This is a genomic window from Variovorax sp. MPBD4-3, assembly GCF_058809745.1.
Map to the genome: position 1 here is coordinate 1 of NZ_JBXASW010000010.1, position 55,885 is coordinate 55,885.

Sequence of the window (55,885 nt, forward strand, 5' to 3'; positions counted from 1 at the left end):
ACCCCAGCCCTCCCCCGGAAGGGGAGGGAGAAACACGCAATGACCGACCTGCTCGACATCCTCGCCAACCCCGCCTTCTGGGTCGCGGTGCTGCGCATCGCCACCCCGCTGATCCTCGGCACGCTCGGCGTGCTGCTGTGCGAGCGCGCGGGCGTGCTCAACCTCGGCATCGAAGGGATCATGGTTGCGGGCGCCTTCACCGGCTGGCTCGCGGTGTATGCCGGCGCGCCGCTGTGGGTGGGCGTCGGCGTGGCCGCGCTCACCGGCATGGTGTTCGGCCTGCTGCATGCCTTTCTGACCGTGGGACTCGCGCTTTCGCAGCACGTGTCGGGGCTGGGCATCACGCTGCTGGCGACCGCGCTCAGCTACTTCGGCTACCGCGTGAGCTTTCCCAAGGTGAACACACCGCCGACGATCACGCCCTTCGCGCCGATGGACTGGCTGCCGGTGCCCATCCTCAACGCGCAGACCGCGCTCACGCTGTTCGCGCTGCTGCTGGTGCCGGTGGTGGGCTGGGTGCTGTACCGCACGCCGCTCGGGCTGGCGCTGCGCATGGCCGGCGAGAACCCGCAGGCGGCCGAGAGCCAGGGCGTGTCGGTCGCGGCCACGCGCACCGGCGCCATCGTCGCCGGCTCGGCGCTGATGGGCATGGCGGGCTCCTTCCTCACGCTGTCGGCCTTCAACGCCTTCTTCTTCAACATGGTCAACGGGCGCGGCTGGATCTGCGTGGCGCTGGTGGTGTTCGCCTCGTGGCGGCCGGGCAAGGCACTGCTGGGCGCGCTGCTGTTCGCGTTCTTCGACGCGCTGCAGTTGCGGCTGCAACAATCGGGCGACGCCGTGCTGCCCTACCAGCTGTACCTGATGCTGCCGTACCTGCTGTCGATCCTGGCGCTGGTGCTGGTGGCACGCAAGGCCAGCTATCCGCAGGCACTGATGAAGCCCTACCGCAAGGGAGAACGTTGACGATGACCGCAGCTTCCGCCATCCGAACCCGGTTGCTCGCCGCCCTGCTGGCCGTGTGCGGCGGCGCACATGCGCTGGGAGCCGACATCACCTACGAGAACTTCAAGACGCCCGACGCGGTCAACTGGGTGCAGCTGTGCGGCACCTGGGACAACGACCACCAGGGCGTGTACCGGGTGATCCACGCCGAGCAGTTCGCGCAGTCGTTCCTGTACGTGCAATGGATGAAACGCGATGCCGAAGGCAGCCTGCAGGCCGCGCACACCGTGTCCATCGCGGAACTCGACAACGACCACGCGGAGATCGGCCTGTCGGAGCTCACCTGCCGGGCCACGCCGCGCGGCATCGTGGTGACGGCAAAGGCCAGTTCGGGGCACGACGACAAGCTGCGCCGCGTGACCATCGAGGTCGGGCCCAGGCCGGGGCAGTATCTGTTCCGGGCGCAGCGCACCCGCTAGGCCCGGCCCATGACGCCGCCCCTGGCACTCGACGCCGCGACCGGCCGCATCGAAGCCTTCGGAGCCGTCATCGACGCGGACAGCCGTGCAGACGATCTTCCACCCCTTTTCCTGAAGACCTGGCAGATGGTGACCGTGGAAGGCCGGCAGGTGGAATGCGTGTTCGCCACTGCCGGCGACACGACTACCGACCGGAAGGCCATCGAACTGACCCTTCGCTTCGAGCAGGAACAACTGGCCAGCGCCTTCATCACGCTCACGCCGCATCGCCACCGCAGCCTGGATTCGGAAGCCTTCCATGCCAGCGCCGACGAGCGCTACCGTTTTCACGAGCGCTGGCTGGCATCGGCCGGCGTACCGCGCCAGCCGGCCACGTTTTACTGGGGCGAAACCGGCGTGGCGCGCGACCGCAGCGAAAACGTGCACATCTATCTTCACTGGACGCCGCGGCGCGTGCCTGGAGAAGGCGGCGACGGAAAATAGCCCCGATCGATTCAAAAAGGCCCCCACGATGCTCGACCTCCTCATCACCAACGCCACCCTCCCCGACGGCCGCACCGGCATGTCGATCGCCGTGCAGGACGGCTGCATCGCCGAAGTCACCGAGGGCCTGGACGCTCCCGCGCACGAGAAGCTCGATGCGCAGGGCATGCTGCTCGCGCCGCATTTCGTCGATCCGCATTTCCATATGGACGCCACGCTGAGCTACGGCCTGCCGCGCGTCAACCAGAGCGGCACGCTGCTCGAAGGCATTGCGCTCTGGGGCGAACTGAAGCCGCTGCTCACGGCGGAGGCGCTGATCGAGCGCGCGCTGGCCTACTGCGACTGGGCCGTGGCCAAGGGGCTGCTGGCGGTGCGCTCGCATGTGGACACCAGCGACCCGAGCCTGCTCGCGGTCGATGCATTGCTGGAGGTCAAGCGCCAGGTGGCGCCCTACCTCGATCTGCAACTGGTGGCCTTCCCGCAGGACGGCGTGCTGCGCTCGCCCGGCGGCGTCGAGAACCTGGAGCGCGCGCTCGACAAGGGCGTGGACGTGGTCGGCGGCATTCCCCATTTCGAGCGCACCATGGCCGACGGCGCCGCCAGCGTGAAGCTGCTGTGCGAAATGGCGGCCGAGCGCGGCAAGCTGGTCGACATGCATTGCGACGAGTCCGACGACCCGCTGTCGCGCCACATCGAGACGCTGGCCTTCGAGGCGCAGCGCTTGGGCATGCAAGGCCGCGTGACGGGCTCGCACTGCACCTCGATGCACTCGATGGACAACTACTATGTGAGCAAGCTGCTGCCGCTGATCGCGCAGAGCGGCGTGGCAGTCATCTCCAATCCGCTGATCAACATCACGCTGCAGGGCCGCCACGACAGCTACCCCAAGCGCCGCGGCATGACGCGCGTGCCCGAGCTGATGGCCGCCGGCGTGAACGTCGCCTTCGGCCACGACTGCGTGATGGACCCGTGGTACGGCATGGGTTCGGGCGACATGCTCGAGGTGGCGCACATGGGCCTGCACGTGGCGCAGATGACCAGCCAGGCCGGCATCCGCCAGTGCTTCGAGGCGGTGACGACGAATGCGGCGCGCGTGATGCACCTGCAGGGCTACGGCATCGAGGCCGGCTGCGACGCGAGCTTCGTGCTGCTGCAGGCGCGCGACCCGGTCGAGGCCATCCGCCTGCGCGCCACGCGGCTCAAGGTATTCCGCAAGGGCCGGCTGGTGGCGCAGACGCCGGCCGCCACCGCCACGCTGCATCTGCCGGGGCGCGGCGGCGAGACCGGCTGGATGATCCCGAAAGCCTGATCGGGCGCTTTCCCATGAAGCGCTTTCTGCCGTACTGCATCGCCTGGTTGCTGGCACTGGCGCTTGCCCCCGCATTGGCGCAGCCCGACGTTCGCCGGCTGGCCGACCTGCCCTACGGCCCCGACGCGGCGCAGCGCATGGACGTGTACCTGCCGCCGAACGCGCACGGTGCGCCGATGCTCGTGATGGTCCACGGCGGCGCCTGGATGTTCGGCAAGAAAGACGCCGCCTCGGTGGTGGATCTCAAGGTCGATCACTGGGTGCGTGCGCAGGGCTACATCCTGGTGTCGGTGGCCTACCGCTTCGTGCCGCAGGTCGATGTGATGCAGCAGGCGCAGGACGTGGCGCGTGCGGTGGCCGCTGTGCAGGCCGGCGCGGCTTCATGGGGCGGCGACGCGGGCCGGCTCGTGCTCATGGGACATTCGGCGGGCGCGCACCTGGTCGCGCTGCTGAGCGCATCGCCCGGCATCGCGCGGCAACAGGGCGCGCAGCCCTGGCTGGGCGCTATCGCGCTCGACAGCGCCGCGCTCGACACCGCGGCCCTGATGCAGCGGCGCCACCTGCCCTTCTACGACCGCGTGTTCGGCAGCGACCCGGCCTTCTGGCGCAGCGTGTCGCCGACCGATGCACTGGCGCCCGGCGCGCCGCCGATGCTGCTGGTGTGCTCGACGCAACGCCGCGACGGCTCCTGCACGCAGGCCGCTCAGTTCGCGGCACGCGTCACGGCCAAGGGCGGACGCGCGCAGGTGCTACCTGAAGACCTGTCGCACGCGCAGATCAACGCCGAACTCGGCCTGCCCGGCGCCTACACCTCAGCGGTGGACGCCTTCATTGCCTCGGTCGACCGGCGGCCCCGCTGAGGCGGGCGGCGCCAGGTCGCACCACATGTGGACCTTGCCGAGCAGTTCGCCATCGACGTCGATGGCCAGCGGCTCCACGCCGAAGGTGCGGAAGCCGCAGTCTTCGTACAGCTTTTGCGCCGCGTCGTTGCCTTCGGTGACGGTGAGCTGCACCAGCCGCAGGCCGTCGCGGGCCCGCGCGTGGTCGAGCAAGGCGAGCACCAGCCGGCGGCCGAAGCCCGAACGGCGCGCCGACGCGGCCACGGTCATGCCGAACAGGGTGGCCTTGTGGCGCTCCCGGTTTCGCACGCCGAAGGCGAGCCCCGCCGCGCCTGCCAGCATGCCGGTGTCGTCGAATGCGCCGTAGACCACGCTGGCCTCCGTCGCATCAGCAATGGCGCCGAGCCGCTCTTCCCACCAACTCAGCGGCAGGCCTTCGCGCTCCTGAACGGTGGAAGTGAAGGCGCTGGGGTGGCTGGCATAGGCATCCAGCATCACGGCACGGTAGGCCGCCGCATCGGAGACCGTGAGCCGGCGAACGAGGTTTCTATCCTTGTCGGAAGCGGACACAGGCGGATTGCCTTTCATGCAGCACCACGCGCTTCGACGGTTCGCGCCCCACTTCGCCCGATGCGCCGCGCATCACTCCACCCGCACCACGAGCGGCCGCGCCTGGCCTTCCTTGGCCGGGGTGCCGTGCTCCAGCACGCGCCAGCCCGGGCTCCACCGCACCACCCGCCCTTCGGCCACGGCGGCTTCGAGCAGGGTCTGCGCCTCTTCGGGCTTGCGCCAGTCGAGTGTGAGGTGGCGCAGGTCCCAGTCCCACCACGGGCAGGCCTGGATGCGCTCGATGAGCGCGTCGGAAAAGCGGCGGCGGATCATGCGCGCGGGCACACCGCCCATCACGGCGAACGGCAGCACGTCCTTGGTCACGACCGAGCCCGCTCCGATGATCGCGCCGTCGCCGATGGTCAGGCCGCTCTTCATGCTCACGCGCGAGCCGATCCACACGTCGTTGCCGATCACCGTCCGTTCGAGCTGCGGGTACTCGTGCGTGGACACATGGCTGAACGGCGGCGGAAAGAACGGCTGGTGCGACACCGGGTGCGTCGTCAGCCAGTCCGACGGGTGCTGGGTCAACACGTTCAGGTTGTCGCCGACCGAGCAGTAGCGCCCCATGCGGAACTGGTGCAGCTGCACCAGCGGCGCGACGTAGGAGTACGCCCCCATCGACACGCCGTGGGTATGCACGTTCACGAACAGCCGCACCGGCGGCTCGAAGCGAAACGGCAGCGCCACCATCGCGCCGGTGGCGAGGAACAGGCCGTATTCCTCCAGGGCGGTAGACAGCTCGGGATTGATTTGCAGCATGGTTCGTTCGTTCTTCCGTTCGATCGGCCTGCGGGCCTCGGTCAGGCTTCCGGCGCGATCGCCTCTGCGTATTCGTAGAGGGCGCCGAGGATCTCCTCGCCGCGCTCGTCGGCGTTCTCGGAGAGCGCATCGACCTCGCTGAACAGCATCTCGATGGTGCGCGCCCCGCCCTCGCCCTTGAAGAGCTTTGCCACGCGCAGGGCTTCCCAGCGCTCGTTCTCTTCTTCGCTCAGCAGCTCGGGCCAGTTGCGCGCGCGGTAGCGGAACAGGATCTCGTCGAGCCGGCCGTCGTCGAAGCCGGTGCGGTCCTTGGCCAGCTCCTCGGGCGACAGGCTGCGCAGCTGGTTCAGGCGGCGGCGGTCTGCATTGCCGACGAAACCGCCGTAGAGGTCTTCGTCGACATCGGGCGTGTCTTCCTTCGGTCGGGCATAGACCTTCGACCAGATGGCGCTCATGTCGGGCAGGTCGCGCGCGATGGCGGCGTGGCGCATGGCTGCATCGAGGTCGACACCCCAGCGCTCGGCCATGGGCGGGGCCAGCGTGCGCAGGTTGCCGACCACCATCGGCGACTTGTTCAGGTGGATGCCCTTCACGGGCAGGCGCACCACGCCCTCGGGCAGGTCGGCCGTGCGGGTGAACAGGCGCAGGCGAAGGGTGTCGGCGTCGATGTCGCGCAGCTCGCTCGGGTCGTGGGCCAGGTCCCAGGCCAGCAGTTCGTTCTTGTTGGTCGGGTGGCTTGCCAGCGGCCACATCACGGCCAGGCAGCCGCGCTCGACCGGGAACATGCCCGAAACGTGCAGGAAGGGCTTGGCGGTCTCGCGCATCGCGGGCAGCCCCAGCTCGACGGCCACGCGGTCCTTCTTGTGCAGGCCGAAGGCGAAGTCGAACAGCTTGGGCTGCCTGTCGCGGATCAGCCGCGCCAATGCGATGGTGGCGCGCACGTCGGAGAGCGCGTCGTGCGCCGACTCGTGCAGCAGGCCGTTGGCGCGCGCCAGGTCTTCGAGCTTGAAGCTGGGCTTGCCGTCTTCCTTCTTCGGCCATTCGATGCCGTCGGGCCGCAGCGCGTAGGTGAGGCGCACCACGTCGAGCAGATCCCAGCGGCCGCAGTCGTTCTGCCATTCGCGCGCATAGGGGTCGATCAGGTTGCGCCAGAACAGGAAGCGCGTGACCTCGTCGTCGAAACGGATGGTGTTGTAGCCGACGCCGATGGTGCCCGGCTGCGAGAAGGCGCGCTCGATATGGCCGGCGAATTCATGCTCGGGAATGCCGCGCTCCAGGCACACCTGCGGCGTGATGCCGGTGATCAGGCAGGCCTCGGGGCTGGGCAGGTAGTCCGGCGCGGGCTTGCAATAGATCATCAGAGGCTCGCCGACTTCGTTGAGCTCGGCATCGGTGCGGATGGCCGCGAACTGCGAGGGGCGGTCGCGGCGCGGCACCGCGCCGAAGGTTTCGTAGTCGTGCCAGAGAAAGGTGTGGTTCATTCAGAGCAAGGGTGAAAACAGGCGCGCAATCGCATCGCCGAGGCGGCGCCAGAAGCCCAGGCGCCGGTTGGCGCGTACCGCGCCGGAACTGTGCAGGTCGGTCTCGAACTGCGCCGCCAGCGGGCCGGCCAGTTCCGGACCATAGACCACGGCGCAGACCTCGAAGTTGAGCCGGAAGCTGCGGTTGTCGAAATTCGCGGTGCCGATCATCGCGCAATGGTCGTCGACCACCAAGGTCTTGGAATGCAGCATGCGGGCCTTGTACTCCCACACCTTCACGCCGGCGGCGATGAGTTCGTCGAAATAGGAGCGCGCGGCGGCGCTCACGATGGCCGAGTCGCTGCGGCGCGGCACCAGCAGGCGCACGTCGACGCCGCGCAGCGCGGCGCTGGTGAGCGCCATGAGCGCGGGCTCGCCGGGCACGAAATACGGCGTGGTCAGCCAGGCCCGGTGCGTGGCCGAATGGATGGCTTCGACGTGCATGCGGTGGATGGCTTCGAGCGCGTTGTCGGGGCCGCTGGTGACGATCTGCACGGGAATGTTGCCGGCCTCGAGCTGCGGGAGCATCGCGTCCAGGGCGTCGTCCATGCCGCGCGGGTCTTCGCCGGTGGCGTAGGTCCAGTCCTCGAGGAAGGTGGTCTGCAGCCAGCGCACCGCGCTGCCCTCGATGCGCAGGTGCACGTCGTGGTAGGCGTCGGGGTTGGTGCGCTTGTCTTCCTCGTCGGTGATGTTCACGCCGCCCGTGAAGCCGACCCGGCCGTCGCACACCACGATCTTGCGGTGGGTGCGGTAGTTGGTCACCGGGCGCAGGCGGCGGCCGATCTTGGTGTCGTGGAACAGCGCCACCTTCACGCCGGCCTCGTGCAGCGGCGCCATGAACTTGCGGCCGATGCGCTTGGAGCCGAGCGCATCGATCAGCAGGCGCACCGTCACGCCCTGCCTTGCGCGCTCGACCAGCAGGTCGCGCAGCGCGGTGCCGATCCTGTCGGGCTCGAAGATGTAGTACTCGAGGTGGACGTGGTTCCGAGCGGCACGCACCGCCTCGAAGATCGCGTCGAAGGTACGCGCGCCGCCCGAGAGCAGCTCGACGCCGGCCGCGCTCGACACCGGCAGGCCACAGGTGGCCATGCCCAGCCTGGCCATCTGCTGCAGCGCGGGCGGCGCATTGTGTGCCGCGTCGCGCAGCCGGGCCACATCGGCCTGGGCGGAGGCGCCGGCGCGGCTGCGCAGGCGCTTGAGCCGCTGCTTGCTCAGGCGCTGCGGCCCGAGGAAGTAATAGACGACGAAGCCCGCGAACGGCAGCAGCGCCAGCGACAGGATCCAGCTCATGGTGGACACCGGCGCGCGCTTCTGCATCACGATCCAGACCGACAGCACGGCGATGTAGCCGCTCCATGCGAGGGAGAGGCCGGTTTTCCATTCGGGACTGAGGACGGGGAGGATCAAGGCTTCAAACGGTGGATGGATGCACGCGCCCAAAGAAAAAGGCCGGCAGCGCGATGCTACCGGCCTTTGGAGGCTGTTCCGTGGCCTCGTCGGCCACGGATTGCCTGCTGGGGTGTCAGCCTGCGGCGGTTTCCTCGGCCTCGGGCTTCGACTTGCCTTCCTTCTTGGGGAGCGGCTGGATGTCGAGCAGCACTTCGTCCTTGTCGTCGAGGTCGACTTCGAGGCGGCCACCGTCGGTCAGGCGACCGAAGAGCAGCTCGTCTGCCAGTGCACGACGGATCGTGTCCTGGATCAGGCGCTGCATCGGGCGGGCGCCCATCAGCGGATCGAAGCCCTTCTTCGCCAGGTGCTTGCGCAGCTTGTCGCTGAACGTGACTTCCACCTTCTTCTCGCTGAGCTGGGTTTCCAGCTGCAGCAGGAACTTGTCGACCACGCGCAGGATGATGTTCTCGTCCAGTGCCTTGAAGTTGACGATGGCGTCCAGCCGGTTGCGGAACTCGGGCGAGAACAGGCGCTTGATGTCGCCCATTTCGTCGCCCGCCTGGCGCGGGTTGGTGAAGCCGATGGTCGCCTTGTTCATGGTCTCGGCACCCGCGTTCGTCGTCATGATGATGATGACGTTGCGGAAATCGGCCTTGCGTCCGTTGTTGTCCGTCAGCGTGCCGTGGTCCATGACCTGCAGCAGCACGTTGAAGATGTCCGGATGCGCCTTCTCGATTTCGTCGAGCAGCAGCACAGCGTGCGGCTTCTTCGTGACGGCCTCGGTCAGCAGGCCGCCCTGGTCGAAACCGACGTAGCCCGGAGGCGCGCCGATCAGGCGGCTCACCGCATGGCGCTCCATGTACTCCGACATGTCGAAGCGGATCAGCTCGATGCCCATGATGTAGGCGAGCTGCTTCGCGGCTTCGGTCTTGCCGACGCCCGTGGGGCCGGAGAACAGGAACGAGCCGATCGGCTTGTCGCCCTTGCCCAGGCCCGAACGCGCCATCTTGACCGCCGAGGCGAGCACTTCGAGCGCCTTGTCCTGGCCGAACACCACGCTCTTGAGGTCGCGCTCGATGGTCTGCAGCTTGCTGCGGTCGTCGTTGCTGACGTTGGCCGGGGGAATGCGCGCGATCTTCGCCACGATTTCCTCGACTTCCGTCTTGCTGATGGTCTTCTTGCGCTTGCTCGGCGGCAGGATGCGCTGGGCGGCACCGGCTTCGTCGATGACGTCGATCGCCTTGTCGGGCAGGTGACGGTCATTGATGTACTTGGCGCTGAGCTCGGCCGCGGCCTGCAGGGCCGCCACCGCGTACTTCACGCCGTGGTGTTCCTCGAAGCGCGACTTCAGGCCCTTCAGGATGTCGACGGTCTCCTGCACCGACGGCTCGACCACGTCGACCTTCTGGAAGCGACGCGACAGCGCCGCGTCTTTTTCGAAGATGCCGCGATATTCGGTGAAGGTGGTTGCGCCGATGCACTTGAGCTGTCCGCTGGAGAGCGCCGGCTTGAGCAGGTTCGACGCATCGAGCGTGCCGCCCGAAGCCGCGCCCGCACCGATCAGCGTGTGGATCTCGTCGATGAACAGGATGGCGTTCGGCTTGTCCTTGAGCGACTTGAGCACGCCCTTCAGGCGCTGTTCGAAGTCACCGCGGTACTTGGTGCCGGCCAGCAGCGCGCCCATGTCGAGCGAGAACACGTTCGACTCGGCCAGGATTTCCGGCACGTCGCCCTGCGTGATGCGCCATGCGAGCCCCTCGGCGATCGCGGTCTTGCCCACGCCGGCCTCGCCGACGAGCAGCGGGTTGTTCTTGCGCCGGCGGCACAGGATCTGGATGACGCGCTCGACCTCGTACTCGCGGCCGATCAGCGGGTCGATCTTGCCGTCCTTGGCGAGCTGGTTGAGGTTCTGGGTGAACTGCTCGAGCGGCGATGCCTTCTCGTTGCGTTCGCTGCCGCCCTCTTCGCCCTCGCTCGAAGGCGCTTCGCCCGCGCCCTTGACGGCTTCCGGCGGATCGCTCTTCTTGATGCCGTGGGCAATGAAGTTGACCACGTCCAGGCGGGTCACGCCCTGCTGGTGGAGGTAATAGACGGCGTGCGAGTCCTTCTCACCGAAGATCGCAACCAGCACGTTGGCGCCGGTGACTTCCTTCTTGCCGTTGCCGGTGGACTGCACATGCATGATGGCGCGCTGGATGACGCGCTGGAAACCCAGGGTCGGCTGGGTGTCGACATCGTCGGTACCCGCCACCTGTGGCGTGTTGTCCTTGATGAAGTTGGTGAGCGACGCCCGAAGGTCGTCGACGTTGGCCGAGCAGGCGCGCAGAACTTCCGCGGCGCTCGGGTTGTCCAGCAAAGCGAGCAGCAAATGCTCCACGGTGATGAACTCGTGGCGCTGCTGCCGGGCCTCGACGAAGGCCATGTGCAAGCTGACTTCCAGTTCCTGGGCAATCATGTGATTTCCTTTTGCCTTGCTGTAAATAAGTTCTCAGATGGGTTGGAGCTTGCGCAATTCAACAGGTTCACGCAACAGGTTCGCTGACACATTGCAGCGGATGCCCTGCTTGCTGAGCGGCTTCCATCACCTGATTGACCTTGGTGGCCGCCATGTCGCGGGAATAGACCCCACAGACACCGCGGCCATCGAGGTGGATCTTGAGCATGATCTGGGTCGCGGTTTCGCGGTCCTTGCTGAAGTATTCCTGCAGCACGACGATCACGAACTCCATTGGCGTGTAGTCGTCGTTCAGCATCACCACCTGGTACATCTGGGGCGGCGCTGTTTTCTGCGGCCGGCGCTCCAGGACGACCGAATCTCCGTCATCCCCGGCCGGTTTCTGGGCCGGCGGGGTGCTGGGAGTTTTGGGAATTCTCGTTGCCATGAAAAAGATTCTATAGAGCGTGCAAGCACCGTGCCGGCGCATGAAGACTTGGTGGCGCATATTCGACAAATCAAGGGGCTTGCGCCGTGTGCGACAGCCCGGCAGGCATAAAAAAACGGCGCGCTGCTCGTCTTTCCTGATCTTTCCTGTATATCGCAAAGAAAAAGCCCCTGGATTCCTTTCGAAGATCCAAGGGCCCGACTGCCGTGTGCGCGAGGCCACGGCCTCCGCTTCTCGTGCAATTACATGTTGTCGATCATGACCTGGCCAAAGCCCGAGCAGCTCACCTGCGTGGCGCCGTCCATCAGGCGCGCGAAGTCGTAGGTGACCTTCTTGCTGGCGATGGACTTCTCCATCGAGCTGATGATCAGGTCGGCGGCTTCGGTCCAGCCCATGTGGCGCAGCATCATTTCGGCCGAGAGGATTTCGGAGCCGGGGTTGACGTAGTCCTTGCCCGCGTACTTGGGCGCCGTGCCATGCGTGGCCTCGAACATCGCGACGGTGTCGCTCAGGTTCGCGCCCGGGGCGATGCCGATGCCGCCGACCTGCGCAGCCAGGGCGTCGGACACGTAGTCGCCGTTGAGGTTGAGTGTGGCAATCACGCTGTACTCCGCGGGGCGCAGAAGGATCTGCTGCAGGAACGCGTCGGCAATGCTGTCCTTGACGGTGATGTCCTTGCCCGTCTTCGGATTCTTGAACTTCATCCACGGGCCGCCGTCGATCAGCTCGGCACCGAACTCCTTGGCGGCGAGGTTGTAGGCCCAGTCACGGAAGCCACCCTCGGTGAACTTCATGATGTTGCCCTTGTGGACGATGGTCACGCTGGGCTTGTCGTTGTCGATGGCGTACTGCAGCGCCTTGCGCACCAGGCGTTCGGTGCCTTCGATCGACACGGGCTTGACGCCGATGCCCGAGGTGTTCGGGAAACGGATCTTCTTGACGCCCATTTCGTCCTGCAGGAACTTGATGAGCTTCCTGGCCTTGTCGCTCTCGGCTTCGAACTCGATGCCCGCATAGATGTCTTCCGAGTTCTCGCGGAAGATCACCATGTTGGTCTTGTGCGGCTCGCGCACCGGGCTGGGCACACCCTCGAAATAGCGGATGGGGCGCAGGCAGACGTAGAGGTCGAGCTCCTGGCGCAGCGCGACGTTGAGCGAGCGGATGCCGCCGCCGACCGGCGTGGTGAGCGGGCCCTTGATGGAGATGACGTACTCGCGCACGGCCTGCAGCGTTTCTTCGGGCAGCCAGACGTCGGGGCCGTAGACCTTGGTCGACTTCTCGCCGGCGTAGACCTCCATCCAGTGGATCTTCTTCTTGCCGCCGTAGGCCTTGGCCACCGCGGCGTCCACTACCTTGAGCATCACCGGCGTGATGTCCAGTCCGGTCCCGTCGCCTTCGATGAAGGGGATGATCGGTTGGTCAGGCACATTGAGGGAGTTGTCAGCATTGACCGAGATCTTCTGGCCTTCGGTCGGGACTTTGATGTGCTGATAGCTGGACATGAGGGGGTTGGGCTCCGGGGGAGTGGCGTAATTTTGACGAGTGTCAGCGAATTCAGACAGCCGTGAGGAATCGCTTACAGGACGTGAACAAATCGCTGTACATTTTAGACGCAACCCATCAGCGAGGGTTTGTCAACCATCAGGCCAATGGCCTCGTTAGTGTCTGACCTTCTGCTCGCCGGGAGGCGTTTCCAATCAATTCTCGAATAGAGGAATCTCAATGAGCAAAATTCTCGCAGTCATGATCGCCGGCCTGTTTGCAGCTGGCGCTTACGCCCAAAACCCGGCTGGCACCACGCCCGAACAAGGGAACGCCACGAACAGCAAGTCGCAGCAACGTGCCGAAGCCAAGAAGGCTGCAAAGCCCGCCGGCCAAGTCAAGGCTGCTGCTGGCGACGAAGCCAAGACCCCCGAAGGCGGCGCCATCGGTGGCGACAAGGCTGCAGCTTCCGGCGAGAAGCGTGCTGAAACCCGCGACCAGCGTCGTCGCAACAAGGACGGCAGCGTCAAGCGCAAGTCGACCCAAGGCGGCACCCCGAAGTAATTCGGCAAGCCCACGAAAAAGGAGCGCTCTTCGGAGCGCTTTTTTTTCGCCCGCATCGGTCTCTTTGCTGTCAACCGCGCGGAACGGCCTTCGTTGAATGTCTACCTTCCGCAGGGAGGGCAATCCAGATCAACGAATTTCAAAGGATATCCTCATGAACAAGCTGCTCGCAGCCCTGGTCGCCGGTCTCTTCGCCGTCGGCGCTTTCGCTCAACAAGCCGAACCCACCACGGCTGCTCCGGCAGCCAAGGTTGCCAAGCATGCTTCCGCCAAGAAGCACGCAGCCAAGAAGCACAAGGTCCGCCACGTCGCCAAGGCCCACACGGCCGCTTCCAAGAAGGTGTAAGCTTTCAAGCTCACCGGCAATGCCCGCATCAGCGGGCATTTTCATTTGCATATCTGGTTGAGGCCGGACCTGCACGGTTCCCGCCCTGAAAGAGTCGTCCGATGTTCCAGCGTCTAGCCGCCCTGCTCCTCGTATCCGCGTCCTTCATGATGACGGCGCATGCCCAGCAGCAACCCCAGACCGATCTGCCGCGCACCCAGTTGTCGGTCGGCCTGTACAAGATCGATGCGCAGATTGCGCAGACCCCCCTGCAGCGCGAGATCGGCTTGATGTTCCGCAAGGAGATGCCGCAAGCCGAAGGCATGATCTTCGTGTTCGAGCAGCCTGCCACGCAGTGCTTCTGGATGCGCAACACGATCCTGCCGCTGACCGCCGCCTTCGTGGCCGACGACGGCCGTATCGTGAACCTGGTCGACATGCAGCCCATGACCGAGAACTCGCACTGCTCTCTGGAGCCGGTGCGCTACGTGCTCGAGATGAATCAAGGCTGGTTCGCCAAGAAGAACATCAAGAAGGGTGCGAAGCTCGGCGGAGAACTGTTCACAGCCAACAAGCGCTGAGTTCGTGCTGGCTTGAGCCCACAAAAAAGCCGACCCGCGGGTCGGCTTTCTTCATTGCAAGGCCAGGGCTCAGCCGAAGTTCTTCTCTGCGAATTCCCAGTTGGCCAGCTTGGCCAGGAAGGTCTCGACGAACTTCGGGCGCAGGTTGCGGTAGTCGATGTAGTAGGCGTGTTCCCAGACGTCAACGGTCAGCAGCGCGGTGTCCGCGGTGGTCAGCGGCGTGCCGGCGGCGCCGGTGTTCACGATGTCCACCGAACCGTCTGCCTTCTTCACCAGCCAGGTCCAGCCCGAGCCGAAGTTGCCCACGGCCGACTTCACGAAGGCTTCCTTGAAGGCATCGTAGCTGCCCCACTTGGCTTCGATGGCCTTGGCCAGCGCGCCGGTCGGTGCGCCGCCGCCTTGCGGCTTCATGCAGTTCCAGAAGAAGGTGTGGTTCCAGATCTGGGCCGCGTTGTTGTAGATGCCGCCGCTGGATTTCTTGACGATCTCCTCGAGCGTCATCGCTTCGAATTCGGTGCCCTTCTGCAGGTTGTTGAGGTTCACCACGTAGGCGTTGTGGTGCTTGCCGTAGTGGTACTCGAGGGTTTCCTTCGAATACTCGGGTGCCAGTGCGTCGAGTGCGTACGGCAGGGGTGGGAGCACATGTTCCATGGTTTTTTCTCGTGGGTTGGTTGTGGGAATCGTGGATTCTAGGAATTAATCATTGAGGTCGCGTCGGACGTGTTCCCGTGACACCGCCCGGAGAGACGGTCATGTCGACCTCTCCGTCGGCGAGCCTTGCGACGACCGCGTCGCCCGGTGCCAATTGCTTCGCGCTCACGACCGCACGTCCGTCGGCATCTGTGAGCCAGGCGTAGCCGCGTTGCAGGACCAATGCCGGATCGAGCAGCCTCAGCCGCAGCGCCATGCGCTCCAGCCGGTCATGGCGTTGGGTCACCGCTCTTTCGAGCTTCTGGGGAAAATCCGCGGCCAAGGCGCGCGGCGCATGCGCCAGGCGCTCGCGCCTCGATCGCATCGCGTATTGGAGGCGCTGTGCGTGGTGCACCAGCCGCAGTTGCTGGCGCGCCACGAGGTTCGACGGACGCCCGAGCCGCCCCGCCGCCTGGTCGAGCCGCTGTCCGAGCACATCCAGGCGGCCGCCCAGGGAATCGTCGAGCCGCTCTTCGAGCAGGTCGAGTGCGCCCAGCCACAGGTCACGCGGCGCGCTGACGAGTTCAGCCGCCGCGGTCGGCGTGGGCGCGCGCAGGTCGGCACAGAAATCGGCGATGGTGAAGTCGGTCTCGTGTCCCACGCCGCTGACCACGGGCACCGGGCTCTGCACGATCGTGCGCGCCAGGGCCTCGTCGTTGAATGCCCACAGGTCTTCGATCGAGCCGCCCCCGCGCACAAGCAGGATCACGTCGGCCGCCGGCTCGAGCGCGTAGAGCGAGTTCAGCGCGCGAACGAGTTCACCCGGCGCGTTCGCTCCCTGCACGGCGGCGGGCGCCAGCACCACCGGAATGTGCGGTACGCGGCGCCGCAGCGCCGTCACGACGTCATGCAGCGCCGCCGCGCCGAGCGACGTGACAACGCCCACCGAACGCGGCATGGCGGGCAAGGCACGCTTGCGCGCCGGGTCGAACAGTCCCTCGGCCTCCAGACGCGCCTTGCGCTGCATGAACTGCTCGAACAGGGCACCCTGCCCCGCGCGCCGCAAGCTCTCCACGACGAGTTGCAGATCGCCACGCGGTTCGTACACCGCGAGCCGGCCGCGCACCTCGACCTGGTCGCCGTCGCGGGGCGAAAAATCGAGCAGGCCGGCGGCGCGACGAAACATCGCACAGCGCAGTTGGCCCGATTCGTCCTTGAGGGCGAAGTAACAATGTCCACTTGAGGCGCGGGAAAAACCCGAGATTTCGCCGCGCACCGTCACCGGGTTGAAACGCGCGTCGAGCGCGTCGGCAACCGCATGGCACAAGGCGCCGACGGCCCAGACGCGCGGTCCTGGCGCGGAATTCATGTCACGCAAGCTCACGAAGTGCACGCTCGGCCAGATGCCACTCTTCCACAACGCGCGGCCCGCCCCCTGCTGCCAGCCCCCAATGCGGGACAGGTGCACGGTTTTCCGTGCAAGCCATTGATTTCATTGAAAAAAGTGCTGCTCAAAATTCAGTCGTTCTAGCGAAAAGCCCATTCCATGCGGGTTCGGACACGTTGCGCAGCAGGTTAGTCACAAAGTTATCCACAGAATCTGTGCGTCCTTGCCGACACCAAAACAAGGCGCGTGCCGATGGTGGGCTCAGTGGATAATCGCCGCGCATTTGCAGTCTACGGGCCGGAGGATTTTCTTGTTTTCCATCATAGTTGCCGCGGGTTGGCCGATCTGGCCCTTGCTCGCTTGTTCGGTCATTGCGCTCGCGCTGGTTATAGAACGTTTCACGAGTCTGAAGACCGTGAGGGTACTGCCGCCGAAGCTGCTCGACGAAACCATCACGGTGTCTCAGGGAGCCATTCCCGGCCCCGACGTGGTGACCAAGCTCGAACGCAACTCGATGCTCGGCCAGGTGCTCGCCGCCGGCCTGCGCGCGCTGAACGCCAACCCCCGCTGCACCGAAGACGACCTGCGCGCCGCCATGGAGGCCTCCGGCCGCACCGTGGCGCACAAGCTGGAGCGCTACCTGCCTGCCCTGGCCACCATCGCTTCCGCCGCCCCGCTGCTGGGCCTGCTGGGCACGGTGATCGGCATGATCGAGATCTTCGGCTCGCAGTCCCCCGGCAGCGGCGCCGTCGGCTCGGGCAACCCGGCGCAACTGGCGCACGGCATCTCGATCGCGCTGTACAACACGGCGTTCGGGCTGATCGTGGCGATTCCGACGCTCATTTTCTGGCGCTATTTCCGCAGCCGGGTCGACGAATACCTGCTGAACCTCGAGCTGTCGGGCGAGCGCTTCGCCCGCCATCTGAACGCCCTGCGCAAGTGACGCCATGACCCGAGGCCGCATGCAGTTCCGCCACGGTGCGCGCGACGAGCCGGAGATCAACCTGATCCCGTTCATCGACGTGCTGCTGGTGATCCTGATCTTCCTGATGCTGTCGACCACATACAGCAAGTTCACCGAAATGCAGCTTCGGCTGCCGACCGCGGACGTCGACGCGCAGCGCGACTATCCGAAGGAAGTGATCGTGGCGGTGTCGGCCGACGGCCGCTATTCGGTCAACAAGACGCCCCTGGCCGACCGCAACGTCGATGCCGTGGCCGCCGCGCTCGCCGCCGCGGCTACCGGCGGCAAGGACAGCGTGGTGATCATCAGCGCCGACGCGACCAGCCCGCACCAGGCCGTCGTCACGGTGATGGAGGCAGCACGCCGCGCCGGCCTGATGCAGATCACCTTCGCAGCCCAGTCGACGGCGCAAGCCGGGCGCTGAGTGCCGTCCGAAGGCCGCAGCAGCACGCAGGCGCCCGCCGCCTCGCGATTGCAGGAAGCGTGGCTGCGCCGCGGCCTGCTGGCCTGCCTGCTGTGGCCGCTGTCGGTGCTCTATGCAGCTCTCTTCGCCGTTCGGGGATGGCTCTATCGGCTCGGGTGGCTTAGGTCGGAGTGCGTGCCCGTGCCGGTGATCGTCGTCGGCAACGTGATCGCGGGCGGCGCCGGCAAGACGCCCGTGGTGATGGCGGTGGTGCGCCATCTGCGCGCGCGCGGCATCCAGGTGGGCGTGGTGTCCCGTGGCTACGGCCGGCGCACCGACGACTGCCGTGAAGCGACGGCCGACAGCGATCCCCGCGACGTCGGCGACGAGCCCGCCCTGATTCACCACGCCACGAAGGCCCCCGTGTTCGTCGCGCGCAGGCGCATCGAGGCGGCCCTTGCGCTGCTGGAGCGGCATCCCGGCACGCAAGTCATCGTCAGCGACGACGGGCTGCAACACCTGGCGCTCGGCCGCGACATCGAGATCTGCGTGTTCGACGACCGCGGCATCGGCAACGGCTGGCGCCTGCCGGCGGGCCCGCTGCGCGAGGCGTGGCCACGCCGCTGCGACCTGGTGCTGCACAGCGGCGAACACCCCGCATTCGCAGGCGGCTACACCGCCACGCGGCGCCTTGCGGACTACGCCCTCACGAGCGAGGGGCAGCGCGTGCCGTTGAGCACGCTGGCAGGCAAACCGGTGACCGCGCTCGCGGCCATCGCACGCCCGGAGGCCTTCTTCGCCATGCTCCGGGGCCGCGGCCTCACGCTCGCCGAAACCATCGCGCTGCCCGACCACTACGACTTCGACGCCTGGCAACACCCGGCCGGTGCGGGCGGCCCTCTCGTCTGCACCGAAAAAGACGCGGTCAAGCTGTGGCAAAAGGCACCCGGCGCGCTGGCGGTGCCACTGCTCTTCGCACCCGCTCCGGAATTCTTCACCGCGCTCGACGCAAAGCTATCATCGCTCGATGGATACCAAGCTGCTTGAACTGCTCGTCTGCCCCGTCACCAAGGGTCCGTTGACCTGGAACCCCGAAAAGCAGGAGCTCTGCTCGCGCAGCGCGCGCCTGGCCTACCCTGTGCGCGACGGCATTCCCGTGCTGCTGGAAAACGAGGCACGCACGCTTTCCGACGAAGAGCTCGGGCTGTGAGCTTCACGGTCCTGGTGCCGGCGCGCTTGGCGTCGACAAGGCTCCCCAACAAGCCCCTGGCCGACATCGCCGGCGTGCCGATGGTGGTGCGCGTGGCCCGGCGCGCCAGCGAGTCCGGTGCCGTGCGCGTGGTGGTGGCCGGCGACGACGTCTCGATCATCGATGCCTGCAAGGCGCACGGCGTCGATGCGATCCTGACCCGCCAGGACCACCCCAGCGGCACCGACCGGCTGGCCGAGGCCTGCGAGCAGCTCGGCCTCGATGGCGACGACATCGTCGTCAACGTGCAGGGCGACGAGCCCCTGATCGACCCGGCGCTGATCGATGCCGTGGCCTCCACGCTGGCCACCCATGCGGAGGCCGCCATGAGCACCGCGGCCCACGAGATCGATTCGCCGGCCGACTTCATGAATCCGAACGTGGTGAAGGCCGTGCTCGATGCACAGGGCAACGCCATGTACTTCAGCCGTGCGCCCATCCCCTGGTGGCGCGACGGTTCCGCCAACGGCGCCGCGCCCACGGTGCTGCCCACGCCAGCCCCCCTGCGCCACATCGGCATCTACGGCTACCGCGCAGGCTTCGTGCGCAAGTTTCCGTCGCTGCCGCCTTCGCCCGTCGAGGCGACCGAGGCGCTCGAGCAGTTGCGGGCGCTGTGGCACGGACACCGCATCGCCGTCCACGTGAGCCACGTGGCGCCCGGCCCGGGCATCGACACGCCCGAAGACCTGGCGCGCGTGCGCGCGGTCTTCGCCGCCGGCCCGACGGCCTGAGGGGCTCGACGTGCCTGTCGGGGCAGCGACAAATCCCGGGGAGCACGCGTGCTATCCTCGAAGCAACTCCGCCCTGCCCAAAGCCCCTGAAGCCGACGCCTGGCGCGACACAAAATCTAAGAACCGTCCGAGGACACCATGAGACTAATTTTGCTGGGCGCGCCCGGGGCGGGCAAAGGCACGCAAGCGGCCTTCATTTGCCAGAAGTACAGCATCCCCCAAATCTCGACCGGCGACATGCTGCGCGCCGCCGTCAAGGCCGGCACGCCGCTCGGGCTGCAGGCCAAGGCCATCATGGATGCAGGTGCACTGGTCAGCGACGACCTGATCATCAATCTCGTGAAGGAACGCATCGCCCAGGCCGATTGCGCCAGCGGCTTCCTGTTCGACGGCTTCCCCCGCACCATTCCGCAAGCCGACGCCATGAAGGCGGCGGGCGTCAAGCTCGACTACGTGCTCGAGATCGACGTGCCCTTCGGCGACATCATCGAGCGCATGAGCGGCCGCCGCTCGCACCCGGCTTCGGGCCGCACCTACCACGTCAAGTTCAACCCGCCCAAGGTGGAAGGCAAGGACGACGTCACCGGCGAAGACCTGATCCAGCGCGAGGACGACAAGGAAGAAACCGTGCGCAAGCGGCTCGACGTGTACAGCCAGCAGACGCGTCCGCTGGTCGACTACTACTCGGCCTGGGCCAAGACCGACCCGGCCGCCGCGCCGAAGTACCGCGCCATCAAGGGCGTGGGCACGGTCGATGAGATCACCCAGCGCGCACTCGCAGCGCTGAGCAGCTGATTGCCGGTCGCCCTCCGTCAGGGCGGCCACCACCTCACCCGAGCAAATCGAGCATCAGCGCGATGCGCGCCTTCACCGGCGTGAGCGTGCCCGCGTCCCGCAGGCGGTCATCGGCTGTCGGCAGGATGCGCCCGTTCATGCAGCGCGTCGCGCGAACCACCGCCACGCCCGCCTCCAGCGCCTTCAGCGCAGCCGCTTCGAGTGCGTGATGCAGCGTGCCGTTGCCGGTGGCGGCCAGCACCAGTCCACGGACCGGTTCGGCGCTGCCGGGCTGCAGCAGCGCCTCGACGACCGCACCGCTCGCGCCGGCATGGCTCATGACGATTTCCACACGAGGCCACTGGACGGCGGCCGCCTCGAAGATCTTCGAAGCCGGCAGCGCCCCGCCCTCGGGCCACGCCCTCACGCGGCGCACTTCACCTTCTTCCACATAGCCCACCACGCCTGCATCGCCTGATGCGAAGGCATCAAGCCTGTAGGTGTGAACTTTCTGCACGTCGGCGCCACTGTGCATCGCGCCGGCGCACACCACGGTCACCCCCTTCGCACCCGCTGCCAGAGCCACGCCGATGGCATCGCGCACGTTCTGCGGACCATCGGGCGACAGCGCGCTCGCCGGGCGCATGGCGCAGGTCAGCACCACAGGCTTCGCGCACGCCAGTACGGAATGCAGGAAGAAGGCCGTCTCCTCCAGCGTGTCGGTGCCGTGCGTGATCACCACGCCCGCCACGTCGGGCTCGGCCAGCCAGTGCGCGCAGCGCTGCGCGAGCTTTTGCCATGTCTCGAGGGACATGTCCTTGCTGTCCAGTTGCGCGACCTGCTCCGCCACCAGCGTCACGCCCTGGGGCGCCTCGATGCCGCCCAGAAGGTCCGCCACGCCCACCTGCCCCGCCGTGTAGCCGATGTTGTCGCCGCTGCTGGCGGCCTTGCCGGCGATGGTGCCGCCGGTACCCAGCACGACCACGCGGCGCAGTTCAGGCGAAGGGAAATCAGGCATGGCTTGTCAACTCTTTAAAACTGGTTAAAAATACAGGTACTGGATATCTAGCCAGTGCCGCAAGGAACCACATATGCAGTTCGCCGTGAAGCTTACAGCCCGCCAGCAGCAGATCCTGGACTTGATCCAGAGCGCCATCGCCCGAACCGGCGCGCCACCCACGCGCGCCGAAATCGCCAATGAACTCGGGTTCAAGTCGGCCAACGCGGCCGAAGAGCACCTGCAGGCACTGGCCCGCAAGGGTGTCATCGAACTCGTCAGCGGCACCTCGCGAGGCATCCGCCTCAAGGGCGACGCCCTGCGCTCGCTGAACGAAACGCGCCACCGCGAAGGCGGGCAGTTCTCGCTCTCGCTGCCCGGCATGGCGCAACTGGCACTGCCGCTCATCGGCCGCGTCGCCGCGGGCTCGCCCATCCTGGCGCAAGAGCACGTCGACCAGACCTACTACGTCGAGAACACACTGTTCCAGCGCCAGCCCGACTACCTGCTCAAGGTGCGCGGCATGTCCATGCGCGACGCCGGCATCATGGACGGCGACCTGCTCGCCGTGCAGGCCACCAAGGAAGCGCGCAACGGCCAGATCGTGGTGGCGCGCCTGGGCGACGAGGTCACCGTCAAGCGCCTGAAACGCAACAAGCAGGTCATCGAGCTGCACGCCGAGAACCCCGACTACCCGACCATCATCGTCCAGCCCGGCGAGCCCTTCGAGATCGAAGGCCTCGCCGTGGGCCTCATCCGCAACACCATGCTGATGTAGGCCTGCTGGCGGCAGCACTCACCCGGCCGCGACAGGTGGCGGGCGTATGGCGCGAAGTCGCCATCACCCTGTCGCGGCCGATTCAAGAAATCCTGCCTGTGTTCAACCTCATACTTTTTTGGAGTTCACATGGGAATCGCCCTCCTCGCCATCGCTGATTTCTGGATGCCGCTGCAATCGCTCGCCAACCGTTTGATTCCGGCACGCCGCCCCCATCGCCACACCCCGCTCGACCACAGCGAGAGTTCCGCCGGCCTGCGCTATGTCGCGGTGCGTCCGTCTTGCGGCGCGACGCCACCGGCGGCCGCAGCCACCGCGCCGGCGCGCCCGTTGCGCGTGGTGCGTGTGGTCGACGGAAAGGGCCAGCAGCGCAGCAACCGTGTCGTGATCTCCGGCCGCATGGACGACGTGTGCGCGGAGCTCGACCGTCTGGCGGCCCTCGAAGCGGCCGAAGCCATGGTCACCGCGCCCCGCTCCACACGCCTGCACTGAGGCGCGGCCCCCTGGGAGAGCCCGTCGGCAGTGGGTATCCAAACGTTCGGGGGTGCGACATCCCAATGCTGCGAGGCACAATGGCACGCCATGAATATTGTGATCCTCGACGACTATCAGGACGCCGTGCGCAAATTGCGCTGCGCCGCCAAGCTGGACGCGTACGCAGCCAAGGTCTACACCAACACGGTCAAGGGCATCGGGCAACTCTCGGTTCGCCTCAAGGACGCCGACGTGATCGTGCTGATTCGCGAGCGCACACAGATCTCCCGGCAGCTCATCGAGAAGCTGCCCAAGCTCAAGCTCATTTCGCAAACGGGTCGCGTCGCGGGCCACATCGACGTGGCGGCCTGCACCGAGCGCGGCATCGCCGTGGCGGAAGGCTCCGGCTCCCCCCAGGCACCTGCCGAGCTCACCTGGGCGCTCATCATGGCCGCCATGCGCCGGCTGCCGCAATACATCAGCAACCTCAAGCACGGGGCGTGGCAGCAATCGGGCCTCAAGTCGGCCTCGATGCCGCCCAACTTCGGGCTGGGCTCGGTGCTCAAGGGCAAGACGCTCTGCATCTGGGGCTACGGCCGCATCGGCCAGCTGGTCGCGCGCTACGGGCAGGCCTTCGGCATGCAGGTCGTGATCTGGGGGCGTGAAGCCAGCTGCGCCAAGGCCCGCTCCGACGGCTTCCAGGTGGCGCAGAACCGCCAGGAGTTCTTCGCAGCCGCCGACGTGCTGTCGGTCCACCTGCGGCTCAACGACGAAACCAACGGTCTCATCACGCTCGAGGATCTCTCGCGCATGAAGCCGACGGCGCTGTTCGTCAACACCTCGCGTGCCGAGCTGGTCGAGGCCGACGCGCTGCTCGCGGCGCTCAACCGTGGCCGCCCCGGGCTGGCCGCCATCGACGTGTTCGAGAGCGAGCCGCCGCTGCAGGGCCACGCACTGCTGCGGCTGGAGAACTGCATCTGCACACCGCACATCGGCTACGTCGAGCAGGAGAGCTACGAGAGCTACTTCGGCCAGGCCTTCGACAACGTCGTGAGCTACATCAACGGCAATCCCACGAACATCGTGAATCCCGGCGCGCTGCAGGTTCGCCGGTGAGCCGGCCCGCGCCCAAGGGTGCGCTCTGGGCGCTGCTGGTCGGCAACTTCGTGATCGGCACGGGCGTGATGGTCGTGCCCGGCACGCTCAATGAAATCAGCGCTTCGCTGGCCATTTCGGTCGCCACCGCGGGCCAGTTGATCACCGCCGCGGCGGCGGTGATGTGCATCGGCGCGCCGCTGCTGGCCGCCGCCGTCGCGGGGTGGGACCGCCGCCAGCTGCTCGCGCTCACCCTGCTCTGGTATGCGGCGGGCCACGCTCTCGCGGCGCTCATGCCGAGCTTCGGCGCGCTGCTGCCGGTACGCATGCTCACGGTGATCGCGCCGGCCATCTTCACGCCCCAGGCCGCAGCCTGCGCCGGCCTGCTGGTACCGCCCGAGCAGCGCGGGCGCGCCGTCACCTTCGTGTTCCTGGGCTGGTCGATGGCCTCGGTGCTGGGACTGCCCATCGGCGCGCTGATCGGCGGGCACCTGGGCTGGCGCATGGCCTTCGTGGCGGTTGCGCTGCTCAGCGTCGTGAGCGCGGCATCGATCTGGCTCACCCTGCCCGCCGGCATTCGCCCGGCGGCACTCACCGCCGCCGCCTGGTCGCGCGTGCTGCGCAGTCCGGTGCTGATGGGCATCGTGGCGGTGACGGCGCTGCAGGGCGCCGGGCAGTTCGTGCTGTTCAGCTATTTCGGCCCCATCCTCAAGCAGAGCTTCGGCGCGGACGCCACCACGCTGAGCGTGATGTGGGCCCTGTTCGGCGCCTGCGGGCTCATCGGCAACATGGTGGTCAGCCGCTTCATCGACCGCGTCGGGGCCGGGCGCATGGTGCTGGTCACTACCTCGCTGATCGCGCTGAGTCTGCTCTTGTGGCCGACCGCTTCCACGCTCGCCTGGCTGGCCGTGCTGCTGGTGCCCTGGGGGTTGGGCTGCTTCGCCACCAATTCGGCCCAGCAGGCCCGCCTGGTGGGCCTGGCGCCGGCCCTCGCGCCGGGCTCGGTGGCGCTCAACAGCTCCGGCATCTATACAGGCCAGGCCGTGGGCGCTGCGCTCGGCGGCTGGCTGCTGGCGCACGACGCGGCGGCCTGGATGAGCTGGGTCGGTTTCGGCGTCATGCTGGTGGCCATCTCGCTCAGCACCGCCATCGACCGCAGCCGCCGCCCGGCCTGAAATCGCGCCCTCGCGTAAAACCCGTCACGCCCCGCCCGCGCGCAACTGCAAAATCGCAGGTGACGACAGCGCTTGCGTCGACGCCTGCGCGGCAGGCCGGATACCCCTCAACCAGCGAAAATCTTCAGCAAATGACAGTGAACTACACCCGAATCGGCGTCATAGGCGCCGGCGCCATGGGTCGCGGCATCGCGCAGATCGCCGCCCAGGCAGGCAGCGAAGTGCTGCTGCTCGACAGCTTCGCGGGCGCCGCGGAGCGCGGCCGCGAAGCCCTCGCCGCCCAATGGAACAAGCTGCACGAAAAAGGCAAGATCGACGCCGCCGCGCGCGACGCGTACGTCGCCCGCGTCAAGGCGGTCGATTCGATCCAGGCGCTCGCCGGCTGCGACCTGGTGGTCGAGGCCGTGGTCGAAGACCTGGAAGTCAAGCGCAAGCTGTTCCGCGAACTCGAAGGCGTGGTGGCCGAGAGCGCCACGCTGGTCACCAACACCTCGTCGCTGTCGGTGACGGCCATTGCGGCCGGGCTCGCCCGCCCCGAGCGCGTTGCGGGCTTCCACTTCTTCAACCCCGTGCCGCTCATGAAGGTGGTCGAGGTGGTGGCCGGCTTCAAGACCGCCCCCGAGGTCTGCGCGCAACTGGCGGGCTACGCCAGGCAGATGGGCCACAGCGCCGTGCAGGCGCAGGACACCCCCGGCTTCATCGTCAACCACGCGGGCCGCGGCTACGGCACCGAGGCGCTGCGCATCGTCAGCGAAGGCGTGGCCGATTTCGCCACCATCGACCGCATCCTCAAGGACCAGGCGGGCTTTCGCCTCGGCCCGTTCGAGCTGCTCGACCTGACGGCGCTCGACGTGTCGCACCCGGTGATGGAGTCGATCTACCACCAGTACTTCGAGGAACCCCGCTTCCGCCCGAGCGTGATCACCGCGCAGCGCCTGGCCGCCGGCGCGCTGGGCCGCAAGACGGGCGAAGGCTTCTACCGCTACGCCGACGGCGTGATTCAGCAGGCGCCCGAGGCCCCCGCGCCCGTGGTCGACGGCACGCCGTCGGTGTGGGTGTCGCCGCGCGCTGCACGCCGCGCCGAACTCCTGCGCCTGGTGAACACGCTGGGCGCGCAGATCGACAGCGGCGCCGCGCCCGCGCCGCATTCGCTGATCCTGGTGGCACCGCTGGGCTTCGACGTGACCACGGTCGCCGCCGTCGAGCGCCTGGACGCCACGCGCACCATCGGCATCGACATGCTGATCGACGACGCCGCCACCAAGCGCCGGGTGCTCGCCACCAATCCGGCCACGCGCCGCGACATCCGCGACGCCGCGCACGCCCTCTTCGCGCGCGACGGCAAGGCGGTGAGCGTGATCCGCGACAGCGGCGGCTTTGTCACGCAGCGCGTGATCGGCACCATCGTCAACATCGCAGCCGACATGTGCCAGCAGCGCGTGTGCACGCCGGCCGACCTCGAGACCGCGGTGCAGCTGGGCCTGGGCTACCCGCGCGGCCCGCTGGCCATGGGCAACCTCTACGGCCCGACCAACATGCTCGAGGTGCTGTTCAACCTGCAGACGGTGTATGGCGATCCGCGCTATCGCCCGAGCCCGTGGCTGCGCCGCCGCGGCGCGCTGGGCCTGAGCCTGCTGCACGAAGAAGAATAAGCAGGCAGACCATGACCGCCGAACTCAAGAGCACCAGCGAAGGCAGCACCATGGTGCTGACCATCTCCAACCCGACCCAGCGCAATGCGCTGGGCCCCGAGATCTACGCCGCCGGCATCGAGGCGCTCAACGGCGCCGAGGGCAGCGCGGAGATCCGCAGCGTCGTCATCGTGGGCGAAGGCGAATGGTTCTGTGCCGGCGGCTCGCTGCAGCGGCTGCTGGCCAACCGCCAGCTCGACCGCTCGGTGCAGGCCGAGAGCATCGAGGGGCTGCACAACTGGATCGACTCGATCCGCACCTTCCCCAAGCCGATCATCGCGGCGGTCGAGGGTGCCGCCGCCGGTGCCGGCTTCTCGCTGGCGCTGGCCTGCGACTTCGTGGTGGCGGCGCGCGACGCCATCTTCGCGGCCTCCTACAGCAACGTGGCGCTGTCGCCCGACGGCGGCCTGAGCTGGCACCTGGGCCAGCAGCTGCCGCGCCAGCTGGCGAGCGAATGGCTCATGAACGGCGAGCGCATCGGCGCGCCGCGCCTGCATGCGCTGGGCATGGTGAACGAGCTGACCGAGAACGGCCAGGCGCTGGCCGGCGCGCTGGCGCTGGCGGGCAAGCTCAATACCCGGGCGCCCAACTCGCTGGCCAGCATCAAGGAACTGCTGAGCGACGCGCGCGGCGCCACGCTGGCTTCGCAGCTCTCGCAGGAGCGCGACCACTTCGTGCGCAACCTGCACCATCCGAACGCGGGCATCGGCATTGCCGCGTTCCTCGAGAAGAAGCCGCCGCAGTACGAGTGACCGCGCGCTGCGTCGCTCCCGTGACACCCATCAGCTTTTCAGTCGCCGAGAGGACAGACCAATGGACGACCCCATTCTTACTATCGAAGAACGTGAAGCGATCAACAGTGGTCGCTGGTTTTCTTCCCTATCTCCATCGCTACGGCACGACATCCTCCGATGTGCTTTCGTCAAACGCTACAAGGACGGCGACCTGATCGCCGCCCGCGGCGACCCGCCCGATCACTGGATCGCCTGCGCCAAGGGCGCGGTGCGCGTCAGCTCGACGGCGGTCTCCGGCAAGCAGGTGACGCTGACCTACGTGGAGCCGGGCATCTGGTTCGGCGACGTGGCGATGTTCGACGGGGACCGGCGCACGCACGACACCTACTCGCACGGCGACAGCACCATTCTTTGCGTGGCGCGCGCCGATTTCCAGAAGATCCTGGCGTCGCACGTGGAGCTGTACGAAGCGCTGATGCGGCTGCAGGCGCGCCGCATCCGCACGCTGTTCGGGCTGGTGGAAGACCTCAACACCCTGCCCCTGCGGGCGCGGCTGGCCAAGCAGCTCATCCACCTGGTGCGCAGCTACGGCGTGCCCAACCTGGACGACGGCAGCCAGATGCGCATCGGCCTGCAGCTGGCGCAGGAAGAGCTGGCGCAGCTGCTGGGCGCATCGCGCCAGCGGGTCAACCAGGAACTCAAGACGATGGAGCGCGAGGGCACCATCCGGATCGAGCCGGGCGGCCTGGTCGTGCTGGATCGCGCGGCCTTGATGCGCGTCTCGGAAGCTGAAAGCTAGAACAAAGACAAACCGACATGAGCCAGCAGGACTTCTCCAACTTCATCGGCACCCGCGCCGTCTCGCAACAGCACGCCTTCGACGTCGATGCGCTCTCCGCCTGGCTCGAGAAGAACCTCGACGGGTTCAAGGGCCCGCTGACGGTGGAGATGTTCAAGGGCGGCCAGTCGAACCCCACCTACAAGCTGGTCACGCCTTCGCAGAGCTACGTGATGCGCGCCAAGCCGGGCCCTGTTGCGAAACTGCTGCCCTCGGCCCACGCGGTGGAGCGCGAGTTCAAGGTCATGAGCGGCCTGGCCGGCACCGACGTGCCGGTCCCGCGCATGTACTGCCTGTGCGAAGACGAATCAATCATCGGCCGCGCCTTCTACGTGATGGAGTTCATGCAGGGCCGCGTGCTGTGGGACCAGTCGCTGCCCGGCATGAGCAATGCCGAGCGCGCGGCCCATTACGACGAGATGAACCGCGTGATCTCGGCGCTGCACACGGTGAAGTTCGCCGAGCGCGGGCTGGCCGACTATGGCAAGCCCGGCAACTATTTCGAGCGCCAGATCGGCCGCTGGAGCAAGCAGTACAAGGCCTCGACCGACGGTGCCGGCGAACTCTCGCAGCCCATCGAGGCCATGGAGCGGCTGATCGACTGGCTGCCCGCCCACATGCCGGCGAGCGCTCGCGACGAAAGCAAGGTGTCGATCGTCCACGGCGACTACCGCCTGGACAACGTGATGTTCCACGCCACCGAGCCGCGCATCATCGCGGTGCTCGACTGGGAGCTTTCCACGCTGGGCCATCCGCTGGCCGATTTCAGCTACCACTGCATGTCGTGGCACATGCCGCCGAGCACGGGCCGCGGCATCGGCGGCGTGGATGTCGCCTCGCTGGGCATTCCCACCGAGAGCGAATACATCCGCCGCTATTGCGAACGCACCCGCATCAGCACCCCGGAGGCGCTGGCGCCCGACTGGAACTTCTACCAGGCCTACAACCTGTTCCGCATGGCCGCGATCCTGCAAGGCATTGCCAAGCGGGTCGAGGCCGGCACCGCATCGAGCGAACAAGCCGTGGCTTCGGCCCGCGGCGCGCGCCCCATGGCTGAAATGGCCTGGCAATTCGCCCAGAAGGCCTGACCGCCGCCCCCACACCCACCAGGAGACGAAGATGGATTTCGAATACTCGGCCAAGACCAAAGACCTGCAGAAACGCGTCAAGGCGTTCATGGACGAAAACATCTACCCGGCCGAAGCCGAGTACAGCGCCGAGCTGGCCGCCAACACGGCCGCGGGCAAGCGCTGGACGGCGCTGAAGACGGTCGAGAAGGTCAAGGAGAAAGCCAAGGCCCAGGGCCTGTGGAACCTGTTCCTGCCGGTCGACAGCGCTTCGGCCTCCGGTTATTCCGGCGCCGGCCTCACCAACCAGGAATACGCGCCGCTGGCCGAGATCATGGGCGCGGTGCCGTGGTCCAGCGAGGCCTTCAACTGCTCGGCGCCGGACACCGGCAACATGGAGACCATCGCGCGCTACGGCTCGGAAGAAATCAAGGCACGCTGGCTCAAGCCGCTGCTCGACGGCCAGATCCGCTCCGCTTTCGCCATGACCGAGCCCGACGTTGCATCGAGCGACGCCACCAACATTTCCACGCGCATCGAGCGCCAGGGCGACGAGTACGTCATCAACGGCCACAAGTGGTGGATTTCCGGTGCCGCCGACCCGCGCTGCGCCGTGTTCATCACCATGGGCAAGAGCGACCCCGACGCACCCCGCCATTCGCAGCAGAGCATGGTCGTGGTGCCGGCCGATGCCAAGGGCATCCGCATCGTGCGCCCGCTGAACGTGATGGGCTACGACGACGCGCCGCACGGCCACGTAGAGATGTACTTCGAGAACGTGCGCGTGCCGGTGGGCAACATCCTGCTGGGCGAAGGCCGCGGCTTCGAGATCGCCCAGGGCCGCCTCGGCCCGGGACGCATCCACCACTGCATGCGCCTGATCGGCCTGGCCGAGCGCGCGCTCGAGCTGATGTGCAAGCGCGCCTCGTCGCGCGTGGCCTTCGGCAAGACCGTCGCTTCGCAGACCGTGACGCAGGAACGCATCGCCGAAGCGCGCTGCAAGATCGACATGGCTCGTCTGCTCACGCTCAAGGCCGCATGGCTGATGGACGTGGCCGGCAACAAGGTCGCCAAGAACGAGATCGCGATGATCAAGGTGGTGGCGCCGAGCATGGCCTGCCAGGTGATCGACTGGGCCATGCAGGTGCACGGCGGCGGCGGCATGTGCGACGACTTCCCGCTGGCCTACGCCTACGCCGGTGCCCGCACGCTGCGCTTTGCCGACGGCCCGGACGAAGTGCACCGCAACGCGATCGCCAAGTGGGAACTGGGCAAGTACGCACCGAACAAGGCCGACGCCGAAATGCCGGTGACGCGCTTCTGAATCTGTCTCGCACCCTCTCCCTCGCGGGACAGGGTTGCGGCAAGGGCCGACGGCGATCGATTCGCCCCGGCCCTTTTTCTTTTCAGAGCTTCTTCTGCAGGAACACCGCGTGCCCGAATTCCGGGTCGAGCTGGTAGCTCGCGAAGCCCTCGCGCTCGTAGGTGCGCAGCGCGGGCTTGTTGTTCGATAGAACTTCGAGCGTGAGCTTGCAGGCGCCGCGCCTGCGCGCCTCCTGCTCGACCCGAGCGAACATCTTTTGCGCAACGCCCTGGCCGCGATGGCTGGGCAGCACGACCACGTCGTGCACATTGACCAGCGGCTTGCAGGCGAAGGTTGAGAAGCCCTCCAGGCAGTTGACGAGGCCCACGGGCTGCCCGCCCTCGAAAGCGAGCACGCTGAAGGCCTGAGGACGCGCCGCCAGGGCCGCCGGAAGGTCCTGGCGCACCGCGGGGTCGAGCGGCACACCGCCGCCGGCCGGCTCGCTTGCATAGGCGTTGAGAAGATCCACCACGGCCGCGGCCTGGGCCGCGTCGCGGTAGTCGGCAAGAAACACCTCGATCTGCGTGCCCGCCGTCATCGCGCGAGTTCCAGCGTCGCAGCCAGGCGCTTGGCACAGGATTCGGCCAGCTGCGCGTCGCGGGCTTCGACCATCACCCGTACCAGCGGCTCGGTGCCGCTCGCGCGGATCAGCACGCGGCCGGCATCGCCGAGTTCGGCCTCGATGCGTTCGGTTTCGGTGGCCAGCGCCTTGTTGTCCTTCCAGTTCTGGTCGGGGGCAATGCGCACGTTGATCAGCGTCTGCGGGAACAGCGTGACGCCGTCGAGCAACTGCGCCACGGTCTTGCCGCTGCGCACGCAGGCCTGCAGCACCTGCAGCGCACTGACGATGCCGTCGCCGGTGGTGTGGCGGTCGAGCGCCAGCAGATGGCCGGAGCCTTCGCCGCCCAGCAGCCAGCCGCGCTTGTCGAGTTCTTCGAGCACATAGCGGTCGCCGACCTTGGCCCGCACGAATTCGATGCCGAGCCCGCGCAGGGCGACCTCGACGGCCTTGTTGGTCATGAGCGTGCCGACCACGCCCACGGGCTTCTCGCCGCGCGCAATGCGCTCCGCCACCATCAGGTAGAGCAGTTCGTCGCCGTTGAACAGCCGCCCGCTCGCGTCGACCAGCTGCAGGCGGTCGGCGTCGCCGTCGAGCGCGATGCCGTAGTCGGCTTTCTGCACCGTCACGGCGGCCACCAGCGCTTCGGGATGGGTGGCGCCGAAGCCCTTGTTGATGTTCAGGCCGTCGGGCGAGACGCCGATGCTGCTCACCTCCGCGCCCAGTTCGTGGAACACGTTGGGCGCCACCTGGTAGGCCGCGCCATGCGCCGCATCGACCACCAGCTTCATGTCGCGCAGCGTGAGGTCGTTGGCGAAGGTGCTCTTGCAGAACTCGATGTAGCGGCCGGGCGCGTCGTTGAGGCGGCGGGCCTTGCCGAGGTTCGCGGAATCGACCCACACCGGGTCTTCTTCCAGCGCGGCTTCCACCGCCAGCTCCCAGGCGTCGTCGAGCTTGGTGCCCTGCGCGCTGAAGAACTTGATGCCGTTGTCGGGGTAGGCGTTGTGGCTCGCGCTGATCACCACGCCCAGGCTCGCGCGCTGGGCGCGAGTGAGGTACGCCACGCCGGGCGTGGGCAGCGGGCCGAGCAGCACCACGTCGACGCCGGCCGAATTGAAGCCCGACTCGAGCGCCGATTCGAGCATGTAGCCGGAAATGCGGGTGTCCTTGCCGATCAGCACCGTCGGGCGGGCCTGGCTCTTGGCCTGGCTCTTCTTGAGCACGCGGCCCACGGCATGCGCCAGGCGCAGCACGAAGTCCGGGGTGATGGGCGCCTGGCCGACGGTGCCGCGAATGCCGTCGGTGCCGAAATATTTACGTGTCATGGTTGCTGTGTGCCTTGTTGTGTTTGTGTTGGCTCTTCCGCCCTCATGGCGCGCCATACGGAGATGGCTGCCACCGTGTCGCGCACGTCGTGCACGCGCACCACGGCTGCGCCGCGGTCCACCGCCAGCACCGCCGCGGCGACGCTGGGCACGATGCGCCCGCTTGCCGCTTCGATGCCCGTGACGGCACCGATCGACGATTTGCGCGACCAGCCCAGGAGCAGCGGCAGTCCGCCCTCGAGCAGCTCGCGTTGCCGCGCCAGCAGCGCGAAATTCTGCGCCACGGTCTTGCCGAAGCCGACGCCGGGGTCCAACGTGATGCGCGAAGGATCGACCTTCAGCGCGCGCAGCAGTTGCACCTGCGCCTGAAGGAACAACAGCACTTCGGGGATCACGTCGCCGCTCATCGGCACGGCCTGCATCGTCTGCGGATCGCGGTGCATGTGCATCAGGCAGATGCCGCAAGACGGATGCGCCGCCACGGCCTCGCGCGCGCCGGGTTGGCGCAGCGCCCAGATGTCGTTGACGATGTCGGCGCCCAGGTCGAGCACCGCGCGCATGACCTCGGGTTTGTAGGTATCGATAGACAGCGGTACGTTGAGCTTCACGGCCTCGCGCACCACCGGCAGCACGCGCGCCAGTTCGGCGTCGAGCGGCACGGCGGGGCTGCCGGGGCGGGTCGATTCACCGCCGATGTCGAGGATGTCGGCGCCCTCTTTCAGCAGCTGCTCGCAGTGCTCTAGCGCGGCGCTGGTGGACGCATGCGCGCCGCCGTCGGAAAAGGAATCGGGCGTGACGTTGACGATGCCCATCACGCGCGGCTGCGACAGGTCGATGCGAAAGCGCGAGGTCTGCCAGACGGCAGCCCCACCATGAAAAACGGGGCCAGAGGCCCCGTTATCGCTTGAGATCAAGCCCACCTCAGGCCGCTGTGGGCGCCGGGTCGGGATTGACGGCCGGCGTGCCACCACTGCCACCGCTGCCCGAAGGCGGGATGCGCGGCGTCCAGTCCTTGGGCGGACGCGGAGCGCGGCCGGCCATGATGTCGTCGAGCTGTTCGCTGTCGATGGTTTCCCACTCGAGCAGCGCCTTGGCCATGGCGTGCATCTTGTCGCTGTTCTCCTCGATCAGGCGGCGCGCCAGGGCGTACTGCTCGTCGATGATGCGGCGCACTTCGGAGTCGACCTTTTCCATGGTCTGCTCGCTCATGTTGGTCGTCTTGGTGACCGAGCGGCCCAGGAACACTTCGCCTTCGTTCTCGGCATAGACCATCGGGCCCAGCGCGTCGGTCATGCCGTAGCGCGTGACCATGTCGCGGGCGATGGAAGTCGCGCGCTCGAAGTCGTTGCTTGCGCCGGTGGTCATCTGGTGCATGAACACTTCCTCGGCGATGCGGCCACCGAACAGCATGCTGATCTGGTTGAGCATGTATTCGCGGTCGTAGCTGTAGCGGTCCTGCGAGGGCAGGCTCATGGTCACGCCCAGGGCGCGGCCGCGCGGAATGATCGTGACCTTGTGGACCGGATCGCACTTGGGCAGCAGCTTGCCGATGAGGGCGTGGCCGGACTCGTGGTAGGCCGTGTTGCGGCGCTCTTCCTCGGGCATCACCATGCTCTTGCGCTCGGGGCCCATGAAGATCTTGTCCTTGGCCTTCTCGAAGTCCTGCATCTCGACCACGCGCGCATTGCGGCGGGCGGCCATCAGGGCGGCTTCGTTGCAGAGGTTGGCCAGATCGGCGCCCGACATGCCGGGGGTGCCGCGGGCGATGACGCTCGGGTTCACGTCCTGGCCCAGTGGGACCTTGCGCATGTGCACGCCGAGAATCTGCTCACGGCCGCGGATGTCCGGCAGCGTGACGTACACCTGGCGGTCGAAACGGCCGGGGCGCAGCAGCGCGGCGTCGAGGATGTCCGGGCGGTTGGTGGCAGCCACCACGATCACGCCGAGGTTGGTTTCAAAGCCGTCCATCTCGACCAGCATCTGGTTGAGCGTCTGTTCGCGTTCGTCGTTGCCGCCGCCGAGGCCAGCGCCGCGCTGACGGCCCACCGCATCGATTTCGTCGATGAAGATGATGCAGGGCGCGTTCTTCTTGGCGTTCTCGAACATGTCGCGGACACGGGCAGCGCCCACGCCGACGAACATTTCAACGAAGTCGGAGCCGGAGATCGAGAAGAACGGCACCTTGGCTTCGCCGGCGATCGACTTGGCCAGCAGGGTCTTGCCGGTGCCGGGAGGGCCGACGAGCAGCAGACCGCGGGGGATGCGGCCGCCGAGCTTCTGGAAGCGCTGCGGGTCTTTCAGGAAGTCGACGACTTCACGGACTTCTTCCTTGGCCTCGTCGCAGCCCGCGACGTCGGCGAAAGTGACCGTGTTGTTGTTCTCGTCCATCATGCGGGCCTTGCTCTTGCCGAAGCTGAACGCCCCGCCCTTGCCGCCGCCCTGCATCTGTCGCATGAAGTAGATCCACACGCCGATCAGCAGCAGCATCGGGCCCCAGCTGACCAGCAGCGTCATGAGCAGCGAGCTCTCTTCGCGCGGCTTGACGTCGAACTTGACGTTGTGGTCGATCAGGTCGCCCACGAGGCCGCGGTCGAGCACCGTGGCGGTCGTGCGGATCTTGCGATCGTCGTTGGTGACGGCGATGATCTCGCCGCCGGCCGCGCCTTCGGGAATGACGGCGCTCTTGATTTGGTTATTCCGGACCTGGTCCAGAAACTCGGAGTAGCTGACTGCTCCCGAGCCGACGCCACCGCGGGTGTCGAACTGCTTGAACACAGTGAACAACACCATGGCAATGACGAGCCATACGGCAACTTTGGAAAACCACTGATTGTTCAAACGAAGCTCCAGTCGAAAGCGCGTGACGGGAAAATGAAAATACGCGCTGTGGGTACGCAATTGCGCCCCATTTTAGGCTTTTCAAGCTGCGAAAAGCGGGCATTTCCCTAAAGCAGCCATAGCCTGACAGGGGTTTGCGCCCTGTACGGGCAATCGGCGGCAAGGTATCAAGGCGTATCCGAGGCCTTCAGGCCCATTCCCACCAGGAAGGTTTCGGCCGATTTGTCCCGCGACGCCTTGGGCTTGAAGGGCTTCACGATGCGGAAATTGGCCTTGAAAAGCTTCACAAGGTCGTCGTACCCGCTGCCGTGGAAGAGCTTGGCCACCAGAGCGCCTTCAGGCTTCAGGTGGTGCTGGGCGAAGTCGATTGCAAGCTCGATCAGGTGCGCCACGCGGGCGGCATCGGCCGAATGGATGCCCGACAGGTTGGGCGCCATGTCGGACACCACCAGATCGGCCTTGCGGCCGGCCAGCACGCCGAGCAGCTGTTGCAGCAACGCATCTTCGCGGAAGTCGCCCTGCAGGAAGGTCACTCCCTCGATGGGTTCCATCGGCAGGATGTCCAGGGAAATGATGGTGCCGTTGAGTTCGCCGGCCGCGGCGCCGTCCGGCGACATGCGCCGGCGCAGGTACTGGCTCCAGGCCCCGGGCGTGGAGCCGAGATCGACCACCAGCTGGCCCGGCTTGACGAGGCCGAGCGACTCGTCGATTTCCTTGAGCTTGTAGGCGGCCCGCGCGCGATAACCCTCCTTGGTGGCGAGCTTCACGTAGGGGTCGTTGATATGGTCGTGAAGCCACGCTTTGTTGACTTTTTTGCTTTTGGCTTTGGTGCTCATGGGGGTCTTCGTGTACGCGTCGATAATACGGGGATGCCCGCCATTCAACTTACCCCTGCCGAGCGCAAGGTGCACCGCGCCGAAGCTCACCACCTGGATCCGATCGTCATGGTCGGTGGAGACGGGCTCACCCCTGCCGTAAAAAAAGAAGCCGATGCGGCGCTCAAGGCCCATGGCCTGATCAAGATCCGCGTCTTCTCCGACGATCGCCTCGCCCGCGACGCCATGCTGCGCGAACTGGCTGAAGAGCTCGACGCCGCCCCCATCCAGCACATCGGCAAGCTGCTGGTGCTGTGGCGCCCAAAGCCCGAAAAAGAGCGCGTGATCGACGAAGACCGCATGCCCGGCCCGCGCGACGTGAAGATCGTCAAGTACAGCAAGCGCGGCGGCCAGCGCCCTGAAATCAAGACGCTGCGCGTGCTCGGCAACCAGCGCCTCACCCCCGGCGGCACCATCAAGCGCGCCAAGGCCAAGCGGCCGCTGTCGGCCAAGAAGCGCAACCAGTCGGACTGAGGCCGGTGGCAGCGCAGGGCGCCCAGCGCCATATCCTCTGCATGAAGTGGGGCACGAAATACGGCCCCGAATACGTCAACCGGCTCTACGCGATGGTGCGCCGCAACCTCGGCGGCGACTTCAAGTTCGTGTGCCTGACGGACGACGGCAACGGCATTCGCCCGGAGGTGACGTGCCTGCCGATTCCGCAGCTGAACCTGAACCTGGCCCCCGGCCAGCGCGACGGAGGCTGGAAGAAGCTCACCACGTTTGAAAAAGACCTGTACGGCCTGCGCGGCACCGCCCTCTTCCTCGACCTCGACGTGGTCGTCGTGGGCAGCCTCGACGCCTTTTTCGAGCAGCCCGGCGAGTTCCTGATCATTCACGACTACCCACGCCCCTGGCGGCGAGAGCGCATCACCGGCAACTCATCGGTCTACCGCTTCGAGATCGGCGCCCATGCCGACATCCTGGCCTACCTGCGCGCCAACCTGGACAAGGTACAGGCGCAGTATCGCAACGAGCAGGCCTACCTGTCGGACATGCTCCACAAGCAAGGCAAGCTGGCCTACTGGCCCGCCGAATGGTGCCCGAGCTTCAAGTACCACGGCATCCCGACCTGGCCGACCAACTACTGGGAAGAGCCCTTTGTGCCCGAGGGCGCACGCGTCATGGTGTTCCATGGCGAATGCAACCCCCCGGACGCGCTGGCAGGCCGCCGCAACCGCGCCTTCCGGTTCATCCGGCCGGCAAGCTGGGTTGCGAAATACTGGAAAGAGTGAGGGATTGCGGAAGCGGCACCTGCCGCCTCCGCGCCACGAATCAGTCCGGCTTGCGCTCGCCCATGCGCCACAGCAACGCACCGGCACATATCCACTGCACCAGGTACATGCCGCTGCCGACGGCGTGCCACAGCTTGAGGTTGTCGCGCGCCACGATGCGCGGCGCCACGGCGTACTGCTGAAGCAACGCCAGCAGCAGCGCCCCGAGGATCAGGAAAATCGCCGTCAGCGCGGGACCGTCCATGCGGTCGTCGGCCTTGGCGCGAAAGTGGATCAGCAGGATCAGCCCGCAGGCAACGGCAATCCAGCTCTGCGCCTCGAACAGCTGCGCCGCGAAATTGCCCGCCACCGACGGATTGCCGAGCCTGGCGAACAGCATCGGAACCACCAGGAAACCGATCGTGGTGAGGCTGCCCCACCAGAAGGCGGCCAGCATCAGCGCAACACGGTCTTTCATGGCTCGAAGAAGAATCAGATGTAGCGGACCGCCACGATTTCGTAGCGCTTGAGGCCGCCGGGTGCCTGCACTTCCGCGGTGTCGCCCTCTTCCTTGCCGATGAGCGCGCGCGCGATCGGGCTGGAGATGTTGATGAGGCCGAGCTTCAGGTCGGCTTCATCCTCGCCGACGATCTGGTACTTCACAGCCTCGCCGGATTCCTCTTCCTCCAGTTCGACCGTGGAGCCGAACACCACCTTGCCGCCGGCGTCGAGCTCGCTCGGGTCGATGATCTGCGCGGCGGACAGCTTGCCTTCGACTTCCTGGATGCGGCCTTCGATGAAGCCCTGGCGGTCCTTGGCGACTTCGTACTCCGCGTTCTCGCTGAGGTCGCCCTGGGCGCGTGCTTCGGAGATCGCGTTGATGACCCAGGGACGGTCCACCGTCTTGAGCTGGTGCAGTTCGGCGCGCAGTTTTTCAGCGCCGCGCTTGGTGATCGGAATGGTGGCCATGTTGTTGTTTCTCCATAAAGCGAAACCGCCGAACGCTGCCGTTCGGCGGTCGATTGAGGGAATTGATCAGACGAGTGTGCGTCCGGTCAGCCGGCTCAGAATGGCGAGCGGGCTCGAGTCGGGATTGTATTGCTTCGATGCGGCCAGATGAAGCGTCTGCTCCAGCATGTATTGCCCCGCCATCACCGCGTGCGAGGTCTGGTCGGAGAAGCACACCCACACCGAACCCGGCGGGAACTTGGCGGTCTCCTGCGGCGAGCTTTCCTGGTACGCCATGTCCGACTTCATGCCGTCGTGCAGTTGCAGCATCAGGTGGTCGTACTCGCTGCGGAACGACTTGGTCACGTGCAGCGCCTGCAGCAGCTTGGCCTGCCAGCGCACATAGGGCTTGGCACGCGGCAGGAAGCGCTTGGCGATGTCCTCGAAAGGCTCGCCCACGCGCCACACGCGCGGTGCGCCTTCGGGATTGACGTTGGTGAAGACGCGCAGGATGCGTTCGCCGTAGTTGGGACGCGACGGGAATGCATCGACGTGCAAACGCCGGTCATCCGCACGCCATGACTGCACGCGCGTTTCGACCTGCGCCGGCCGGTAGCTGGTGGGCGCCAGCCGCAGGGCCGGCGTGTAGTGCGGCAGCAACCCGTGAATGAGCTGCGTGGCCTGCGCCCGGAAGCGCCCCACCATCGCGGCTGCCGCGCGCTGCACCGCCTCGTCGCCCACGGCGCCCTTGAGCTTGCCGTTGGCATCGAGGCTGATGTTGCGCACGTCGGGCGACAGCAGAGTGGGCGTCAGCAGGCTGCGCTCTTCGGGCAGCAGCTCGAAGCCAAGGCGCGGAAAGTACAGCACCTTGCCCGCTTCCAGCTCCGCGATCCACGCCTCGTTGGGCGTGGCCGCATTCCAGTCCGTCAGGTCCAGTTCGACGAGCTGCGTTTCCATGATGACGACGCTTAGGCGGCTGCCAGTTGCGCGTGCATCTCCTGCACCGAGATCACGCCGAGCTCGTCCATGAAGCCCATGCCCTCGACCGCCGCTTCGGCGCCGAAGATCGTGGTGAACGTGGTCACGCGCGCCAGCAGCGCCGAGGTGCGGATCTGACGCGAATCGGTGATCGCGTTGCGGCGCTCTTCCACCGTGTTGATGACCAGCGCAATCTCGTTGTTCTTGATCATGTCAACGATGTGCGGGCGTCCTTCGGTCACCTTGTTCACCGTCGCGCATTCGATGCCGGCGGCGCTGATGGCGGCCGCCGTGCCCTTGGTGGCGATCAGCTCGAAGCCCAGCTTGGCCAGGCCGCGCGCCACTTCCACCGCGCGTGCCTTGTCGTTGTTCTTCACCGAGATGAAGACCTTGCCCGACTTCGGCAGATGCGTACCGGCACCGAGCTGCGACTTCACGAAGGCTTCGCCGAAGGTCTTGCCCACGCCCATCACTTCGCCGGTCGACTTCATCTCGGGGCCGAGGATGGTGTCCACGCCTGGGAACTTGACGAACGGGAAAACGGCTTCCTTCACGCTGAAGTACGGCGGCGTCACTTCCTTAGTGATGCCCTGCGATTTCAGCGATTGGCCAGCCATGCAGCGTGCCGCCACCTTGGCGAGCTGGATGCCGGTGGCCTTGCTCACGTAGGGCACGGTGCGCGAGGCGCGCGGGTTCACTTCGAGCACGTAGATGACGTCCTTGCCGTCCTTCTGCTGGATCGCGAACTGCACGTTCATCAGGCCGACCACGTTCAGCGCGGCCGCCATCGCGGCGCTCTGGCGCTTCAGCTCGGCCACCGTGTCGGCGTTCAGGCTGTAGGGCGGCAGCGAGCAGGCGGAGTCGCCCGAGTGCACGCCGGCCTGTTCGATGTGCTCCATCACGCCGCCGATCAGCGTGCCGCCTTCGGCGTCGCGGATGCAGTCGACGTCGCACTCGACGGCGTCATTCAGGAAGCGGTCGAGCAGCACCGGCGAATCGTTGCTGACCTTGACGGCTTCGCGCATGTAGCGCTCGAGGTCGCGCTGCTCGTGCACGATTTCCATCGCGCGGCCGCCGAGCACGTAGCTCGGGCGCACCACCAGCGGATAGCCCAGTGCCGCGGCCTTTTCGAGGGCTTCGGCTTCGGTGCGCGCGGTGGCGTTCGGCGGCTGCAGCAGCTTGAGTTCATGCAGCAGCTTCTGGAAGCGCTCGCGGTCTTCGGCCGCGTCGATCATGTCGGGCGAGGTGCCGATGATCGGCACGCCGTTGGCTTCGAGGTCGAGCGCGAGCTTCAGCGGCGTCTGGCCGCCGTACTGCACGATCACGCCGAGCGGCTTTTCCTTGTCGACGATCTCGAGCACGTCCTCGAGCGTGAGCGGCTCGAAGTACAGGCGGTCCGAGGTGTCGTAGTCGGTCGACACGGTCTCGGGGTTGCAGTTGACCATGATGGTCTCGTAGCCGTCCTCGCGCATGGCGAGCGCGGCGTGCACGCAGCAGTAGTCGAACTCGATGCCCTGGCCGATGCGGTTGGGACCGCCGCCGAGCACCATGATCTTCTTCTTGTCGGTCGGATCGGCTTCGCACTCGTCTTCATAGGTCGAGTACATGTAGGCCGTGTTGGTGGCGAACTCGGCCGCGCAGGTGTCGACGCGCTTGTAGACCGGGCGCACGCCCAGGGCGCGGCGCTTCTCGCGGATGGCCGTGTCGGTGGTCTTCAGCTGGCGCGCGAGGCGGCGGTCGGAGAAGCCCTTCTTCTTCAGCGCGAGCAGCGTGTCGCGGTCGATGTCGTCGAGCGACTTGGTTTCCAGCTCGAGCTCGATCTTCACGATCTCTTCGATCTGCACCAGGAACCACGGGTCGATCTTGGTCAGCGCGAACACTTCTTCAACGCTCAGGCCCATGGCGAAGGCATCGCCCACGTACCAGATGCGCTCGGGACCGGGCTCGCCCAGTTCCTTTTCCAGCACTTCGCGGTCCTGCGTCTTCTCGTTGAGACCGTCGACACCCACCTCGAGGCCGCGCAGGGCCTTCTGGAACGATTCCTGGAAGGTGCGGCCCATGGCCATCACTTCGCCCACCGACTTCATCTGCGTGGTGAGGCGCGAATCGGCCTGCGGGAACTTCTCGAAGGCGAAACGCGGGATCTTGGTGACCACGTAGTCGATCGACGGCTCGAACGACGCGGGCGTGGCACCGCCGGTGATTTCGTTGCGCAGCTCGTCGAGCGTGTAGCCCACGGCCAGCTTGGCCGCGACCTTGGCGATCGGGAAGCCGGTGGCCTTGGAGGCCAGCGCCGACGAACGCGACACGCGCGGGTTCATCTCGATGACGACCATGCGGCCGTCCTTCGGGTTGATGGAGAACTGCACGTTCGAGCCGCCGGTGTCGACGCCGATCTCACGCAGCACGGCCAGCGAGGCGTTGCGCAGGATCTGGTATTCCTTGTCGCTCAGCGTCTGCGCGGGAGCCACGGTGATCGAGTCGCCGGTGTGCACGCCCATCGGGTCGAGGTTTTCGATCGAGCAGACGATGATGCAGTTGTCGGCCTTGTCGCGCACGACTTCCATCTCGTACTCTTTCCAGCCGAGCAGGGACTCTTCGATCAGCAGCTCGTTGGTGGGCGAGGCTTCGATGCCGCGCTTGCAGATGGTCTCGAACTCTTCCGGGTTGTAGGCGATGCCGCCGCCGGTGCCGCCGAGTGTGAAGCTGGGCCGGATGACCGTCGGGAAACCGACGCTCTTCTGAACCGCCCAGGCCTCTTCCATCGAGTGCGCGATGCCGGAGCGGGCCGAGCCCAGTCCGATCTTGGTCATCGCGTCCTTGAACTTCAGGCGGTCTTCGGCCTTGTCGATCGCCTCGGGCGTGGCGCCGATCAGCTCGACGGGCTTGTTGGTGGCCGCGCCGGTGTACTTGTCGAGCACGCCGTTGCGCCACAGGTCGAGCGCGCAGTTCAGCGCGGTCTGGCCGCCCATGGTCGGCAGGATCGCGTCGGGGCGTTCCTTGGCGATGATCTTCTCGACCGTCTGCCAGGTGATGGGCTCGATGTAGGTGACATCGGCCGTGGCCGGGTCGGTCATGATCGTCGCGGGGTTGCTGTTGATCAGGATGACCTTGTAGCCCTCCTCGCGCAGCGCCTTGCAGGCTTGCACGCCGGAATAGTCGAACTCGCAAGCCTGGCCGATGATGATCGGGCCGGCGCCGATGATGAGGATCGATTTGAGGTCTGTGCGCTTAGGCATTCTTGTTCTCCGTCTTGTGCTTTTCCATGAGTGCCGTGAAGCGATCGAACAGATAGCCGATGTCGTGCGGGCCCGGCGAGGCTTCAGGGTGGCCCTGGAAGCAGAACGCGGGCTTGTCGGTGCGCGCCAGGCCCTGCAGCGTGTTGTCGAACAGGCTGATGTGCGTGGGACGCAGGTTGGCCGGCAGCGACTTCTCGTCGACCGCGAAGCCGTGGTTCTGGCTGGTGATGCTCACGCGGCCGTTGTCGAGGTCCTTCACGGGATGGTTCGCGCCGTGGTGGCCGAACTTCATCTTGAAGGTCTTGGCGCCGGAGGCCAGCGCCATGATCTGGTGGCCCAGGCAGATGCCGAAGGTGGGAATGCCGGTCTCGATCAGTTCCTGGACGGCGCTGATGGCGTAGTCGCAGGGCTCCGGGTCGCCGGGGCCGTTGGCCAGGAAGATGCCATCGGGCTTGAGCTTGAGCACGTCGGCCGCGGGCGTCTGAGCCGGCACCACGGTGATGCGCGCGCCGCGCTGGGCGATCATGCGCAGGATGTTCTTCTTGACGCCGTAGTCGAAGGCAACCACGTGGAATTTGGGCGTGATCTGCACGCCGTAGCCCGGCTTGCCGTTCAGGTTGACGAGCTTCCACTCGGTCTCGGTCCACTCGTAGGTCTGGGTGACCGACACCACCTTGGCGAGGTCGAGCCCGGCCATGCTCGGCGCGGCCTTGGCGGCGGCGACGGCCTTGTCGATCAGCGCCTGCGTCACGGTCTCGCCTTCCGCGAGGCCCAGGATGCAGCCGTTCTGCGCGCCGTGGGTGCGCAGGTGGCGCGTGAGCTTGCGGGTGTCGATGTTCGCGATGGCCACCGTGTTGCCGGACACGAGGTACTCGGTCAGCGTGGCGGTCTTGCGGAAATTGGAAGCGACGAGGGGCAGGTCCTTGATGATCAGGCCCGCGGCATGGATCTTGTCGGCTTCGATGTCCTCGCCGTTGACGCCGTAGTTGCCGATGTGCGGATACGTGAGGGTCACGATCTGCTGGCAGTAGCTCGGGTCGGTGAGGATTTCCTGGTAACCGGTCATGGCGGTGTTGAACACCACCTCGCCGGTCGTGGAGCCGGCGGCTCCGATCGAATTGCCTTGAAAGACCGTGCCGTCTGCGAGCGCCAGGATGGCGGGCGGGAAACTTCCCTTGAGAGACAAAAGCACTGGGTTCTCCGGATGGTTACGGTCGCCCGGAGCCCCAGGCGCGTTGCCTGCGGACTGCTGCTTAAGGGGATTTTGGCGTTAAAGGCGGCCGGGCGACGCTGATTTGCGAGTAAGCCCCCGATTGTAGCTCGGACTGGATGTGCTATTTGGCCGACAGGGCCGCTCCGCTGGCATGCAGGCAGATTGCAGCCGCCGCAGCCACGTTCAGAGACTCTTCGCCGCCGGGCTGGGCAATGCGGATATGGTGCGTGGCCCGGGCCTCCAGCGCCGCCGAGACGCCCTGCCCTTCATGCCCCATGAGCCAGGCGCAGGGGTGCGGCAGATCGGCCTTGTGCAGCCACTCGCCGCGATGCGAGCTTGTAGCCAGCAGCGGCACTGTCAATGCGTCCAGTGCCTCGGCTTCCACGCCTTCGATCAGCCGCAGGCCGAAATGGGCGCCCATGCCGGCACGCAGCACCTTCGGCGCCCACAGCGCCGCCGTGCCCTTGAGCGCGATCACCTGGGTAAACCCGAAGGCCGCAGCGCTTCGCAGGATGGAACCGGCATTGCCCGCGTCCTGCAGGCGGTCGAGGACCACGCTCGCTGCGTCGGCCAGCAGTTCGGGCCTGGCCGGCAGCTCCAGCACGAAACCCATGGGCGCGGGAGATTCGAGGCCGCTGACGCCGCGCATCAGGTCGTCGCTGACGACGACCGTCTTGCCTGCATCGCGCGTCCATTCCGCCGGCGCCTGCGGCCAGAAGGATTCGGAAAACACCGCGATCGCCGGCTTGACGCCGCGCGCCAGCGCCGCCCGGCACAAATGGTCGCCCTCGAGCCAGATGCGGCCCAGCTTGCGGTAGGCGCCCGGGTCCTGCGCGAGCTTGCGCAGATCCTTGAGCAATGGGTTGTCGCGCGAGCTGATGTGGCTGGCGCCGGTGTCGGAGGTCATGCGGGCTTCAGGGGGCGGCGTGCAGATCGAGGCGCACGGACTCGGTCACGCCGATGACCATTGCCGGCGGCACGGATTCCGCCTCGACGCTCCCGGCAGCCGTGCGGGCCAGCGCCGCCGCAACCGGGCTGAAAGACCTGCGATGGTGCACGCAGGCCCCGTGGCGCTTGAGCGCCTCCAGGTGCTCGGGCGTGCCGTAGCCCTTGTGGCCGGCAAAGCCGTAGTGGGGAAATTCGATATGCAGTTGCTCGCACAGCCGGTCGCGGTGCACCTTGGCCAGGATCGACGCCGCCGAGATCGCCTTGACCCGCGCATCGCCCTTGACGATGGCCTCGGCCAGCACGTCGAGCGTCGGCAGGCGGTTGCCGTCGACCAGCACCTTCACCGGCTTCAGCCGCAGGCCTTCCACGGCGCGGCGCATCGCGAGCATGGTGGCCTGCAGGATGTTGTGGGTGTCGATTTCCTCGACCGTGGCATGCGCGATCGAGCAGCACAGTGCCTTGGCCAGGATCTGGTCGTGCAGGCGTTCGCGCTGCAGGGCGGTGAGCGTCTTGGAGTCGGCCAGCCCGCGGATCGGCCGCAGGTCGTCGAGGATCACGGCCGCTGCCACCACGGGCCCGGCCAAAGGGCCGCGCCCCGCCTCGTCGACGCCCGCCATCAGCCCCGGTGCGTCCCACACCAGCGGGGCTTGCTCAGCCTTCAAGAACTTTCTGGATCGCATCGGCGCAAAGTGTCGGCGTATCGCGCTGCAATTGCACATGCAGCTCTGAAAATCTTTGTTGCAGCGCCCGGGTCTTCTCCGGAGCATCCAACCAGGCCAGCGTGGCCTTGGCCAGCGCTTCCGGCGTGGCGGCTTCCTGCAGCAGTTCCGGCACCACGAAGTCACGGCACAGGATGTTCGGCAGGCCGACCCAGGGCTGCAGTTGCTTGCGCTGCATGAGGCGCCACGACAGCGCATTCATGTTGTAGGCGATGACCATCGGCCGCTTGAACAGCGCCGCTTCGAGCGTGGCAGTACCGCTGGCGATCAGCGTGGCGTCACAGGCGGCCAGCGCGGCATGCGACTGGCCGTCGAGCAACTTCACGCGGCCGGTCATGCCGCTGGCCTGCAGCAGCGCCTCGACTTCCGCGCGCAGGCTCGGAATGATGGGCGCCACGAACTGGACGCCCGGCCGCTCCTTCTGCATCAGCGCGGCGGCCGCGAAGAACCGGGCCGCCAGATAGCGCACTTCCGAACGGCGGCTGCCGGGCAGCAGGGCCACGACCTGTGCGTCGGGCGCGAAGCCCATGGCGGCGCGCGCGCCGGCGCGGTCGGGCGCCATCGGAATCACGTTGGCCAGCGGGTGGCCGACGTAGCTGCCCGCGACGCCATGCTCCGCCAGCAGCTCGGGCTCGAACGGAAAGATGCACAGCACATGGTCGGCGGCGGCACGGACCTTCTCGATGCGCTCCGGCCGCCAGGCCCAGATCGACGGGCAGATGAAATGCACCGTCTTCATGCCACGGCTGCGCAGGCCTGCTTCGAGATCGAGATTGAAGTCGGGGGCGTCGACGCCGATGAACAGCTCGGCCCACTCGCGCAGCAGGCGGGCCTTGAGCTGGCGCCGGATGCCGGCGATCTCGGCGTAGTGCCGCAGCACTTCGACGTAACCGCGCACCGCGAGCTTTTCCTGCGGCCACCAGCTCTGGAAGCCGTGGGCCAGCATGCGGGGACCGCCGATGCCCACCGTCTGCAGGTCGGGCCAGCGGGCCTGCAGGCCGTCGAGCAGCAGCCCCGCGAGCAAGTCGCCGGAGGCTTCGCCGGCGACCAGCGCAAAGCGTCGCTGTCCGTCCTTCTGCATCGCGGTCACGTCAGCGAGCGATGCCGCGGGTCGAGTTGGCGAGGAAGGATTCCATCAGCGCGACGTCGCCGGCGGCTTCCGGCATTTCAGCCGCGAGCGCGGCAATGGCCGTGCGCGCCTCCTCGAGCGTCTTGCCCTGGCGGTATAGCAGCCGGTGCATCTGCTTCACCGCGGCGAGCCGCTGCGCGGAGAAGTCGCGCCGGCGCAAGCCAACGATGTTGAAGCCGCGCACGGCCAGCGGATTGCCGTCGACCAGCATGAACGGCGGCACATCCTGGGTGACAGCGCTGGCGAAGCCGAGCATCGCGTGAGCGCCGATCGAAACGAACTGGTGGATGCCCGTGAGCCCGCCGACAGTGACCCAGTCGGCCAGGTGCACGTGTCCCGCCAGCGTGGTGTTGTTGGACAGCGTGGTGTGGTTGTCGACACGGCAGTCGTGCGCGATGTGCGTGTACGCCATGATCCAGTTGTCGCTGCCCACGCGCGTCACGCCGCCCGCCCCCGGCACGCCGAGGTTGAACGTGCAGAACTCGCGGATCACGTTGCGATCGCCGATGACGAGCTCGGTCGGCTCGCCGGCGTATTTCTTGTCCTGCGGCACGGCTCCGAGGGACGAGAACTGGAAGATCCTGTTGTCACGCCCGATGGTGGTGCGCCCTTCGATCACGCAATGCGCGCCGACGGTGGTGCCCGCGGCGATCCGCACGAGCGGGCCGATCACGGTATAGGGCCCGACCGACACCGAGGCGTCGAGTTCTGCCTGGGGGTCGACGAGTGCTGTCGAATGAACCTGGGTCATGCCTTGTGAAAGCAGCTGGCTGCGGCCGGATCAGTTGATCTGGCGCATCGCGCACATCAGGGTCGCCTCGCAGGCAAGTTCGCTGCCCACCAGGGCGCGACCCTTGAACTTCGAGATGCCGGCCTTCATGCGTTCGATCTCGACTTCGAGCGTGAGCTGATCGCCGGGTTCCACGGGGCGCTTGAAGCGCGCGCCGTCGATGGCGGCGAAGTAATAGACGGTGTTGTCGTCCGGCACGATGTCGAGCGAATGGAACGACAGCAGCGCCGCAGCCTGGGCCATGGCTTCGAGCATCAGCACGCCCGGCATCACCGGGCGGTGCGGGAAGTGGCCGTTGAAGAACGGCTCGTTCATCGTCACGTTCTTGAGCGCCGTGATGCGCTTGCCCTTTTCCATGTCCAGCACGCGGTCCACCAGCAGGAACGGGTAGCGGTGGGGCAGCAGCTTGAGGATTTGATGGATATCGAGCGTCGTCGTCATGATTTTCTGGTCCTGCATCGTCGTCATTTTTTCGAGGGAGCCTTCTCCAGCGCCTTCAGTCGTTCGCGCAGGGTGTGCAACTGCTTGAGCGTTGCCGCATTTTTTTCCCAGCTCGCATTGTCATCGATGGGAAACATGCCTGTGTATTGGCCGGCCTTGTGGATCGAACGGGTAACAACGGTCGCAGCTGACACGTGAACACCGTCCGCCACCGTCAGGTGGCCCAGCACGATGGCGCCGCCGCCGAAGGTGCAGTTGGCGCCGATGATCGCGCTGCCGGCCACGCCGACGCAGCCCGCCATTGCGGTGTTCCGGCCGACGCGCACGTTGTGGCCGATCTGGATCAGGTTGTCGAGCTTGACGCCGTCTTCGATCACCGTGTCGTCGAGTGCGCCGCGGTCGATGCAGGTGTTGGCGCCGATCTCGACGTCGTTGCCGATGCGCACCGCACCCAACTGCTCGATCTTGACCCACTGCCCTTGGTGCAGCGCAAGGCCGAAGCCGTCGGCACCGATGACCACGCCAGGGTGCAGCAGGCAGCGTTCGCCGATCGCGCAATCTTCGCTGACTGTCACGCGCGACTTCAGCACGGTGCCCGCGCCGATGCGCGCGCCCCGCTCCACCACGCACAGCGCGCCGATGCGTGCCGTTGCATCGACATGCGCCTCGGCATGGATGACCGCGCTGGGGTGGATGCGATCGGCCTCCGGGCGCGCATGGTGCGCCTTCCAAAGCTGCGTCAGGCGCGCGAAGTAGAAATAAGGATCGGGCGTGACGATGAAAGCGCCACGTGCGGCGGCCGCCTCGCGCATGGCGGGCGACACGATCACACAGGCAGCTTTGGACGCGGCCAGTTCCTGCTGGTATTTGGGATGGCTCAGGAAACTGAGCGCATCGGGCTGTGCATTCTGGAGCGGCGCCAGCCGCTCGATGGACAGCGTCGCATCGCCATGAAGCTCGCCCCCAAGGGCGTCAACGATGGCTCCGAGCTGCAGAGACACGCCGGTTCGCGGCGTTACTTGCCGGCCGCGGGCGCAGAAGAGCCGACCGACGCGTTCAGCGCCTTGATCACCTTGTCGGTGATGTCGTGCTTCGGGTTGATGTAGATCGCTTCCTGCAGGATGGCGTCGTACTTCTCGGCCTCGGCCACCTGCTTCACGACGCGGTTGGCGCGTTCGTAGACCTGCTGAAGCTCTTCGTTCTTGCGCGCGTTCAGGTCTTCCTGGAATTCGCGGCGCTTGCGCTGGAAGTCACGGTCCTGGTCGACCAGCGAACGCTGGCGCGACACGCGCTGGGATTCGGACAGCGTGGGCGCCTCGCGCTCGAACTTCTCGGATGCGGCCTTCAGCGCCTCGCCCTGCGTGGTCAGGTCTTTCTCGCGCTTGAGAAACTCCGCCTCGAGCTTGGCCTGCGCGGCCTTGGCTGGCTGGGCTTCCCGCAGCACGCGGTCCGGATTCACGAAACCGATGCGAAAGGTTTCCTGTGCTTGCGCCTGGGCAGGCGCAGCAGCCAACACGAAAGCGGGAATCAACAGCGCGCCTGCCGCGGCGCGAATCAAATGCTTCATTTAGAAAGACGTTCCGATCTGGAATTGGAGGCGCTGGATTCTATCCTTCGGGATCGTGACGAGTCCGGTACTCGGATCCGTGACTTCCTTCTGGGACTTGATGGGGAAGGCATAAGCCAGGCGCAGCGGGCCGAGCGGCGAGATCCAGCTGACGCCGAGACCGACCGAGGCGCGCAGCTTCTTCTGGGCGCTCCACTGAGCATCCGTCAGGCCGGGCGCGCGGGAGCCGAACACGTTGCCGACGTCGAAGAAGGTGTACAGGCGCAGCGTGCGGTCGTTGCCGGCACCCGGGAACGGCGTGCTCAGCTCGGCGTTGAAGATGGCCTTCTTGGTACCGCCCAGCGCGGCGCCGTCGGTCTGGCCGAAGAGCGGCACGTCGCGCGGGCCCAGCGAGTTCTGCTCGAAGCCGCGGATCGAACCCAGGCCACCGGCATAGAAGTTCTTGAAGATCGGGTAGGTATTGCCGCCCAGCGCCTTGGCATAGCCGACTTCACCGTTGACCGAGAAGGTGTACTGCTTGTTGATCGCGAAGAACTGCTGGTATTGGTAGTTGGTCTTGATGTACTTCATGTCGCCGCCCACGCCCAGTTCGAGGTTGGCGCGTTGCATGCGGCCCGTGGTCGGGGTCAGCGCGCTGTCGCGGCTGTCGCGGCCCCAGCCGACGGTCAGCGGAACACCCCAGACGCTCTTCTGGTCGCAGCCGAGCACGAAGAATCCGGTCGCATCCTTCTTGCACTGGAAGTAGGAGAGATAGGAATTCGGCGTGTACAGGCCCGCGAAGATCGCCGACCGGTTCGGATCGAACGCGTAGCGCTCAAGACCAATGCCGAAGAACACCGTGTCGATCTCGCTGAACGGCACACCGAAGCGGATCGAGGCGCCCTGGTTGACGAGCTTGTAGTCGCCGTCTTCCGAGGTCGAGTACGGCCGCGTCGTGGTGTGGTACACGCTGATCGTGCGCGAGATGCCGTCCTTGGTGAAGTACGGATCGGTCGTCGTCAGCGACAGCGTACGGTTGTACTTGCTGGTGTTGACCTGCACGCCCAGGAAATTACCCGAGCCGAACACGTTTTCCTGCGAGATGCCGAAGGTCAGCGCGACCTTGTCGGAGCTCGAGTAGCCGGCACCCAGCTGCAAGCTGCCGGTGGGCTTTTCAGCCACGTTGACCGTCAGGTCCACCTGGTCGGGCGAACCCGGCACTTCCTGCGTTTCGACGTTCACTTCGGTGAAGAAGCCCAGGCGGTCGACACGGTCGCGCGACAGCTTGATCTTGTCGCCGTCGTACCACGAAGCTTCGTATTGGCGGAACTCGCGGCGAATGACTTCGTCGCGGGTCTTGTTGTTGCCGCCGACCATCACGCGGCGCACGTACACGCGGCGCGAAGGCTCGGCCTGCAGCGTCAGCGTGACGCGGTTGTTCACGCGGTCGATTTCGGGACGCGCCTGCACGCGGGCGAACGCGTAGCCGAAGGTGCCGAAATAGTCGTTGAAGGCCTTGGTGGTCTCCGTGACCTGCTCGCCGTTGTAGGGCTCGCCCGGCTTGATGGTGATGAGCGACTTGAACTCCTCGTCGCGGCCGAGGTAGTTGCCGTCGAGCTTGACGCCTGCCACCACGAACTTCTCGCCTTCGGTGATGTTCACCGTCACCGTCAGGTCCTTGCGGTCCGGCGAAATGGCGACCTGGGTCGAATCGATGCGGAACTCGAGGTAGCCGCGCGTGATGTAGTACGAGCGCAGGGTTTCGAGGTCGGCGTTGAGCTTGGCGCGCGAGTACTGGTTCGACTTCGTGTACCAGCTCATGAAACCGCCGCTGTCCTGGTCGAACAGGCTCAGCAGCGTCGATTCGCTGAAGGCCTTGTTGCCCACCACGTGCACTTCGCGGATGCGGGCGGATTCGCCTTCGGTGACGGTGAACGTCAGGTTGACGCGGTTGCGCTCGATGGGCGTGACGGTGGTCACGACCTGCGCGTTGTACAGGCTGCGGCTCACGTACTGGCGCTTGAGCTCCTGCTCGGCGCGATCGGTCAGTGCCTTGTCGTACGGACGGCCGTCGGTCAGGCCCACTTCGCGCAGCGCCTTCGTCAGCGCGGCCTTGTCGAATTCCTTGGTGCCGACGAAGTCGACATCGGCGATGGTGGGCCGCTCTTCGACGATCACCACCAGCACGTTGCCGTTCACGTCGATGCGCACATCCTTGAACAAACCCAGCTCGAACAGCGCGCGGATCGCGGCCGAACCGCGCTCGTCGCTGTAGGTATCGCCTACGCGCAGGGGCAGCGACGCGAAGATCGTGCCGGCTTCGACGCGTTGCAAGCCTTCGACGCGGATGTCACGCACCGTGAAAGGCTCGACGGCCCATGCAGCCGTGGCGGCGAGCGCACTGGCAACCACCGCGACAACGCTACGCAGGCGAAAGCGATTGAAGTTTTTGTTCATCTGTGAATTGAGCCGGCACGGAAAGGGCCGGCAGAAAGTTAACCAAAGAGCCGCGTGACGTCGTTGAAGAGTGCGACCGACATCATGACCAGCAGCAGGGCAACCCCGCCCCGCTGCAGCCGTTCCATCCAGGCGTCAGAGACGCTTTTCCCGGTCAGGCCCTCCCAAAGATAATACATCAGGTGCCCCCCATCGAGGACCGGCAGCGGCATGAGATTGAGCACGCCAAGGCTCACGCTGATGAGCGCAAGGAAGACGAGATACTGCGTGAAACCAAGGCTGGCGGACTTGCCGGCGTAGTCGGCAATGGTGAGCGGACCGCTCAAATTCTTCAGGGAAGCTTCACCAATGACCATCTTGGCCATCATCCGCACGGTCAGCGCCGACACCTCCCAGGTGCGCACCACGCCGCGCCACACGCCGTCGACTGGCCCCTGGCGCACAGTCACCATCTCCGGCGGGGCGCCCACGTACGCCCCGATGCGGCCGACCTTGGCGGCGCCCTCTTCCCGCACCTCGGGCTTGACGTCGATCGTGAGAGGCTGGCCGCCGCGCTCGATCTTCCAGGCCTGCGTGAGCGGCTGGCCTGCGTCCACCGAGGCGCGGATCACCTCGCGCAATTGCTGCCCGTCGACGATGGCGGTATTGCCGATGGAACGCACCACGTCGCCTTTGCGCAGGCCGGCGCGCTCGGCGGCGCTGCCGGCCATGACTTCGCCGATCTCCGGCTTGGTCAGGGGAGCGAGCACGCCGATCTTGCGGAACATCTGCGGATCGGCATCCCGGGTTTCGAGGCTGCTCAGGGGAAGTACCAGCGTGCGCGCGGGTCGGCCGCCCTCGCCCGCCACTTCGAGCGTCAGGTCATGGCCGTCGAGCGCGCCGCGCGTCATGCGCCAGCGCAAGTCCTCGAAGGACTGAACCGGCGACAGATCGCCATCGAAGCCCGCCCGGGTGATGTATTCGCCGCCATGCAGGCCCGCGGCCTCGGCCATCGAGGCCGCCACCGGGCGGCCCAGCTTGGCGACAGGTTCCTGCACGCCGATCCAGTTGACCGCCGTGTAGAGCACCACGGCCAGCAGCAGGTTGGCGACAGGCCCCGCGGCGACGATGGCCGCCCGCGAGCGCAGCGGCTGGGTATTGAAGGCGCGATGGCGCTCTTCAGGGGCAACCGGGCCTTCGCGCTCGTCGAGCATCTTGACGTAGCCGCCCAGCGGGAATGCGCCGATGACGAACTCGGTCGATTGCCCCGGATGCTGCCGCTTGGGCTGCCAGCGGAACAGCGCCTTGCCGAACCCGACCGAAAAACGCTCCACCTTGACGCCGCAGGCCACGGCGACACGGTAGTGGCCGTATTCGTGTACCGCGATCAAGACACCGAGCGCGACCACAAAGGCTATGACAGTAAGCATCCGGGTCCTCTGGCTGTAAGAGTGGGGTTGTCGTCAGGCTGCGAAACGCAGCGCCGCGGCATTGGCCGCCGCACGGGCGCTGGCATCGATTGCCAGCAGGTCGGCCAGCGATGCCGGCTTGGAGGGCGAGACTGTCTCCAAAGTTTCCATGTTGACCGCATGAATGCGGTCGAAGCGCAGTCGCCGGTCGAGGAATGCCTCGACTGCGACCTCGTTGGCGGCGTTGAGCACGGCCGTCGTGCCCGGCGCTGCGCGCAATGCGTGCCAGGCCAGGCCCAGGCCCGGAAAGAGCGCCGCATCGGGCGCATTGAACGTGAGCGAAGCCATCTGGCGGAAATCGAGCCGTGCCGCGCCGCTCTCGATGCGCTCGGGCCAGGCCAGGCCGACCGCGATCGGCACCCGCATGTCGGGCGTACCGAGCTGGGCGATGACCGATGCGTCGGTGAACTGGACCATCGAGTGCACCACGCTCTGCGGATGGATGACGACCTCGATCTGCTCGGGCGAGACGCCGAACAGGTGGCGCGCCTCGATCACTTCGAGCGCCTTGTTCATCATCGTGGCCGAGTCGACCGAGATCTTGCGCCCCATCACCCAGTTGGGGTGGGCACAAGCCTGCTCGGGCGTCACTGCGCCCAGCGTCTCAGGCGCACGTGTGCGGAATGGGCCACCCGAGGCGGTCAGGATGATCTTGTCGATGCGCCGCGACCAGGTGGACGGGTCTTCGGGCAGCGACTGGAAGATGGCCGAGTGCTCGCTGTCGATGGGCAGCAGCGTGGCGCCACCTTCGCGCACCGTACGCATGAACAGTTCGCCCCCGACGACCAGCGCCTCCTTGTTGGCCAGCAGCAGGCGCTTGCCGGCACGCGCGGCGGCCAGGCAGGGCCCGAGGCCCGCTGCGCCGACGATGGCGGCCATGACGGCGTCGACCTCTTCGTGAGACGCTATCTTTTCAAGAGCATCAATGTCAGTGAGAACAACCGTTTTCAGGTTGTTCCGCTTGATCTTTTCAGCCAGCAGCGCCGCATGCGGTGCACTCGCCATGACGGCGAAACGGGGCGAGAACTGCGCGCACTGGGCCAGCAGTTCGTCCACCTTGGTGGCGGCGGAGAGCGCGAACACCTCGAAACGCTCGGGATGGCGCGAAATGACGTCGAGCGTGCTGACGCCGACCGAACCGGTCGAACCGAGCACAGTGACGCGTTGCTTGGGAGTATTCACAGGAAAGCCAGCATCATGGCAATGGGGAGCGCCGGCAAGAGGGCATCCACGCGGTCGAGCACGCCGCCGTGGCCCGGCAGCAGCTTGCTGCTGTCCTTGGCGCCGGCGCTTCGCTTGATGAGCGATTCGACGAGGTCGCCCACGACGCTCATCGCCGCAAGAAACAGCGCACCGAGCAGCAGAAGCCACCAGCCGCGCTCGTTGAGCCGGGTATAGAGGCTTGCGACGGTGGCGCCCGTCGCCTTGTCCGCCCAGACCCAGGCAAAAGCCAGCACCACCACGCCGACCATGCCGCCCCAGACGCCTTCCCAGCTCTTGCCGGGACTGATCGCGGGAGCGAGCTTGTTGCGGGTGAACTTGAGGCCGAAGGCCCGGCCGGCAAAATAGGCGAACACGTCTGCCACCCAAACCAGCACGAGGATGGACAGCAGGAAGTTGATGCCGACCATGCGCGCCTGCACCGCCGCCAGCCACGCGACCCACAGCGCCAACAGGCCACCGACCAGCCGCAGCCCGCGCGGAATCCGCGGCCAGCCCGGTACCGCCACGCGAAGCAGCAGCGCCCCGCCCAGCACCCAGGCAGCGCCGGCCAGGGTCCACATCAGCACCAGCGACTGCTCGAGCAGGCCCAGCCACCACGACAGCGCGCAAAGCACCACTGTCTCGATGCCCAGGAACACCGACAGCCGCTGGCCATAGCCGTTCAGGCGCCCCCATTCCCAGGCTGCGGCGCCGATCAGCACCAGCATCACGCAGGCAAAGGGGATGTAGTTTCGATAGAACAGCGCCGGCAGCAGGATCGCGAGCAGCACGATCGCCGTGAGGATGCGTTGTTTGAGCATGCGAGAAGTTGTCGGGCGGTCAGGCCGTCTGGCTCTGCGGAGCCGAGACCTGTGCCGAGGTTTGGCCGAAGCGACGCTCGCGGCTTCGGAATGCGGCGATGGCCTCGTCCAGCGCAGCCTCGTCGAATTCCGGCCACAGCTTGTCGCTGAAGAAAAGCTCGGCATAGGCACTCTGCCAGAGCAGGAAATTGGACAACCGCTGCTCGCCGCCCGTGCGGATGAACAGGTCGGGGTCGGGCACATGGGCCAGCGCCATCGCCCGGTCGAGGCTCTCCTCGGTGACGGCTTCACCCTGCGCCGCCAGCTTGGCGGCGGCCTGAGCGATGTCCCACCGGCCGCCGTAGTTGAAGCAGACGTTGAGCACCATGCGCGAGTTGTGCGCGGTGGCGGCCTCGGCGTCGACCAAGCCCTTCACCATCTTCGGCGACAGGCCGCCGCGCTCGCCGACGAAGTACAGCCGCACGCCGTCGCTGCTGAGCCGGGGCACCTCGCGAGCGAGCGCACCGACCATCAGCTCCATGAGTCCGGAAACCTCCTCGACGGGCCGGTTCCAGTTCTCGGAAGAAAACGCGAACACCGTGAGCACGCCCACGCCGCGGTCAGCACAGGCCTTGACGCACCGGCGCAGCGATTCGACGCCCTGTTTGTGCCCCGCAACCCGGGGCAGGAAGCGCCGCG

General features: G+C 66.5%; 57 protein-coding genes (1 of these 57 cut by a window edge). 25 read left to right on the plus strand and 32 right to left on the minus strand.

The annotated features are described in order from the left end of the window. Window positions 1–39 precede the first annotated feature (39 nt). From AC1RVW_RS08240 to AC1RVW_RS08260, 5 genes are read left to right on the plus strand one after another with little or no spacing between them, the layout of a single operon-like run. Window positions 40–963, plus strand: coding sequence for an ABC transporter permease (locus AC1RVW_RS08240; protein ID WP_198086576.1), 924 nt, complete (start codon window positions 40–42; stop codon window positions 961–963). Between the two features lie 2 nt (window positions 964–965). After that, complete coding sequence (locus AC1RVW_RS08245) at window positions 966–1,421, plus strand: hypothetical protein (RefSeq protein ID WP_493199214.1); 456 nt, start codon at window positions 966–968, stop codon at window positions 1,419–1,421. A 9-nt stretch (window positions 1,422–1,430) separates the two neighbouring features. Beyond that, window positions 1,431–1,904: a hypothetical protein gene (locus AC1RVW_RS08250; RefSeq protein ID WP_493199216.1), complete on the plus strand. Its 474-nt coding sequence runs from the start codon at window positions 1,431–1,433 to the stop codon at window positions 1,902–1,904. A gap of 28 nt (window positions 1,905–1,932) precedes the next feature. Then, window positions 1,933–3,213, plus strand: a complete 1,281-nt coding sequence (locus AC1RVW_RS08255) for an amidohydrolase family protein (RefSeq protein ID WP_493199218.1) — start codon at window positions 1,933–1,935, stop codon at window positions 3,211–3,213. A gap of 14 nt (window positions 3,214–3,227) precedes the next feature. Beyond that, the gene (locus tag AC1RVW_RS08260; RefSeq protein WP_493199220.1) at window positions 3,228–4,073 is read left to right on the plus strand and encodes an alpha/beta hydrolase; all 846 of its coding nucleotides are present in this window, start codon (window positions 3,228–3,230) and stop codon (window positions 4,071–4,073) included. On the opposite strand, the gene AC1RVW_RS08265 is transcribed toward AC1RVW_RS08260, so the two are convergent. From AC1RVW_RS08265 to icd, 7 genes are all read right to left on the minus strand, one after another. Beyond that, window positions 4,026–4,622, minus strand: a complete 597-nt coding sequence (locus tag AC1RVW_RS08265; protein ID WP_493199222.1) for a GNAT family N-acetyltransferase — start codon at window positions 4,620–4,622, stop codon at window positions 4,026–4,028. The two genes, AC1RVW_RS08260 and AC1RVW_RS08265, sit on opposite strands and share 48 nt — an antisense overlap. A 72-nt stretch (window positions 4,623–4,694) precedes the next feature. Then, window positions 4,695–5,423: a CatB-related O-acetyltransferase gene (locus tag AC1RVW_RS08270; protein ID WP_493199224.1), complete on the minus strand. Its 729-nt coding sequence runs from the start codon at window positions 5,421–5,423 to the stop codon at window positions 4,695–4,697. A gap of 41 nt (window positions 5,424–5,464) precedes the next feature. Next, a complete protein-coding gene (gene sbcB, locus AC1RVW_RS08275; RefSeq protein ID WP_493199226.1) occupies window positions 5,465–6,904 on the minus strand; it encodes an exodeoxyribonuclease I in 1,440 nt (479 codons plus the stop codon). Next, window positions 6,905–8,350 (minus strand): cardiolipin synthase, encoded by a 1,446-nt coding sequence (cls, locus tag AC1RVW_RS08280; protein ID WP_493199228.1) that lies wholly within the window; start codon window positions 8,348–8,350, stop codon window positions 6,905–6,907. It abuts the gene before it with no gap. A gap of 115 nt (window positions 8,351–8,465) precedes the next feature. Then, the gene (gene clpA / locus AC1RVW_RS08285; protein ID WP_493199230.1) at window positions 8,466–10,787 is read right to left on the minus strand and encodes an ATP-dependent Clp protease ATP-binding subunit ClpA; all 2,322 of its coding nucleotides are present in this window, start codon (window positions 10,785–10,787) and stop codon (window positions 8,466–8,468) included. 67 nt (window positions 10,788–10,854) lie between these two features. Continuing rightward, the gene (clpS, locus tag AC1RVW_RS08290; protein ID WP_042674481.1) at window positions 10,855–11,214 is read right to left on the minus strand and encodes an ATP-dependent Clp protease adapter ClpS; all 360 of its coding nucleotides are present in this window, start codon (window positions 11,212–11,214) and stop codon (window positions 10,855–10,857) included. 242 nt (window positions 11,215–11,456) lie between these two features. Then, window positions 11,457–12,716, minus strand: coding sequence for an NADP-dependent isocitrate dehydrogenase (icd, locus tag AC1RVW_RS08295; RefSeq protein WP_081270366.1), 1,260 nt, complete (start codon window positions 12,714–12,716; stop codon window positions 11,457–11,459). Between the two features lie 220 nt (window positions 12,717–12,936). On the opposite strand from icd, the gene AC1RVW_RS08300 reads away from it, so the two are divergent. From AC1RVW_RS08300 to AC1RVW_RS08310, 3 genes are all read left to right on the plus strand, one after another. Continuing rightward, window positions 12,937–13,260, plus strand: a complete 324-nt coding sequence (locus tag AC1RVW_RS08300; protein WP_081270367.1) for a cell envelope biogenesis protein TolA — start codon at window positions 12,937–12,939, stop codon at window positions 13,258–13,260. Window positions 13,261–13,414: 154 nt separating this feature from the next. Further along, window positions 13,415–13,606 (plus strand): hypothetical protein, encoded by a 192-nt coding sequence (locus tag AC1RVW_RS08305; protein WP_081270368.1) that lies wholly within the window; start codon window positions 13,415–13,417, stop codon window positions 13,604–13,606. A gap of 101 nt (window positions 13,607–13,707) precedes the next feature. Then, window positions 13,708–14,166, plus strand: a complete 459-nt coding sequence (locus AC1RVW_RS08310) for a DUF192 domain-containing protein (RefSeq protein ID WP_106934673.1) — start codon at window positions 13,708–13,710, stop codon at window positions 14,164–14,166. Window positions 14,167–14,235: 69 nt separating this feature from the next. Here AC1RVW_RS08310 and AC1RVW_RS08315 read toward each other — a convergent pair whose 3' ends face one another. Continuing rightward, window positions 14,236–14,817, minus strand: coding sequence for a superoxide dismutase (locus tag AC1RVW_RS08315; RefSeq protein WP_493199234.1), 582 nt, complete (start codon window positions 14,815–14,817; stop codon window positions 14,236–14,238). Window positions 14,818–14,866: 49 nt separating this feature from the next. Further along, complete coding sequence (gene xseA / locus AC1RVW_RS08320; protein ID WP_493199380.1) at window positions 14,867–16,180, minus strand: exodeoxyribonuclease VII large subunit; 1,314 nt, start codon at window positions 16,178–16,180, stop codon at window positions 14,867–14,869. 313 nt (window positions 16,181–16,493) lie between these two features. Between xseA and AC1RVW_RS08325 the strand changes: the two genes are divergently transcribed. The 6 genes from AC1RVW_RS08325 (at window position 16,494) to adk (ending at window position 20,325) form a co-directional block, all read left to right on the plus strand. Further along, window positions 16,494–17,126 (plus strand): MotA/TolQ/ExbB proton channel family protein, encoded by a 633-nt coding sequence (locus tag AC1RVW_RS08325; RefSeq protein ID WP_081270371.1) that lies wholly within the window; start codon window positions 16,494–16,496, stop codon window positions 17,124–17,126. Window positions 17,127–17,145: 19 nt separating this feature from the next. Then, window positions 17,146–17,571 (plus strand): ExbD/TolR family protein, encoded by a 426-nt coding sequence (locus AC1RVW_RS08330; RefSeq protein WP_081270387.1) that lies wholly within the window; start codon window positions 17,146–17,148, stop codon window positions 17,569–17,571. Continuing rightward, window positions 17,572–18,597 (plus strand): tetraacyldisaccharide 4'-kinase, encoded by a 1,026-nt coding sequence (gene lpxK, locus AC1RVW_RS08335; RefSeq protein ID WP_493199237.1) that lies wholly within the window; start codon window positions 17,572–17,574, stop codon window positions 18,595–18,597. Then, complete coding sequence (locus AC1RVW_RS08340) at window positions 18,578–18,760, plus strand: Trm112 family protein (RefSeq protein ID WP_007836935.1); 183 nt, start codon at window positions 18,578–18,580, stop codon at window positions 18,758–18,760. The genes lpxK and AC1RVW_RS08340 overlap by 20 nt, the downstream gene beginning before the upstream one ends. Continuing rightward, window positions 18,757–19,530: a 3-deoxy-manno-octulosonate cytidylyltransferase gene (gene kdsB, locus AC1RVW_RS08345; protein WP_409195384.1), complete on the plus strand. Its 774-nt coding sequence runs from the start codon at window positions 18,757–18,759 to the stop codon at window positions 19,528–19,530. Before AC1RVW_RS08340 ends, kdsB begins: the two co-directional genes overlap by 4 nt. A gap of 138 nt (window positions 19,531–19,668) precedes the next feature. Further along, window positions 19,669–20,325, plus strand: a complete 657-nt coding sequence (gene adk / locus AC1RVW_RS08350) for an adenylate kinase (RefSeq protein ID WP_493199240.1) — start codon at window positions 19,669–19,671, stop codon at window positions 20,323–20,325. A gap of 34 nt (window positions 20,326–20,359) precedes the next feature. On the opposite strand, the gene AC1RVW_RS08355 is transcribed toward adk, so the two are convergent. Beyond that, window positions 20,360–21,322 (minus strand): asparaginase, encoded by a 963-nt coding sequence (locus AC1RVW_RS08355; RefSeq protein WP_493199242.1) that lies wholly within the window; start codon window positions 21,320–21,322, stop codon window positions 20,360–20,362. A 73-nt stretch (window positions 21,323–21,395) separates the two neighbouring features. Here AC1RVW_RS08355 and lexA point away from each other — a divergent pair, with 73 nt between their 5' ends. From lexA to AC1RVW_RS08400, 9 genes are all read left to right on the plus strand, one after another. Then, a complete protein-coding gene (gene lexA, locus AC1RVW_RS08360; RefSeq protein WP_013541704.1) occupies window positions 21,396–22,079 on the plus strand; it encodes a transcriptional repressor LexA in 684 nt (227 codons plus the stop codon). A 129-nt stretch (window positions 22,080–22,208) separates the two neighbouring features. Continuing rightward, entirely contained in the window at window positions 22,209–22,571 is a 363-nt protein-coding gene (locus tag AC1RVW_RS08365) for a hypothetical protein (RefSeq protein ID WP_081270376.1), read from the plus strand. 90 nt (window positions 22,572–22,661) lie between these two features. Then, window positions 22,662–23,669 (plus strand): D-2-hydroxyacid dehydrogenase family protein, encoded by a 1,008-nt coding sequence (locus AC1RVW_RS08370; protein WP_081270377.1) that lies wholly within the window; start codon window positions 22,662–22,664, stop codon window positions 23,667–23,669. Beyond that, a complete protein-coding gene (locus tag AC1RVW_RS08375) occupies window positions 23,666–24,823 on the plus strand; it encodes an MFS transporter (protein WP_106934680.1) in 1,158 nt (385 codons plus the stop codon). Before AC1RVW_RS08370 ends, AC1RVW_RS08375 begins: the two co-directional genes overlap by 4 nt. A 131-nt stretch (window positions 24,824–24,954) precedes the next feature. Then, a complete protein-coding gene (locus AC1RVW_RS08380) occupies window positions 24,955–26,475 on the plus strand; it encodes a 3-hydroxyacyl-CoA dehydrogenase (protein ID WP_493199245.1) in 1,521 nt (506 codons plus the stop codon). A gap of 11 nt (window positions 26,476–26,486) precedes the next feature. Then, window positions 26,487–27,266, plus strand: a complete 780-nt coding sequence (locus tag AC1RVW_RS08385; RefSeq protein WP_081270380.1) for an oxepin-CoA hydrolase, alternative type — start codon at window positions 26,487–26,489, stop codon at window positions 27,264–27,266. Window positions 27,267–27,327: 61 nt separating this feature from the next. Then, the gene (locus tag AC1RVW_RS08390; RefSeq protein ID WP_081270381.1) at window positions 27,328–28,047 is read left to right on the plus strand and encodes a Crp/Fnr family transcriptional regulator; all 720 of its coding nucleotides are present in this window, start codon (window positions 27,328–27,330) and stop codon (window positions 28,045–28,047) included. Window positions 28,048–28,064: 17 nt separating this feature from the next. Continuing rightward, window positions 28,065–29,174, plus strand: coding sequence for a phosphotransferase (locus AC1RVW_RS08395; protein WP_493199248.1), 1,110 nt, complete (start codon window positions 28,065–28,067; stop codon window positions 29,172–29,174). Window positions 29,175–29,205: 31 nt separating this feature from the next. After that, the gene (locus AC1RVW_RS08400) at window positions 29,206–30,477 is read left to right on the plus strand and encodes an acyl-CoA dehydrogenase family protein (RefSeq protein ID WP_493199250.1); all 1,272 of its coding nucleotides are present in this window, start codon (window positions 29,206–29,208) and stop codon (window positions 30,475–30,477) included. Between the two features lie 82 nt (window positions 30,478–30,559). Here the strand turns inward: AC1RVW_RS08400 and AC1RVW_RS08405 are convergent, their stop codons facing one another. The 5 genes from AC1RVW_RS08405 to AC1RVW_RS08425 all read right to left on the minus strand — a co-directional run bounded on the left by AC1RVW_RS08405 (window position 30,560) and on the right by AC1RVW_RS08425 (window position 36,074). Next, window positions 30,560–31,054, minus strand: a complete 495-nt coding sequence (locus AC1RVW_RS08405) for a GNAT family N-acetyltransferase (RefSeq protein WP_493199252.1) — start codon at window positions 31,052–31,054, stop codon at window positions 30,560–30,562. After that, a complete protein-coding gene (gene glmM, locus AC1RVW_RS08410; RefSeq protein ID WP_493199254.1) occupies window positions 31,051–32,400 on the minus strand; it encodes a phosphoglucosamine mutase in 1,350 nt (449 codons plus the stop codon). The genes AC1RVW_RS08405 and glmM overlap by 4 nt, the downstream gene beginning before the upstream one ends. After that, window positions 32,397–33,212: a dihydropteroate synthase gene (gene folP / locus AC1RVW_RS08415; protein WP_493199383.1), complete on the minus strand. Its 816-nt coding sequence runs from the start codon at window positions 33,210–33,212 to the stop codon at window positions 32,397–32,399. Before folP ends, glmM begins: the two co-directional genes overlap by 4 nt. Before the next feature lie 109 nt (window positions 33,213–33,321). Continuing rightward, entirely contained in the window at window positions 33,322–35,238 is a 1,917-nt protein-coding gene (gene ftsH / locus AC1RVW_RS08420; protein WP_081267244.1) for an ATP-dependent zinc metalloprotease FtsH, read from the minus strand. Window positions 35,239–35,405: 167 nt separating this feature from the next. Next, window positions 35,406–36,074 (minus strand): RlmE family RNA methyltransferase, encoded by a 669-nt coding sequence (locus tag AC1RVW_RS08425; protein ID WP_106934684.1) that lies wholly within the window; start codon window positions 36,072–36,074, stop codon window positions 35,406–35,408. 33 nt (window positions 36,075–36,107) lie between these two features. On the opposite strand from AC1RVW_RS08425, the gene AC1RVW_RS08430 reads away from it, so the two are divergent. Together AC1RVW_RS08430 and AC1RVW_RS08435 are read left to right on the plus strand one after the other, a co-directional pair. After that, complete coding sequence (locus tag AC1RVW_RS08430) at window positions 36,108–36,587, plus strand: YhbY family RNA-binding protein (RefSeq protein ID WP_106934685.1); 480 nt, start codon at window positions 36,108–36,110, stop codon at window positions 36,585–36,587. Between the two features lie 41 nt (window positions 36,588–36,628). After that, window positions 36,629–37,348: a glycosyltransferase gene (locus AC1RVW_RS08435; protein WP_285414083.1), complete on the plus strand. Its 720-nt coding sequence runs from the start codon at window positions 36,629–36,631 to the stop codon at window positions 37,346–37,348. Window positions 37,349–37,388: 40 nt separating this feature from the next. Here the strand turns inward: AC1RVW_RS08435 and AC1RVW_RS08440 are convergent, their stop codons facing one another. The 17 genes from AC1RVW_RS08440 to uppS form a co-directional block, all read right to left on the minus strand. Then, window positions 37,389–37,805 carry a DUF4149 domain-containing protein gene (locus AC1RVW_RS08440; protein ID WP_409195376.1) on the minus strand — a complete coding sequence of 139 codons (417 nt, stop codon included), beginning with the start codon at window positions 37,803–37,805 and terminating at the stop codon, window positions 37,389–37,391. Between the two features lie 14 nt (window positions 37,806–37,819). Then, window positions 37,820–38,296 carry a transcription elongation factor GreA gene (gene greA / locus AC1RVW_RS08445; RefSeq protein WP_081267249.1) on the minus strand — a complete coding sequence of 159 codons (477 nt, stop codon included), beginning with the start codon at window positions 38,294–38,296 and terminating at the stop codon, window positions 37,820–37,822. Window positions 38,297–38,362: 66 nt separating this feature from the next. Beyond that, window positions 38,363–39,232 carry a Kdo hydroxylase KdoO gene (gene kdoO / locus AC1RVW_RS08450; protein ID WP_285414085.1) on the minus strand — a complete coding sequence of 290 codons (870 nt, stop codon included), beginning with the start codon at window positions 39,230–39,232 and terminating at the stop codon, window positions 38,363–38,365. A gap of 11 nt (window positions 39,233–39,243) precedes the next feature. Next, window positions 39,244–42,492, minus strand: a complete 3,249-nt coding sequence (carB, locus tag AC1RVW_RS08455; RefSeq protein WP_081267251.1) for a carbamoyl-phosphate synthase large subunit — start codon at window positions 42,490–42,492, stop codon at window positions 39,244–39,246. Then, window positions 42,485–43,684 carry a glutamine-hydrolyzing carbamoyl-phosphate synthase small subunit gene (carA, locus tag AC1RVW_RS08460; RefSeq protein ID WP_493199259.1) on the minus strand — a complete coding sequence of 400 codons (1,200 nt, stop codon included), beginning with the start codon at window positions 43,682–43,684 and terminating at the stop codon, window positions 42,485–42,487. The genes carB and carA overlap by 8 nt, the downstream gene beginning before the upstream one ends. Before the next feature lie 142 nt (window positions 43,685–43,826). Then, window positions 43,827–44,612 carry a TrmH family RNA methyltransferase gene (locus AC1RVW_RS08465; protein ID WP_493199261.1) on the minus strand — a complete coding sequence of 262 codons (786 nt, stop codon included), beginning with the start codon at window positions 44,610–44,612 and terminating at the stop codon, window positions 43,827–43,829. Between the two features lie 7 nt (window positions 44,613–44,619). Continuing rightward, window positions 44,620–45,333, minus strand: coding sequence for a ribonuclease HII (gene rnhB / locus AC1RVW_RS08470; protein ID WP_081267254.1), 714 nt, complete (start codon window positions 45,331–45,333; stop codon window positions 44,620–44,622). Further along, entirely contained in the window at window positions 45,305–46,453 is a 1,149-nt protein-coding gene (gene lpxB / locus AC1RVW_RS08475) for a lipid-A-disaccharide synthase (protein WP_081267290.1), read from the minus strand. The genes rnhB and lpxB overlap by 29 nt, the downstream gene beginning before the upstream one ends. Before the next feature lie 10 nt (window positions 46,454–46,463). Beyond that, the gene (gene lpxA, locus AC1RVW_RS08480) at window positions 46,464–47,252 is read right to left on the minus strand and encodes an acyl-ACP--UDP-N-acetylglucosamine O-acyltransferase (protein WP_493199264.1); all 789 of its coding nucleotides are present in this window, start codon (window positions 47,250–47,252) and stop codon (window positions 46,464–46,466) included. Between the two features lie 30 nt (window positions 47,253–47,282). Next, window positions 47,283–47,759 carry a 3-hydroxyacyl-ACP dehydratase FabZ gene (gene fabZ, locus AC1RVW_RS08485; protein ID WP_171022553.1) on the minus strand — a complete coding sequence of 159 codons (477 nt, stop codon included), beginning with the start codon at window positions 47,757–47,759 and terminating at the stop codon, window positions 47,283–47,285. Next, entirely contained in the window at window positions 47,756–48,733 is a 978-nt protein-coding gene (gene lpxD, locus AC1RVW_RS08490; protein ID WP_081267256.1) for a UDP-3-O-(3-hydroxymyristoyl)glucosamine N-acyltransferase, read from the minus strand. Before lpxD ends, fabZ begins: the two co-directional genes overlap by 4 nt. A 14-nt stretch (window positions 48,734–48,747) precedes the next feature. Beyond that, window positions 48,748–49,299 carry an OmpH/Skp family outer membrane protein gene (locus tag AC1RVW_RS08495; protein WP_081267257.1) on the minus strand — a complete coding sequence of 184 codons (552 nt, stop codon included), beginning with the start codon at window positions 49,297–49,299 and terminating at the stop codon, window positions 48,748–48,750. Next, on the minus strand, window positions 49,300–51,735 hold the full coding sequence (bamA, locus tag AC1RVW_RS08500) for an outer membrane protein assembly factor BamA (protein ID WP_081267258.1): 2,436 nt from the start codon (window positions 51,733–51,735) through the stop codon (window positions 49,300–49,302). It abuts the gene before it with no gap. A gap of 38 nt (window positions 51,736–51,773) precedes the next feature. Next, window positions 51,774–53,144 carry an RIP metalloprotease RseP gene (gene rseP, locus AC1RVW_RS08505; RefSeq protein ID WP_493199268.1) on the minus strand — a complete coding sequence of 457 codons (1,371 nt, stop codon included), beginning with the start codon at window positions 53,142–53,144 and terminating at the stop codon, window positions 51,774–51,776. Window positions 53,145–53,177: 33 nt separating this feature from the next. Continuing rightward, on the minus strand, window positions 53,178–54,365 hold the full coding sequence (ispC, locus tag AC1RVW_RS08510) for a 1-deoxy-D-xylulose-5-phosphate reductoisomerase (protein ID WP_493199270.1): 1,188 nt from the start codon (window positions 54,363–54,365) through the stop codon (window positions 53,178–53,180). Then, window positions 54,362–55,207 carry a phosphatidate cytidylyltransferase gene (locus tag AC1RVW_RS08515; protein WP_493199272.1) on the minus strand — a complete coding sequence of 282 codons (846 nt, stop codon included), beginning with the start codon at window positions 55,205–55,207 and terminating at the stop codon, window positions 54,362–54,364. Before AC1RVW_RS08515 ends, ispC begins: the two co-directional genes overlap by 4 nt. A gap of 19 nt (window positions 55,208–55,226) precedes the next feature. After that, window positions 55,227–55,885 carry the 3' portion of a polyprenyl diphosphate synthase gene (gene uppS / locus AC1RVW_RS08520; protein WP_081267262.1) on the minus strand. The gene runs 70 nt beyond the window's last position, so 659 of the gene's 729 nt are visible here — the last part of the coding sequence; the start codon falls outside the window, past its right edge; the stop codon is at window positions 55,227–55,229.

Coding starts and splice junctions, on each gene's coding strand:
- AC1RVW_RS08240 (WP_198086576.1), top strand. CDS start 40: ATGACCGACCTGCTCGACATCCTCGCCAACCCCGCCTTCTGGGTCGCG.
- AC1RVW_RS08245 (WP_493199214.1), top strand. CDS start 966: ATGACCGCAGCTTCCGCCATCCGAACCCGGTTGCTCGCCGCCCTGCTG.
- AC1RVW_RS08250 (WP_493199216.1), top strand. CDS start 1,431: ATGACGCCGCCCCTGGCACTCGACGCCGCGACCGGCCGCATCGAAGCC.
- AC1RVW_RS08255 (WP_493199218.1), top strand. CDS start 1,933: ATGCTCGACCTCCTCATCACCAACGCCACCCTCCCCGACGGCCGCACC.
- AC1RVW_RS08260 (WP_493199220.1), top strand. CDS start 3,228: ATGAAGCGCTTTCTGCCGTACTGCATCGCCTGGTTGCTGGCACTGGCG.
- AC1RVW_RS08270 (WP_493199224.1), bottom strand. CDS start 5,423: ATGCTGCAAATCAATCCCGAGCTGTCTACCGCCCTGGAGGAATACGGC.
- sbcB (WP_493199226.1), bottom strand. CDS start 6,904: ATGAACCACACCTTTCTCTGGCACGACTACGAAACCTTCGGCGCGGTG.
- clpA (WP_493199230.1), bottom strand. CDS start 10,787: ATGATTGCCCAGGAACTGGAAGTCAGCTTGCACATGGCCTTCGTCGAG.
- clpS (WP_042674481.1), bottom strand. CDS start 11,214: ATGGCAACGAGAATTCCCAAAACTCCCAGCACCCCGCCGGCCCAGAAA.
- icd (WP_081270366.1), bottom strand. CDS start 12,716: ATGTCCAGCTATCAGCACATCAAAGTCCCGACCGAAGGCCAGAAGATC.
- AC1RVW_RS08300 (WP_081270367.1), top strand. CDS start 12,937: ATGAGCAAAATTCTCGCAGTCATGATCGCCGGCCTGTTTGCAGCTGGC.
- AC1RVW_RS08305 (WP_081270368.1), top strand. CDS start 13,415: ATGAACAAGCTGCTCGCAGCCCTGGTCGCCGGTCTCTTCGCCGTCGGC.
- AC1RVW_RS08310 (WP_106934673.1), top strand. CDS start 13,708: ATGTTCCAGCGTCTAGCCGCCCTGCTCCTCGTATCCGCGTCCTTCATG.
- AC1RVW_RS08315 (WP_493199234.1), bottom strand. CDS start 14,817: ATGGAACATGTGCTCCCACCCCTGCCGTACGCACTCGACGCACTGGCA.
- AC1RVW_RS08330 (WP_081270387.1), top strand. CDS start 17,146: ATGCAGTTCCGCCACGGTGCGCGCGACGAGCCGGAGATCAACCTGATC.
- AC1RVW_RS08340 (WP_007836935.1), top strand. CDS start 18,578: ATGGATACCAAGCTGCTTGAACTGCTCGTCTGCCCCGTCACCAAGGGT.
- adk (WP_493199240.1), top strand. CDS start 19,669: ATGAGACTAATTTTGCTGGGCGCGCCCGGGGCGGGCAAAGGCACGCAA.
- AC1RVW_RS08355 (WP_493199242.1), bottom strand. CDS start 21,322: ATGCCTGATTTCCCTTCGCCTGAACTGCGCCGCGTGGTCGTGCTGGGT.
- lexA (WP_013541704.1), top strand. CDS start 21,396: ATGCAGTTCGCCGTGAAGCTTACAGCCCGCCAGCAGCAGATCCTGGAC.
- AC1RVW_RS08365 (WP_081270376.1), top strand. CDS start 22,209: ATGGGAATCGCCCTCCTCGCCATCGCTGATTTCTGGATGCCGCTGCAA.
- AC1RVW_RS08370 (WP_081270377.1), top strand. CDS start 22,662: ATGAATATTGTGATCCTCGACGACTATCAGGACGCCGTGCGCAAATTG.
- AC1RVW_RS08380 (WP_493199245.1), top strand. CDS start 24,955: ATGACAGTGAACTACACCCGAATCGGCGTCATAGGCGCCGGCGCCATG.
- AC1RVW_RS08385 (WP_081270380.1), top strand. CDS start 26,487: ATGACCGCCGAACTCAAGAGCACCAGCGAAGGCAGCACCATGGTGCTG.
- AC1RVW_RS08390 (WP_081270381.1), top strand. CDS start 27,328: ATGGACGACCCCATTCTTACTATCGAAGAACGTGAAGCGATCAACAGT.
- AC1RVW_RS08395 (WP_493199248.1), top strand. CDS start 28,065: ATGAGCCAGCAGGACTTCTCCAACTTCATCGGCACCCGCGCCGTCTCG.
- AC1RVW_RS08400 (WP_493199250.1), top strand. CDS start 29,206: ATGGATTTCGAATACTCGGCCAAGACCAAAGACCTGCAGAAACGCGTC.
- AC1RVW_RS08405 (WP_493199252.1), bottom strand. CDS start 31,054: ATGACGGCGGGCACGCAGATCGAGGTGTTTCTTGCCGACTACCGCGAC.
- glmM (WP_493199254.1), bottom strand. CDS start 32,400: ATGACACGTAAATATTTCGGCACCGACGGCATTCGCGGCACCGTCGGC.
- folP (WP_493199383.1), bottom strand. CDS start 33,212: ATGGGCATCGTCAACGTCACGCCCGATTCCTTTTCCGACGGCGGCGCG.
- AC1RVW_RS08425 (WP_106934684.1), bottom strand. CDS start 36,074: ATGAGCACCAAAGCCAAAAGCAAAAAAGTCAACAAAGCGTGGCTTCAC.
- AC1RVW_RS08430 (WP_106934685.1), top strand. CDS start 36,108: ATGCCCGCCATTCAACTTACCCCTGCCGAGCGCAAGGTGCACCGCGCC.
- AC1RVW_RS08435 (WP_285414083.1), top strand. CDS start 36,629: ATGAAGTGGGGCACGAAATACGGCCCCGAATACGTCAACCGGCTCTAC.
- AC1RVW_RS08440 (WP_409195376.1), bottom strand. CDS start 37,805: ATGAAAGACCGTGTTGCGCTGATGCTGGCCGCCTTCTGGTGGGGCAGC.
- greA (WP_081267249.1), bottom strand. CDS start 38,296: ATGGCCACCATTCCGATCACCAAGCGCGGCGCTGAAAAACTGCGCGCC.
- kdoO (WP_285414085.1), bottom strand. CDS start 39,232: ATGGAAACGCAGCTCGTCGAACTGGACCTGACGGACTGGAATGCGGCC.
- carB (WP_081267251.1), bottom strand. CDS start 42,492: ATGCCTAAGCGCACAGACCTCAAATCGATCCTCATCATCGGCGCCGGC.
- AC1RVW_RS08465 (WP_493199261.1), bottom strand. CDS start 44,612: ATGACCTCCGACACCGGCGCCAGCCACATCAGCTCGCGCGACAACCCA.
- rnhB (WP_081267254.1), bottom strand. CDS start 45,333: ATGCGATCCAGAAAGTTCTTGAAGGCTGAGCAAGCCCCGCTGGTGTGG.
- lpxB (WP_081267290.1), bottom strand. CDS start 46,453: ATGCAGAAGGACGGACAGCGACGCTTTGCGCTGGTCGCCGGCGAAGCC.
- lpxA (WP_493199264.1), bottom strand. CDS start 47,252: ATGACCCAGGTTCATTCGACAGCACTCGTCGACCCCCAGGCAGAACTC.
- fabZ (WP_171022553.1), bottom strand. CDS start 47,759: ATGACGACGATGCAGGACCAGAAAATCATGACGACGACGCTCGATATC.
- AC1RVW_RS08495 (WP_081267257.1), bottom strand. CDS start 49,299: ATGAAGCATTTGATTCGCGCCGCGGCAGGCGCGCTGTTGATTCCCGCT.
- bamA (WP_081267258.1), bottom strand. CDS start 51,735: ATGAACAAAAACTTCAATCGCTTTCGCCTGCGTAGCGTTGTCGCGGTG.
- rseP (WP_493199268.1), bottom strand. CDS start 53,144: ATGCTTACTGTCATAGCCTTTGTGGTCGCGCTCGGTGTCTTGATCGCG.
- AC1RVW_RS08515 (WP_493199272.1), bottom strand. CDS start 55,207: ATGCTCAAACAACGCATCCTCACGGCGATCGTGCTGCTCGCGATCCTG.